Genomic DNA, 57,671 nt, shown 5'->3' on the forward strand with positions numbered 1-57,671 from the left:
CGTACGCTTAGCCCTTGTAGTCTCTAACTTGTCCATGAATAAGCTCCTTTTTCGTAAACTTATTTCAGGACGGGACATGAATAATAAAAAAGGCAGACTAATATATAGTCTGCCTTTTTTGTGTCTTGCTTGACAAGTAACTTACTTTGCTTAGCTATGAGGGTATGTAAGTGATTAAGATAACTTGATTTTGTCTTTTAGTAAAAACTCCATCAATGCTTTTTGGGCATGTAAGCGGTTTTCAGCTTCGTCCCAGACGACAGAGCGTGGGTCGTTTAGCATATCATGAGAGATCTCCTCACCGCGATGGGCTGGCAAGCAGTGCATAAACACCACTTCAGGATCGGCTTTGTCTAATAGAGACGGCGTCACTTGATAAGGGGCAAAACGACGTGCGCGCGTATTTTGCTCTGATTCTTGCCCCATACTTGCCCACACATCGGTGACAATTAAGTTAGAATCTTTGGCTGCGTCTTGTACGTTTTCTACCAAACTCACGCAATGTGAGAAACGCTCCATAAGTTTCGGATCAGGCTCAAACCCATAGGGCGCTGCCACACGTAATTCAAAACCAAACTGATTGGCAGCTTGCATAAATGACGAGCACATATTGTTGCCATCACCGACCCACGTGACGATCTTATTTTCGATACTACCACGATGCTCATAATAGGTCTGCATGTCAGCAAGGAGTTGGCATGGATGATAGTCATCGGTCAACGCATTGATAATAGGGACGCTTGAGTATTCAGCAAAAGTTTCTACCTTTTCGTGCCCAAAGGTACGAATCATGATGATATCTACCATGCTAGAAATCACACGTGCTGAGTCTTCTAATGGCTCGCCGCGACCGAGCTGCGTATCGTTAGGTGATAAGAATATGGCATTACCACCAAATTGACCCATACCCGTTTCAAAAGAGATACGGGTACGCGTTGAAGATTTTTCAAATATCATGCCAAGCGTCCGACCAACAAAAGGCTGATATATCTCGCCTGCATGTTGCATCTTACGCAATTCGCTTGCGCGTTTGATTAAATTTTCTAGTTCTTGTTTGGTTAAATCAGATAAGGTTAAAAAATGGCGCAAACTCATAGTAATCCTAGCAGTCGATCGCAGTCAGTGAAACGTCATCAGTCTTCAATAGCATCGCGTCAGTGCGTATACTGGGTTGACAACAAACTTTTAGTATAGCGTATTTACTTTCAATGTAAACGCTCAATTTTATCAAGATCAAATGGCTTGCTAAATAGACCAAAATCGCATTAGCAAGCCACAATACTCATATGCTAATGACTGTGCCGCTAATGATTATGCCTGTGTACGGTTTGGACGTATGCTGAGACGACACAATAGCTCATAGCTGATCGTGCCAGCATGACCTGCAACTTCATCGACATGCGGCGCATCACCCCAGAGCATGACTTTGCTATCTAAAGCAAGACTTTCAGGCGTTTTGCTGACATCAATGACGATCATATCCATTGCCACACGCCCAATCACCGGACAACGGTAGCTTTGACTACTATTAGCATCGATGACGGTGACATAAGCGTCATCACTTATTACACGCGGATAGCCGTCTCCATACCCAACGCTGACCAATGCCGTTCTGGTATCTTGCTTGGCACGCCAGCGGCTACCATAGCCGATCGCATCATTGGCACTGACCGTTTGTAATGCCATAATTTGCGCACTAAACTCCATCGCGGACTGCAAGTCTAAATCCTGCGCGCTTTTATCAACGACAGGTGAGCTACCATACAGGATAATACCCGGACGAACCCAATCATAATGATGTTCTGGAAAGTTGACGATACCAGCAGAGTTGCATAATGAGCCTTGGGTATCTGGGCTAATGGTGTCTTTCAAAGTCGCTAGTACGCTTGAGAAACGCTCAATCTGCATGGCATTTAATGGGTGGTCATGGTCATCAGCATTGGCAAAATGGGTGGCTAGAATCAGCTGATAACCCGCTTCATGTAGGCGTTTTGCTGCTGAAAGCACACATTCAGCGTTAAAACCCAAACGGTTCATGCCCGTGTTGTATTTGAGCCAAGCTACTCTAGTTGCACTACCAGCTGGCGGGACATTTTGTAGTGCCCACTCTAGCTGTGGTCCGTGGTGAATCACGCAGCTAATCTCATGATCAATCGCTTGCTGCCACTCATCAGCGGTAAACGCACCTTCTACTAGGCCGATGGTTTTCTCCCAACCTAGCTGTCTGGCTTCTAATGCTTCGGTTAAAGTCGCGACCCCAATACCATCTGCTTGCTGCAGGGCTGGCAAGACTGCCGCCACGCCATGTCCGTAAGCATTGGATTTGACCATAGCCAACACTTTAGACTGGGGTGCGCGTTGTTTTACTTGATTGAGATTATGAGTAATGGCTTTTGGTTTTATAGTAATAGTGCGCATAATCGCCTTATATATGAGTAGAATTATGAAGTGATAAAGCCAGTACGGCATCAATGGAGTTGATATCATACTGGCTATGTGATTAAAGCTATTTACTAACTTATGAGTAAGCCAAAATTGGTATGGACTTACATTTCACTAAGACTTAAATGTTATAACGCTGATTACTCGTCATTCTCAAAACTGACGCCTTGATAGTACTCTGGCGTTAGATTAATGAAGCGGGTAAATTGACCTTCAAAACCCAAACGTACGGTGCCAATAGGACCGTTACGTTGTTTGCCAATGATGATTTCCGCCACACCTTTGTGGTCTGAGTTTTCATTATAAACCTCATCACGATAGATGAACATAATCAAATCGGCATCCTGCTCAATCGCACCAGACTCACGTAGATCCGACATGATAGGGCGTTTATTAGGACGGTTCTCTAGACTACGGTTAAGCTGTGATAAGGCAATCACTGGGCACTCAAGCTCACGAGCTAATGCCTTTAGACTACGGGAAATCTCAGAAATCTCGCCAACACGGTTACCATCTAAACTTGGCACTTTCATCAGCTGAAGATAATCGACCACGATGGCACCCAAGCGCCCATCATGGTTTTTAGCGATACGGCGACAGCGAGAGCGCATCTCAGAGGGCGGTAGGGCAGTACTGTCATCGATATATAAGTGCTTTGATTGCAAATGCTGAATGGCATTCATCATTTTTGCCCATTCATCTTCATTCATTTGCCCAGAGCGCAAGTGTGTCTGGTTAATCGCACCCCATGAAGACAGCAAACGCATCACGATAGATTCAGCAGGCATCTCCATCGAGAACACCACAACGGGCAAATCTTCATTGAACAAAATCCCTTCTGCCAAGTTCATCGCAAAAGTGGTTTTACCCATAGACGGACGCGCAGCGACAATAATCAGATCACCCGCTTGTAGACCTTGCGTTTTGTTATTCAGCTCGACAAATGGCGTTTGTAAACCAATCATGCCGTCAGGGTTGGATTTTAACTCTTGAATCTTATCGATAACATTGGTCAAGACCGAAGTAATACCGACAGGGCCACGCTGTTCAGCGCGCTTATTATGCTGCTCATTGATACTAAATATCTTGCCTTCGACATTGTCCAAGATATCACTGACGCTTTGATCCTTTGGATTATAGGCCAGTGTCAGCATGTCATTACCCGTGGTAATCAGTTGACGCAGAGTCGATAGCTCACGCACACGCTGAGCATAAGCGGTCAGGTTAAACAACGTTGCCGGACTTTGACTCAAGATATCGGCTAAGTAGCTGTCACCACCTGCGCCTTTGAGCAGCTTTTGCGCCTCTAACCAGTCGTGTACCATGACCGTATCATAAGGCTCATTCACTGCTGCCAGATGGGCAACGGCATCAAAAATATATTGATGTCGCCCCGCATAAAAGTCATCTTTGGTGACGATATCGGCAATCTTGTCGTACGCCTCTTCAATACTCATCAAAGACGCGAGCAATGCCTTTTCAATATCGATATTGTGCGGCGGTGTCTGATTCAGTAAGTCGTCGGTTTTATCGTTTTCTGCCATGAGTACCTAATGAGTCAAAATGGGTATAAAAAAGGATGTCGATGATAGCGCAAAACAGATAGGGCACACCTCTACGATAGACGTACCAAAACGTAGTTTCACATTTGCCTATAGCAGGCTACAATCAGAAGCGAAAGTTTAACACATAATGTGATTTTTTAGGCTGGATAAGCAACTAAATCTACCGTGGTTGTTATGCATAAAATAAGAGATCGCATCCAGTGTCTAAACGTAAAAACTGAAAATATTGACGATAAATATAATAAAGTCAAAAATTTAGATAAAATAAGGCGATTGCTATGACAGAAGAAAAAAGACCATTATTAATCACGACAGGTGAGCCTGCGGGTATTGGAATGGATGTTATATTGAGTTTGGCAGCAGAGGGCAAGCTGCAAGATTTTGATCGCCCTATTTGGGTGACCGCTGACGCAAAGGCGATGCAAGTGCGGGCAAATGAGTTGGTCGCCGCTGGCGTGCTGACAGAAGCACCTACTTGGCAAACCATTGATAGCGATGCGAATGACTTTGATATGGACGTGCTCAAACAAATATCACAGCAGGATATAGATACTCATAGTGCTTTTATACTGCTTGACGTTCCTTGTGCAGCACCAGTTACTAGCGGACAAATCAATATTGCCAATTCAGCAATGGTAGCTACGCAGTTAGACATCGCTCATCAGCTAGCAGTAAACGGAACAGTCGCCGCTATCGTCACAGGTCCCCTGCAAAAATCAGCGCTCATAGATGCAGATATTAAGTTATTGGATGGCACTATGTTTAGTGGTCATACTGAGTTTTTTATGCAGCAAAGTGGCTGTGACAAAGTGGTGATGATGCTTGCCAATCAAGCGATGAAAGTGGCGCTAGTCACTACCCATTTGCCATTAAAAGACATACCTGCTGCGATTACTGCCGACAATGTACGCCAAACGGTACAAATCGTCATTGATGATATGAGAGAGAAGTTTGGTCTCATGCAGCCTCGTATCTTGGTTTGCGGCCTCAATCCACATGCAGGCGAGGGCGGACATTTGGGTATGGAAGAGATTGAAATCATCAACCCAGTCTTACGAGAATTCATCGATGCAGGCATCAATATTTCAGAGGCGATGCCAGCAGATACGTTATTTACCACCAGACATTTAGCGAACTGTGATGCGGTTATCGCCATGTATCATGACCAAGGATTGCCTGTACTCAAATCGCACGGCTTTGGCGATACCGTTAATTTAACCTTGGGTTTGCCTTATATTCGTACCTCTGTCGACCATGGTACGGCGCTAGACTTGGCGGGACGCGGCGGGGCGAGTGCGACCAGTCTATATCAAGCACTAAATATGGCAAACGAGATGGCTGATAAGTCACTCACTAATTGATATATCTGTTATGACTCATCGCCGTATAGGTATTGTTCACGTCGTACTTGATTATTTTAGTGTGAGTAATACCTATTTATGGATAATTAAACGTAATGTAAATGGTTTCATGATAGTTGTCTGTTTTAAGTGGTCTGTTAATGCATTTAAAGGGGTAGATAATTGGTTCGTTTAGGGTATGCCAACTTAGTTTGCTTTTTCTCACACTGATTGAATAGTTTTACTTATTCAGGACAGCCCCAAGTATTTTATTGGTAGTATACTTAACAGATAATTGTTAATCACTGAGCCAAACCTATGATTTCTCCTAGAACCAAGTTAACCACCAGTTTTTTAGTTTTCTTCTTATCTCCTATGCTTCTTACAGGCTGCCATAAAATAAATAGCACAACGAATTCACGAATTTCTCAAGTACAAGTACAACCATTAGCTGCAGAAAGTGACGAGCTTACAAAGCTGAAAAGATCAGCTGAACAAGGCAATGCTGAGGCACAGTATAAACTTGGTTTAATGTACGATATGGGCAAAGACGTAGATCAGGATTATTACAAAGCGTTCGAATGGTATGAAAAGTCTGCTAAGCAAGGACTCGCAAGTTCACAAAGCAAACTGGGTTCAATGTATCGTTATGGAAAAGGAGTAGAGGTAAATCAGGCCAAAGCGAATGAATGGTACTGGAAAGCCTACGAACAAGGAAATGAAGAAGCTCACTATCAGCTTGGTACGATATATATATCAAGCAAAGATAAACTTAGCCATTAAAAAACTATTCTTATGTCATATGATCGGATATTGAGCATTGAGTAGAATAAAACGTTAATTTTGTGTATTTAGCACTACATAGAGTGTCATTGTTCGCATAAAGATACATTATGGTCAATGGTTCGAGAGCAAAAAGCTGCTATGTTGGTTGCGCTATATTTGAGATAGTTTATAGATAAAATATCTCAAAAATACAGCCTGAGACGCTTTCCTACCGTGTCCTTGATCCGTTGGACGCAGACATTGATCTAAAGAGTAAAGAGAGCGAAACCGATTGAGAAAGACCGCTGCCATTTCCTTTATATTATGGCGGCGGTCATTGTCTTAAACGCAGGCCCGCAATTCTAGGATCAGGACCCTAAGATTGTCTAGTCACGGATACTGATTGATTGACCAATTCCATGGATCCAAACGAGGTTAAGAACGCGACGCTGGACGCATCGGACCCAACACCAATACGAGCCATCGTGTCTGCACCTGCCATGCCAGTCGGATCAATGAGGTGCCAGCTCCCTCCGAGATAGACCTCGGCCACGGCATGAAAGTCTTGTGGCGTCACATCGGGCGCATAAACACTAGCGAACCTAGCTGGTATCGACGACGCGCGCGCTAGTGTCACGAGAACATGCGCGAAGTCGCGGCATACGCCCTGACGTTGAACAAAGCTGTCGAGCGCGGTGGTTTGGGCGTGGCTTGATCCGGGTACATAGCTAAACGCCGACTCAATCCAATCGCGCATCGCAGCAATCCGTGCGCCGCCAGCGAGATCACCAAACTCGGCTTCCACGAAGGCTTGAAACTGGTCTGACGGGCAATAATGAGACGGCATCAAATGCCTGATTGTCTCTCCGGGTAAAAGATGCAGGGGCGTTTGGGACAATGTCGATATGTCCAAGGCAGGACGGTCAACGGCGATTTCTGCGAGGTAAGTGCAGCTAAAATCCCCTTCGGCGTGAATCCAAATCCGTTCTCCTATGCCATCATCAGCGGCGACCCGTGAAAAATGCGCAACGTCTGATGTCCAAATCTCGGTCGATCGCACCCGCTGATCCGCAAGATCGGCGGCTTCAATCTGAAGCAAAAGATCCATCGGCTCTGAGAGTCGATAATGGAGGGTGACGTTAAGTTTCAGGATCATATTTGAGCTCCCTAAGGGCATGGGTCTGGTGGGCTGACGATCGCGCGGGGCTGAACCGCTTCGACTATATCAGAGACTGGTTTGCTGGAGTCAGGTAGCAATGCCTGACAGGATTAAATTATCATAATACCGCTTTTTAAACTCAAAAGGTGAGACATAATCACTTACATTATGCAGTCGGGCTTTATCAAACGTGATAAGCGTTAAAAATTAATTCATTATCGATTTAGCTTTACGCCGCAACCATTACGGTAACTCACATCTTTGGGCTTGTTTCTGTCTGCTAGCGCTCGTTTTAGTACTGCCATTGTTGTCATAGCAGCGTTTATACTAAATGGATTCAGAGGTAAAAATTCACTGGGTCAGTTACCCAAAAGCATGACTCGTCTGTCGATAATAATTGTTCAAAAACACAGCCTAATTAGGAGCTGTGGTATAATTTACCATTATAAAGCTGAAACATTGCTACTATTACATTATCATTGCCCATTTATCTTTTATACATTAAGACTCTTTTATGTCCAAAACTTCATTTGATGCCCAAACCATTTCTAACAGTTTACGTACTGCCAAGCACCAGCCGCGTAAGCGCTTTGGTCAAAACTTCTTACATGATACCAGCGTCATTCGCGAAATCGTTGAAAGTATTCGTCTAGAGCGCGATGACAATTTGATTGAGATTGGGCCTGGTATGGGCGCATTAACTGAGCCGTTGTTAGCAGAAGTGGATGCGATGACAGTCGTAGAGTTGGATCGCGATTTGGCTGATAGCTTACGTATTCGTATTGGTGCCAATAGCCATCCAAACTTTGAGATTATCAAAGACAACGCCATGCACGTTGACTATCGTGATCTGTATAGCGAAACGCGCGGTAAACTGCGCGTGGTGGGTAACTTACCATATAATATTTCAACGCCTATTTTGTTTCACTTGCTTAGCTATGCGGATGTGATCCAGGATATGCATTTTATGCTACAAAAAGAAGTGGTTGAGCGTATCACGGCTGATGTTGGTAGCAAAACTTATGGCCGTCTGTCTGTCATTATGCAGTACTACTGTGATACAGATTATTTGCTGACTGTGCCTCGCGGGGCTTTTAATCCTCCGCCGAAAGTCACCAGTGCTGTTTTTCGACTGACACCGCATATCGATAAACCGATAGTAGCAGAGGATGAAGAGTATTTTGCCATTGTCGTACGTGAGACCTTTAACCATCGTCGCAAGACGCTACGTGCTATCTTCAAAAAATCAACCTTGCTGCCGACGCTGAGTGAGGATGATTTTGCCGTTTGCGGTATTGATCCGCAGGCACGTCCTGAAACCTTAAGCGTTACAGATTTTGTCAACCTAAGCAATCAGGCTCGTCATATAGACGTTTAATGTAAATAATTACTAATTATTATATAAAAATCATAGAGGTATTATGAGTTTTCGCCATCAGTATGTCATTGGTGACCTACAAGGTTGCCACGCGGCTTATCTACAGTTACTAGAGACATTGGATTTTGATCCTACTCAAGATAAGTTATGGTTTGCTGGTGATTTGGTAGCGCGTGGTGAGGACTCATTAAATACCTTGCGCGATGTCAAAGCATTGTGTGAGCAGGGCGCTGCAGCAACCGTATTAGGCAATCATGACATCAATTTAATTGCAGTCTGGCGCGGGGCTGCAAAACTCAAAAGCAAAGACAAAACAGCGCCAATTTTTGCAGCGGATGACTGTGATGAGTTGCTTGAATGGTTGCGTCACCAGCCGATATTAGCGTATCCAGATGAGCATACGGTGCTGGTACATGCAGGGATTCCCCCACATTGGAGTATTGAGGCAGCAGCAGCATATGCCAAAGAGCTAGAATCACAGCTGCAAGGTAATTTAGAGCAGCTTGATGAACTACTGCCAAATCTCTATAGCAAAAAAGCCGATAAATGGCATTCAGGTATTGAAGGCTTTACCAAAATGCGAGCGATTGCCAATTACTTTACTCGTATGCGCCTATGTCAGCAGGATGGCTTGCTTGAGTTTGACTTTACAGCAGGGCTAGATGAGCCTATGCCAACCGATTTTTTACCATGGTTTGAGTGGCAAGTACCGCGCACGCGTAAGATACTATTTGGTCACTGGGCCGCGCTGCAAGGCGAAATCGATTTACCATATGCGCGTGCACTCGATGGTGGGTGTGTATGGGGCAACTGTCTGTTGGCGTATCGTCTCAGTGACAGCAAGGTAATAGCTTCAAGTGCAGAGTGCCCGGGTTCATAACGTGGGCTATAAATACCTTTTATTAGTAAGGTATCTAACTGAGTCATTAAGGAATAACGTCGTACCTGAATAATAAGACAGCTGCGGTTGATGCGACCAGTAGCCCAAGAAATATAAATAATAAGATATTATCTTGAGTTAACTTTTCTTCAAGCTCAGAGTAACCTAAATCATCAAAGGTGATGTAGTTTGTATCATGACTGATGTTAGAGTAGTCGAACTTCCTCACGCATTCGATAAAGTATTCAACAAACCAGTATGGCCAGTGTTCTGGTTTGAATGGTGAGATCTCTCCTAACTGAGCATGATCAGACAGTCTATGCCAGTTACTGGCGCTTAAGTTAAGACTATGCATACGCCAATCTTCAAAGCGGCACTGACTGACCTGCTCAACAGCAACGACATCTACTTTTTTATGGTTCCTGTCTTTAAATATTCTTTGCATAAGAGAAAATACAACGTCTTTTGCGCCTTCTAAGCATTGAAGGAAGCTTTTTTCATCATTGCATAGAAAACCTGCAATTTTATTATTTTTATTATAGACATGCGAGTGTCTTTGGATATGCTCAAATACAGATCTATCGGTGGTATTAACTCTACTAACATAGATGAGTCTTACGAGGGAGGTTGATGCAACGTCCTTCATAGATTCTTCCAGTTTGCTATGACTGGCTATATTCATTCTTGTCCTCGTGTAGTGATCTATCTCAATATCTTATTGAGCCCGCTCCTCATTATTTTAGATGATTTTTGAATCCTAAGTTTGTTGAGCTGTGCGAGAGTTTTGCTTCTACGTCCATATTTTCAAGATTAAGGTGTAAAAGCTTTAGCTAAGTTGTGTGAGTGCTTTAGGCCTTGTACTAATAGTTTTAATCTCAATAATTCACCAAGCATAAAGCCGCTCAAGGGAGCCTTTTAGTCAGGCAGCTTTGGCGGTTTTTTAGGTTTTGGCAAAGGAGTTTTGGCATCGCCAGTAGACTTGTCATCAGCATCCGCATGATTTGACTCGTGACCAACAGTATCATCATTATCGATGGTATTGAGCGTCTTGGTGACTTTGTCATATTGGATATCGTCGGTATAAGGCGTGCTATTTAGCTCTTCATCTGCCAGACCATCATCAAGATTGACAACCTTCTTAGGAGAGTTGTGAGGTTGGGTGTGATCGCCCTGTGGTTGACTGTCATAGTATATGTCTGTACTCGCTTCCGCGTTTTGCGCCACTGCTTGCTTAGACTCGGGTAATATTCTGACATCAGACAATCGGCGTACCACATAATTGCTTGGTATGGCTTTTCCATTTTTTTGTGCTGAAGTGTCATCAAATATCATATGACCTTGGCTATCGATGCGCGCATATTTCATTGGCTTGTCGCGTGGCCAGAAAAAGTCAGAAGGATGGCTAATGATATGTCCAAACACTAGCTTTGTGAGACGACTCCATTCAAAGAAACGCACTTCTTTTGAGCGTAAAGCAACAAATAATGCCAGCGAAAAACTGACTATTAAGTTGACCATACCAATAAGTGCCACACCCAATATAGAAATCAGAATGAGGCTCCAGCTGATGTCATCAGCAGATATATTGAACAATCCGTGTGCCAAGTTCGCTGAAGCGAAAGCAATGTGGCGAATATCAATCGGTAAGCCGAATATGTAGCCGATGGTTGCTGTACTACCTAAGAAAACCCCGAATAAAAAGTTACCCATGATGGCGCCCAAGTTCGCTTCTATGAAGCCACCTAAACGCTTAAGCCATGATGCAGGGAGTATGTATTGTAGTAGTTTATGGCGTTGAATACGCGCACCTACTTTGTTATAAACCGCTAAATTGTCGTAATAACCCGCGATCAAACCCGCTAAGAACAAATACACGCCAGCGATAGCAGCATGAGGAAGCGCTAATGAGTGAAATGGATCCAAGTCATGTAGTAGATGACCTGCTTTTTCGGTACCAATCATCGGTGCGCCTGTGTACTGTAACCAAGCAAAAGAGATGATAAGTGCAACGGGTATCGCTAACATAACGTTACCCATGATAGCGATGAACTGAGTACGTAAAATATCAACAACCAACTCTGATAGCTTATTTAACTGATGAGACTTCTTGCCAGAGCCTTCAGATATAGTAGACGCAATAGCAGCAGCGGTCATCGCTGGCTGCTTGGTAGCGACAGTTCCGCGAATAACATGGATGAACACAAAGCCCAAGCCATAAATCATACTGTTAATAAATGCACGTCCCATCGGTGCGAGTGCCAATTGGTAAGCCAGTATTTTTATGGTGGCCATAAAGGCAATGACAAAACCGCCAATAGAGGCTTTTTTGAGCATTTTTTGATAGCCAGACTTATCGGTGCTGATATAGTGCTCACCCACGCGACTGGCATTTTCAGTGACTTTACGTGACAGCAATTTTGTGTTGTTATCAATCAAGTGGCCAATGCTATAGCGACGATTGGCAGTCGTAATCAGTGTTTGTATCAGCTCAATGACGGCGCGATCTCTTTTTTGATGGTCATCTGTGACTAGCTCTGTCAAGATACGCACCCGCTGTAAGCTCTGATCTAAGCGCAGCATCATATTGGTCAAGCGAATAGAGATACCTGTTTTGTAGATACGTTTGCGGATAGTAGCAACGATATCTTCACACTGCTCAATCATGACCAGCAGTGGTGCAGGATCAACGGCTTGCTCAGGGGTAATGTCGGTTAAGGTATCAAGCTCATGCGCTTGTCTGTATTGATTGACAAAGAGTACCGCTTCTTGGTTTTGAGCAACAAAAGAAGCAGAGTAGTTGAGCATCTGCGGATAAGCGTCCATCAAATCAGGATGCAAGCCAAGACCACTAATACGATAAGATAAAATAATAATTGCGTTCAAAATGCTGTTTTTTGCCGTGGCAACCAAATCTAGGTGTTTTTCTTCCACCCTCAAAAGCTGCACGAGTTCGTCCCATTTTTTTGTCTCAATATTGGCAAGCCAGCGCTCATCAGTGCGCTTATCAAACAAGTAACCAACCAGCTCAACAACTGAGTCATCTTGAGGGAGTATCGGCAAAAACCGATGCCCGACCAATCGTCTTAAGCTATTAAAGAATCCTTGATCTGACATAATACCTGTATCGGTATATAGCGCGATTTGACGATATTGGATAATTAATTTTAGGACGAAGCTAGAGAGTCCGTCGCCATATTCTGGGTGTTGATGCAAGATATCAATAAGGGATTGGATATTTTCGTTAGCTAAAGCGGGTTCCTTGTCACTGACGCGTAACTCATCGATCAAGCGTTTGAGCATCGCCGGATCTGGTACATCACTTAGGGCTGTAATTTGTTGTAAAATGCGTTTTAATTCTGACACGTCGCACCCTTTATTGTGGTTGTTTCAATCGTTTTTATTATTTGCTACTGTGCATTGCATAGTAAGTCGTAATGATTTTTTAAAAACTTGGTAAATTTATCATTTCATTTGAGCGACACTTTGTCTTGCATCATTTTAATCGTAACCACGCATGGATAGTGAATTATTTTGTTAGCAGTTATTTTGACAAAAAAAAGGACAGCAACCAGACTGTCCTTTTTATTAGCGTTTTATAAAGTGATTACAATGAGCATTTAGCTAGCAGGCACATCAAAGTAGTCAAGATCAAAGTTCATCATCGGGTCACTACCAGCTTTGACCATCTGTGCATGAGCGTCAATACGTGGCAAGATACGGCCGACAAAGTAATCTGCAAGCTTGGCTTTATTGGTATAAAAATCGCCTTCTTTACCATCAGCTGCTTCTACCATCAATGCAAACATATATGAATAAGCGAGGTAGCCAAAGGCATGCATATAATCAACTGCACAGCCATTAACTTCGTTCTTGCGTTCACCAATATTGTTCAGCACCGTTGTGGTGAGTTCTTCAATCGTATCCGCCGCATCTAAAGTGGCTTGTTTGATACCATGATCCGCTTGCATGTTATTGACGAAATCACGAATCTCACCCAAGAAATGCGTGACATATTTGCCGTTATTTTTTGCCACTTTACGACCTAGTAAGTCAAGTGCCTGAATACCATTGGTACCTTCATAAATCTGAGCAATACGTGTATCACGAACAATTTGCTCCATACCCCATTCGCGGATATAGCCATGACCACCGAAGACTTGCTGGCAATCAACTGTTGCTTCTAGCGCTTTGTCAGTCAAGAATGCTTTAGCCACTGGTGTCAGTAGGGCAACACGAGCAGCGGCGGCTTTTGCTGATTCAGGATCGGTACTAAATTTTTCTTCGTCCAAGTTTTTGGCGACATACATCGCAAAGCAACGCGATGCTTCGGTATTGGCTTTGGCGTTCAATAGCATGCGACGGACATCTGCATGGTGGATGATGGCATCCGCAGGTTTTTCTGGGCTTTGTAATTGCGTATCGCTGCGGCCTTGACCACGGTCGTTGGCGTATAGAGCCGCGTTCTGATAAGCAAGCTCAGAACCACCAAGGCCTTGTAAGCCCATGGTGACACGCTCATAGTTCATCATGATGAACATTGATGATAGACCAGTGTTTTCCTCGCCAACCATCCAACCTTTGGCATTGTCAAAGTTCATGACACAAGTGGCAGACGCTTTGATACCCATTTTGTGCTCGATAGAGCCAACGGCTAATGTATTGCGCTCGCCCAAGCTACCATCTGCATTGACCAAGAATTTTGGTACAACAAACAGTGAGATGCCTTTTGAGCCTTCTGGAGCATTGGGTGTTTTTGCCAATACTAAATGAATAATATTGTCTGTAAGATCGTGCTCACCACCAGTGATAAAGATTTTGGTACCAGAGATATCATAGCTGCCATCATCGTTAGGCACGGCTTTGGTTTTGATGATACCCAAATCAGTGCCCGCATGTGGCTCTGTCAAGCACATGGTGCCAGACCATTCACCGCTGTACATTTTTTCTAAATAAGTTTGCTTTTGTTCTTCAGAGGCAGCGGCATTCAGACACAGCGTCGCACCGACGGTTAGGTTAGGGTATAGGGCAAACGATTGGTTGGCCGTAAAAACCATCTCTTCGGTGAGCATGGTAACCATTTTTGGGAAGCCTTGACCGCCGTATTCAGCGTTACCGCTTAAGCCAACCCAGCCTGATTCAGCATACTGTTTGTACGCGTCTTTAAAGCCTGTTGGTGTGGTGACAACGCCGTCACCCTGAAAGGTTGCGCCTTCTTCGTCGCCACTACGGTTGATAGGTAGTAGGATGTTTTTTGAAAGTTTTGCCATTTCTTCCAAAATCATATCAACCGTTTCCATGTCGACATGAGCTAAGTTTTCGTTATTTTGCCAAAATTGTGGCGCTTTAAATACATCATTTAACATAAAACGCATGTCATTAAGAGGGGCGTTATAAACAGCCATAAACATTCCTTTGGTTTAAATAGATAAAATTGGAGTTGTTAAGATTATCAACTGTTCTCTTGATGTAACCTTAGCGATTCATATTCAAAGTTTAACAAATAAGCTTGTGCGCGGGTGTATTTCTTCGTGAATTGTGCGTGCACCAAAAGTTAGCAGCTGCTATTGCAGTGATTAAAGGGATTTAAAAACTTGTAGCTATCTATAAAGGGATACTAATTAATATATAAATATACCCATAAAGCAAATCGGCAACACACCGAAGTATGTTGCCGATAAAAATACAGTATAAAGAGGTGTTTAAGGTTTAATTAAAAAGCAAACTGATCAACATCCATCGTCATGTATGGCTCAACACCTGTGTTGATACGCTGTGCATAAGTAGTCGTACGTGGTAGCAACTTAGCAAAGTAGAATTGAGCAGTTTTCACCTTGGCATCATAGAATGCTTTTTCACCGCTACCGTCTGCAATAGCTGTTTGAGAAACCAGTGCCATACGTGCCCATAAGTAAGCCAAGGTCACATAGCCACTAAAATACATGTAATCAACCGCCGCGCCGCCTACTGCTTGAGGATCCTGAGCGGCTTGCTCACCGATTTCTTTCGTCAGCTCACCCCATTGCTTAACGTGCTGCATCAGCGGTTCGATAAACTGAGTCATTTCTGCATTGTCTTTATTAGCCTGACAAAAATCTGCAATGACTGTAGTGAAGTTCGCGAGTAGTTTACCTTTTGATGCCAAGACTTTACGACCAATCAAATCGAGTGACTGGATTTGAGTCGTACCTTCATAAATACAAGAAATCGTCGTATCACGTACGTTTTGCTCTAAACCATATTCTGTACAGAAGCCGCTACCACCCATGACCTGAACGCCATGACCTGCTGCTTCTAGACCTGTTTCAGTTAAAAATGCTTTACCAATTGGCGTTAAGAAAGACAGCATCTGATTGGCGTATTCTTGCGCCTCGCCATCACCTTTAGCGACAATATCAGCAAACTGAGACATATATCCAATCAGCGCGCGTCCACCTTCAGCAAATGCTTTCATGGTCAATAACATATCACGGACCGCAGGGTGAACGATAATAGGATCTGCTGGTTTTTCAGGGGCTTTAGCGCCGTCCAAAGAGCGGAATGCCAAACGGTCATTTGCAAAGGCAAGGCCGCCTTGGAAAGCAAACTGAGCCGCGGTAACGCCTTGAATCGCAGTACCGATACGCGCCACATTCATGAAGGTAAACATCGCATTCAAGCCACGGTTTTCTTCACCAATCAAGTAACCCGTCGCGCCGTCATAGTTCATCACACAAGTAGCAGACGCTTTAATGCCCATTTTGTGCTCAATAGAACCACAAGATACCGCGTTACGCTCACCTAAGCTTTCATCATCGTTGACGTGAAATTTTGAGACCACAAATAAAGACAAGCCTTTAGTACCTTCTGGCGCATTTGGCAGACGAGCTAGAACGATATGAATAATGTTCTCAGACATGTCGTGCTCACCAGCTGAGATCCAAATCTTGCTACCTTTGATGTTGTAAGTACCATCATCGTTAGGTTCAGCTTTCGTACGTACTTGGTTTAAGTCTGAACCACACTGAGGCTCAGTCAAGCACATGACGCCAGTCCATTCGCCAGAGATTAACTTTGGCAAATATTTTTGCTTTTGCTCAGCAGTACCATGATGCTCCAGCGTCGCCATACAGCCTTCAGACAGACCAGGATACATGCCAAATGACCAGTTAGCCGTACCCATGAACTCAGAAATTGCTGAGTTCAACGACATTGGCATATTTTGCCCACCAAACTCTTCTTCCGCTGTTAATGAAGTAAAGCCAAGCTCACAATACTGCTTATAAGCTTCTTTAAAGCCCTTAGGTGTGGTTACTACGCCATTTTCGAAATGACAGCCTTCAGCATCGCCACTTTGATTCAATGGTGATAGCTCATTTTCAGCAAAGCTTGCGGCTGTTTCGAGGTAGCTATCTACAATGTCTGCTTCAATATGAGCATAATCACCAATATTTTGATAATGAGTAGTACTGTCTAGAAGCTCATGCATGACAAATTTCATATCACGAATAGGGGCTTTATATTGCATGGTATCCTGTCCTTTTTAGAATATAGTTAATTATAATCAATAGCGAGCATATGGTTGCACTATCCGGTAGTACCCAAATTTTGCTCACGTCAATCTGGTGAACCTATATGAATAAAAATAGGTAGTAACACAAATTAACCAAGTCATCGATTACACAAAATAGCAGTGAAAATAATGGTGATTGCCAGAGTTAGCCTGAGAAGCTATAAGCTCTAACAAATTCACTATAAAAGATAGGCTTTCATAGGCGATTATACAAGTTTGGTGACAGCACTGATAAGTCATGAACCTATCTTGCATCGGTTATACAATCGACGTTAGGCGTAGTTTGCATCGTTAATAACTCTATGAAAAAGCTAGCGATACAAGGCAGAGTCTATCCCTCGAATTATTGGATATAAAATAAAAGGCAATATCAATCAAACAAAGAAAAACCGCTTTTAGAGCAAATGCAATAACAAGCGGTCTTATGATATTTAGCAAACGTGAGTATTTGATAGCCACCCAATACATGAGTGTATCAAACCCAGCCATGATGGAAAGGCAAATATTAATACATCTATGATTGGGCAGTATACTGTTTGACCAGCATTTCAGTGGCAACATCAGCGGGCACAGGTTTGCCAAACCAATAGCCTTGTCCATTTTTGCAACCCATGTCCAGCAACACATCGCGCTGCTGTTCAGTCTCTATACCTTCTGCCACTACATGCATGTCTAGAGCATCTGCCAAGTCTAGAATGGCTTTTACAATGGCGTGCTGAGTACGGTCGGTATCAATTTTTGAGATAAAGCTCTTATCAATTTTAATAAAATCAAAGGGGTATTCTTGCAGGTAACTCAAGGATGCATAGCCCGTACCAAAATCATCTAAGGCAAGACAGACGCCCAATTCTTTGAGAGAGTTGAGTTGTTTTCTGACATCATCATGGCGCTGAATCAAAGAGGATTCGGTCACTTCGATATGCAACTGACACGCCGCAATATTGTGCTGTACCAATAGGCCGCTCACCATGTCAAAAAATTCAGGATGGCTAAATTCAGCAGCATCAGCATTGATACAGATATGCTGACAAAAACCTTGCTGTTGCCATTCGGATAACTGATTGGCAATCTTGTTAGCCATCTGTGAAAACAGCTCAAACGATAGCTTATGGGTCAAAATAGCATCGATAAAATGTTTTGGTTTTAGTAGACCGCGAGTGGGGTGTTGCCAGCGAACTAGCGCTTCAAATCCTGTGATAATCCCAGTATCCAATAAGAATTTTGGTTGATAATACGGTATGAACTGTCCTTCAGCCGATGCTGCTCGAAGATCAGCTTCTAACTGTAGACTACCTGAAGTGGTTTCCTCAATCGTTTTGTCATACCAACGGATATCATCGCCGCCGTGTTGTTTGACATACTGTAAGGCTTTTTCTGCTTTGGTCAGTAAGCCTGTTACCTGAGCATCGTTTTTAGGAAAGTAACTGACGCCAACAGAGACATGGCAATAGATATGAGCATCCGTTGCCGCGTTCTCATTCATAGTGAAGGGTATCTCGCACATTTGCATGAGCGTATCTAGCTGATGACGCACCATATTGCCATCTTTACATTCAAACAGTAACGCAAAATCATCACCACCAAAGTGAGAAAAGCAGCGTAAATTTTCTAGCTCTAGGGTTTTGACTCGCTCTACAAAGCTCTGTATCAATGAGTTAACGCCATCAGAACCCAACAAGCTTGCAAGGTTACGATAGCGGTCAATATTTAAACGTACAAGGACAACTTCTTGATAGGTATCTAATAAAATATCACTGGCCTGACTCAAAAATACTTTGCGATTAGGCAATCCAGTGAGCTGATCGTAGTTGAGTAAATGTGCGACCTGCTTTTGATCTTCAACAACCGACGACATGTCACGTACCATGCCAACATGATAAACAGCTTGCTCGACACAAATCTTACGATAAGTCATATGGCAATCGATAGTCTCTCCATAGCGATTGACCATTGAAATATCAAATTCGTAAAAACCATGCTCGATCAAGTTTTTCTTAATGGCCTTTAAGATAAGCTGCTCTTCTTCTGACAAAAATTCAGCCGCGTAAATACCGAGTGGACGACCGACCAAAAATGACTCTTTATAGCCAATCATAAGCTCATAGCTGGCATTGACAGATAGATAGCGTAAATTACTGTCTAATACAAAAACAGCATCTTCGATCTGCTCACACAGTTGGGCCATGAGTTGCTGTTTAATCGATACTGGAATGGGGTCAAAGTTGCTCATAATAATGTCTCACAAAAAATAAAGGCTTATAAAAAATAAGTACTGTGATTCAATTTACTAAATTAGAACTAAGATCACTTTTGATTCTACACAATATAAAACAAAAGTTCTATTTTAAAGTGTCTATAAATGATAGTAAATCTCATTACTGACACTCATTTTAACCATACAAAGCGAGTAAAGTAGTCAATGCAACCACGGGTGCTGTCTCTGTACGTAATACCCTACTGCCAATTTGCCAAGGCATAAAACCTACAGATTCTGCTTTTTGACACTCATCGTCACTGAGACCGCCTTCAGGACCAATTAATAGTTCAATATAGGGAGATTCTTGCTTGAGAACCGAGGCCAGTTTCTCTGGTTTAGCAGGTTGTCCTGCTGCAGGCACACTCATCTGCATACGTAGATCTGCAGCGCTGTGTAGCACCTTATAATAGGTGTCTTGGCTGAGTATAGAAACGATAGGGCTGACTATTGTTTTTGTACTCAAAGCATCAGACGCAGGCTGGTTCAGCCATTCATTGATAGATAGTGGGGCAAGTATCAGAGGTGGGCGATTAAGGCCGCATTGCTCGCAGGCTGCTATAGCGACTTGTTGCCAGTGAGCCAGTTTTTTGTCAACTTGGGCAGGTTTTAGATTGACCTCACCATGATGACTACTGAGTAACTGTATGGCAGTCACACCAAGCTCTGTTGCTTTTTGAATCGCGTAATCCATACGCTCGCCGCGGCTCATTACTAAGCCAATTTTGCTAATAACAGGCGCCGTGCGATCATCGTTTAGATGAGTGAGTAAGGTAGCGGTGGCTTTTTTCTTACTGATCGTTTGCAGCGCTACTTTATATTCACCACCAAATCCATCGAACAAGATACCTTGATCGCCGATATTGGCACGCAGCACTCGGCACCAATGATGGACGATGCTGTCTGGCAACTCAACGTGGCTCCCTAGAGGTAGGTCACCCAGCTTAGGTAAAGGCATAGCATCAGCATTGTCGTTATTAATGGCATAAAAAAAACGTCGCACGTGGTCTTATTCCTATTATTTGATTGGGAGCGTTTATTATCGGGTCCATAGAATATCACTTGAGCTATCTAAAGGCATGGCTTTTATGATAATTATTGTTCAGCGGAGTCACTTTATCTATAGATAATACTATCGCACAGTGAAGCAAAAATAAAAAAGTAATTAAGATGAAATGTATCTTATAAAATATAAAAGGTAATAGCCCAAAATTTTTCCAATAAAAAACTGGCACTCCTAAGAGAGCCAGTTGAAAATCAATCAATTAGATTTGTACTTAAATATCAATAACTAGGCAGTTAAGCCCAGTGCTTCAACCAAGCGTCTGTTTGGCTCGACTTTGTTCATGCTATAAAAATGCATGGCTGGCACACCCTCGCTAATCAAACGCTCACATAAGCGATAAACCACATCAAACCCAAACTCACGGATGGCTTTGTTATCGTCGCCGAAGTCAGCCAAGCGTTTACGTACATAGCGTGGAATATCAGCACCGCAGCTATCAGCAAAGCGTATCAGATTGCTAGAGTTGGTGATTGGCATAATACCAGCCACCAACGGCTGTGCGTTGGTATCGATACCGCGTTTCTCTAGTGTGTCACGCAAATACAGATAACTGTCTGCATTATAGAAAAACTGCGTAATCGATGCATTGGCACCAGCGCGGTACTTGTTCACCAAGTTGTCGACATCAAACTCAAAGCTACGCGCTTGTGGATGCATCTCAGGGTAGGCCGCCACTTCGATATGGAAGTGATCGCCTGAGTGCTCACGAATGAACTTGACCAAATCTACTGCAAATGGCAGCTCACCCATGCCAACCTGACCTGACGGTAAGTCGCCACGCAATGCGACAAGACGTTGGATGCCTAAGCTCTTATAAAACTCAAGCAACTCAGCGATTTCTGCTTTGTCATCACCGATACAAGACATATGCGGCGCAATTTCAGTATCTCCGCGCGCGCTTAGTGCTTGCACGATGTCTAAGGTACGGCTACGAGTTGAGCCACCCGCACCGTAGGTCACCGAAAAATACGCCGGTGACAACTTATTTAGCTCATCATAAGTACTGAGAAGCTTTTCGTGACCTTGCTCGGTTTTTGCAGGAAAGAACTCAAAGGAGAAAGCGGGCTTACTCACAGTCAGGCTCCTTTTAGTATTTATAAGCGTCAGGTTTGAATGGGCCTTCGACAGGCACACCCAAATATTCAGCTTGCTTTTCAGTTAGCTTAGTTAGCGTACCGTTAAAGCCTGCAACCATCGCAGCGGCCACTTCTTCGTCTAACTTCTTAGGCAATACTTTTACGTATAAGTTATCAAAGCGCTCATCAGTTGGCAAATCCGCAAACTTCTCTTCGAACAGGTACATTTGAGCCAATACTTGGTTGGCAAATGAGCCGTCCATAACACGTGATGGGTGACCAGTCGCGTTGCCTAAGTTCACCAAACGACCTTCAGCAAGCAAAATCAAATAATCGTTTTCATCGTCTGAGCGGAAGATTTGATGAACTTGTGGCTTGATCTCAACCCAGCGCCAGTTATCACGCATAAACTGTGTGTCGATTTCAGTATCAAAGTGACCGATGTTACATACAACAGCACCAGGCTTAAGGGCTGCTAGCATATGACGGTCACAGACGTGATAGTTACCAGTCGTGGTGACGATCATGTCAGTGTCTTCAAGTAAGCGTTTGTTGATGCTGTCTGCGCCGCCAGTGTTGTCACCGTCGATGTATGGTGATAAGACTTCAAAACCGTCCATACATGCCTGCATGGCACAGATAGGGTCAACTTCTGAAACACGTACGATCATGCCTTCTTGGCGTAGGCTTTGCGTGGAGCCTTTACCTACATCACCGTAACCGATAACTAAGGCACGACGACCAGCAAGGAACATGTCGGTAGCACGTTTGATAGCGTCATTTAAGCTATGACGGCAACCGTATTTGTTGTCGTTTTTAGATTTGGTCACGGCATCGTTGACGTTGATGGCGGGTACTTTTAGCGTGCCTTTATTCAACATCTCAACCAAACGGTGTACACCAGTGGTGGTCTCTTCTGAGATACCATGGATATTGTCAAGAAGCTCAGCATATTCATCATGAATCAGAGCGGTCAAATCACCACCATCATCCAAGATTAAGTTGGCATCCCACAGCTGGCCTGACGCTTCGCCGCCAACATGTACTTGCTGACGTAGACACCATTCGTACTCTTCTTCTGTTTCGCCTTTCCAAGCATATACAGAGATACCAGCAGCAGCAATCGCCGCAGCAGCATGATCTTGAGTTGAGAAGATGTTACATGAGGTCCAGCGTACTTCAGCACCAAGCGCGACTAGTGTCTCGATAAGTACGGCAGTCTGAATAGTCATGTGGATACAGCCGGCGATTTTCGCGCCTTTAAGCGGCTGGTCTGCTTCGTAGCGACGACGCAAGCCCATTAGAGCAGGCATTTCAGCTTCGGCAAGAGTGATTTCACGGCGGCCGTAATCAGCAAGGCTGATATCAGCGACTTTATAGTCAGTGAAAGAGGGATCGATCGTATGGGCAGATGGTGTAGTAGACACTGCGTCCATAATATGCTCCTATCAGTGGTTAACGAATGATAAAAAGAATAAAAACGCAGGTGCCGTTGTTTGCGCTGCGAGCGACCAAAATGATGGACACTGAGCAGTTAACCGAGCCTAACATAACTAACGAGTAGTAAGCGTTTGAATACAAACACGACTACCAATACTTATGGCGCAACACCTCTCGGAGGTCGTTATTGTAATAGATGAGTGATTAATTGTCACCTATTGACTGAGATAAATAGCTGACGGCTTAGACAAATAAAACTTTAAACAGGAATCTATAGCCATAAAAAAGGTCATCGATTGATGACCTTTTTTGTTTTAATGTTTTTTGATATTACTCAGCCAAAATTAGTACCAGTTATAGGTTAGAGAGGTGAAATAACTTGTACCTTCTGTGGCGTACTCATTACCGAATTGGCTGGCAAGGGTATAATCTTCATCAGTAATATTATCTACACGCAAGTTAGCACGTAGATTAGGTGTGATATAGGCGCTTCCGCTTAAGTTAAGCAGCGTATAGCTATCAAGTTCATTGTTTTCAGTTGTAAGTCTATCATCGCTATATTTTGCCTCGAGGCGCATATCGAACGTAGGCTGCTGATATCCGATATAAACTAAACCACTATTTTTAGGGCGGTAAGGAAGTTGTTGATCAAAGTTGGCATTAGTTCTAGTTTTGTTCTTCGCGTCTAAGTAGTCATATCCTAGACCAAATATAAAGTCATTCATATTCCAATCTGAGGTTAAACTCAAGCCTTTTATTTTTGCTTCACTAATGTTCGTACCGCTTGCAATAAGGTCTTCTGCATCCGTGTGATAGCCTGTCAATCGTGAAGTTTGCATATCATTAGCGTATTCAACGAATACTTCAGTATTTTCACTTCTTTCAGGTTTTAGGTTTGGATTGTTATCACCTGGGTAGTATAGGTCGTTAAAGGTTGGTGCGCGAAAGCCCGTGGCATAATTTGCACCGATGCGCATACCAGCTAGCGGGCGTATGGCTGCTCCTAAGTTGTACGTGCTCTCATTACCATATTGCGAGTTGTCATCTACACGATAGTTGGCTTGTAAATCATAATAAGTATCTGCTAATTGATAACCTACAAAAGCGCTCTTAACATCTCTGTCGTCAGGGTCATAAGCGGTTGCAGTAAAATCAGAAAAATCAGCATTAAATACTTTGACGTTTGAGGCATCTAGTTTTTGTGATAACCATTCTGCACCCACAATGACGGTACCAGGTTGCGCGTTGATACTAGTCTCTAAGCGTGCCTGCTCTTGAGTGGTATCAAACTGGCTACCATTGTCATAACTGATAGAGTTGTTATCGTGAGAGGTTGATTTATCAATACTTTGACCGTAGCTCAGTCTAGTAAGAGTTAATGGGGTTTTATATTGCAAATAGGCGTTAGCGCTACCATTTTTTTGATCAGAGTAAGCGTAAGGAATGACTTTTCCGGCTGAATCAAACTCAGTCGTAGAGTCTGAATATAAGCCGCTAATCCCTGCACTTAATGCATTTGTGAACTTATGCTGCAGTGCCAAACTGACATTGGTAGATTCAAAACCATCATCATCAGCGTTGTAATCAAAAGAATTACGATTAGTAATAGCGTTAAAACCATCAGTTTCGTTGCGACTGACACCTAAGCTCAATGATGAAGTGTCATTTTTAAGTTGACCTGTCACGCCGACTTGGTAGTGATTATTACTACCGTAACCAACGGTAGTGGAAACATTAGATTGTTCTACGCTATTGCCCTTAGTGAAAATTTGAATGACACCGCCCATCGCATCTGAGCCATAAAGACTAGATCCTGAAGCGCCGTATAAAATTTCAATGCGATCAATTTGATCTGCTGACAATAAATTCAGCGATGGGCTACCTAAAGATACCGAGCTGTAGCGAATACCATCGATAAGCACCAATACCTGCTTACTGTCGTAACCACGCATATAAAAGTTGCTATTAGTTCCCATGCCACCACTTTGCGTAATGTTGATACCAGGTTGATTTTTTAATACATCAGTGACTGTTTGACCTTGATAACGTTGCAGCTCTTCGCTATCAATGACGCGAGTTTGTGCAATCACATTACTGGTTTTGGTAGGCGTACGCGTCGCTGTCACGACAATTTTGTCAAGCTCAACTTGTGGCATCTCGCTATCGTTAGTATTGGTTGCCTCAAGGGGCGCCGCCATTGCTGTGTTGACTGCAAATAAACCAAGTGCGCTTAAGATACTTAGGCGAAGATAGGTACGTGAAGATGAACGTGATAAAGACATGGTCGGTTCCAAAGTAATCAAATTAAAAAATGCAGACATAAGAAATAACTATTAAGACGTAAAAGGTGTCAAAAGTTACAAAAAACAGTATATAAGCAAAACTGCGCTCATTATCTACAAAAGTTCCGCCTTTATAAACCACTTTAACCTAATGTTTCTTCACGGTAGGATGAATATAATTCATGATGAGATGCTAATTATTCATTAGAGAGCTACTTTTTTATTAATGCCTATCATTTTCAGTACACGGAAGAGATTGCACAGAGCGATAAAAATAGCTGATTCACACAGTTGGCGACAAAAACCTATAATCAAAAGCACTGCTGTTATAAATAATTGTTATCATAGTGCGGATATTATGTGTTCTTCATTGTGCCACTCATAAAGTTAAGAGGTTTGTTTTGTCTACTCAGCATAATCTGACTCCCAGTACCGCGCTCCCTTCATCGAACTCTACTCTTAAGATACCATTTGCGGTCGTAATGCTTTTGCTGGCGATGATATTAAGTATTGTGTTGCCAAAAACTGCTTTTGCTGTTGACGCTGGTGCGCTTGGCGTTGGTGGTGATAGTAATGAGGAGACGGTAGCTACACCTTTACCTGATTCGTTTGGGCGAGATACGCCGCGTCATACCGTACAGGGTTTTATCAGTGCGCTGGGCGAAAACGACTACTTGCTGGCAAGTAACTATCTCAATTTATCCAAGTCTGATAACCCAACGACAGTCGTACGTCAGTTTAAACAAGCGCTCGATGCAGGTGGGCGATTCCAACCTGATTTGCAAATCAGTAATACCCCTGAGGGCAATCTCACCGATCAACTACCACCAAGTCAAGAAAATGTCGGTGTGATTAACATCGGTGAAAAAAGTGTGTCGTTGTTACTAGAAAGAGTGGTCTCCAAGGAGAACGAGCAGTATTGGCAGTTCTCAAGTGAAACGCTGAGTTCTATACCGGAAGTAATAGAAAATTCAGAGCCGACCTTGGTATCGCGCTACACGGTGGATTCATTAGATGGCAAAAAGCTCTTTGGTTATCAGCTGGCTGATTTGGTCGCTGCGCTATCCATGATTGTGAGCAGCTTTGTCCTCACTTATATCGCAGTATGGCTGTTATATCATCTATTGAGGATTGTTTATCCTCGTGTGCGCGGTGTGCCTTTGCCATTACCTGACAAAGTGATACTGCCGCTTTCTGTGGTCATTATGGCACTGATCTTATCTGAAGTGATGGTCTATGCAGGCGTGTCCGTCACGCTGCGCGAACCAGTCAATCGCTTCACTGATATTGCTTCTTGGCTCGCGCTAACTTGGCTGCTATTACGAGTTATTGATGCGATATTTACTCGAGCGGTCAATCTAAGCTATAAGAAAAACTATACTGAGCGTGTCTCAATCTTGGGACTGATGCGAAAAGTCGTCAAAGCACTACTCTTAATATTTGCGGTCATTGTCATTTTTGGTAATTTGGGTTTTGACTTAACCACAGGTATTGCTGCACTGGGTGTGGGTGGTTTGGCATTGGCACTTGGTGCGCAAAAGACCATTGAAAACCTTGTTGGTAGTGTCGTAGTCGTCGCGGATTCACCAGTACGTATCGGTGATTATTGCAAATTTGGCACTTATGAAGGCACTGTTATTGACATCGGTATTCGCTCATCACGTGTGCGTACATTGACACGGACCGTTGTCACGGTGCCAAACGGTGATTTTTCCTCGATGCAAATTGAAAACTTTACCTCGCGTGATATGTTCCGCTTCTTTCATCAGTTATATCTTAAACGTACCGCGAATATCGATGTGGTCTTCAAGATGGTCAAAGACTTAGATGAGTTTTTAAATGAGCATTACTTGACCAACCAAGAATGGAATCAGGTTAATATTTTAGAGCTACGCCAAGACTGCTATGTCATTCAGCTACAGGCATATATCAATGCCAATGATGTGATGGAATTTTATGATAAGCAAAACGTGGTATTCGTCGATGTATTAAACCAAGTCGCAAAATATGATGTCGAACATGCATTACCAACCCAGCAGCTGATTGTCAATCAAGCTGAGCTTGAACATCATATGGAAAACAATACTACTGAAACAGAGGATGACGCCTCAGAAGACCATAGCGATACGAATAGCAATGAAACAAATGTCAGTTTAGAAAACGATGATAATAATTCTGACGGTGTGAATATCAACAAAGACACCGACAATGCTAACGATGATATGGCAAATAACCAAAAGTCATCTATGGCAACTGTCAGTAGAAAGGGTGCGCTAAAAGCGCTCAAACACAAAAGTCGTATGCTAAGAAAAAGCAAATTCAAGCATACTAAAAATAAATTTAGCTTGTCTATATGGAATCAGCCTTAGAAACGGTTTTTTCCATACAGACAATTATTCTGCACGGTCAGCTATAAAGGTACTGCGGTTTTATTGCGTAATAAGCCGTAGTACGACCAGAGCAGTAAGCTGGCAGCGCTGCGATACGGTGACCAGTGCTGAGTGAGGTTTTTGAGCTGTTTGGGCGTTGGTCGCTCTGCTAAGCCTAGCAACTCCATTGCCGCAACCTTAATGGCCAAATCATCGACAGCAAGCACGTCTGCGCGTTTCAAAGAAAAGAGCAAGTACATCTCAGCGGTCCAGCGTCCGATGCCCGTAACGGCGGTAAGTGTGTTTATTACCTCTTCATCAGGCATGTTTTCTAAAGCCATAAAATCTATATCATGATTGACTAAGGAGCGGATATAGCGAGTTTTTTGTTTAGACAATCCCTGAGCTTTTAAAGCCTCGTCAGTTGCCTCATCGATTTTATGCGGCGTTGTCAACGCTGCATCAACCAACCGCTTCCAGATACTTGCTGCAGCGGCGACAGACAGCTGCTGACCAACCATCGCTCTCATTAATTGCTCAAACCCACCTGCATTGTGCCTAAGATCAGGTAGACCAACCTGCTCGTAGATAGCAGCAAATTTTGGTTCGATAGCAATTAATGCGGTGATGTTCTCATGTAGTTCTTTTTTATTTTCAATGGTTTTTATACTCATAAGGACTTCGCTTGGCTCATTAAATAGTGCTCGGATAAACCTAATAGTAAAGGGTGGGAGGCACATATTAAAGGGAAAATCGTTAAAGATTGATACACGAGTTATAGATAAAAAAAGGACTGCAAGTAAGCAGTCCTTTTTTATTTAATAGAGTTATCATAAGCGATGACTTCTACTCGCCATCTGCTTTAGGTTTTTTGAGCAGTACCAATACCGCACCATTGCCACCATCCTTTGGCGGCGCAGAGCAAAATGCCAATACTTCTGGCAATTGGCGTAACCAACCATTGATACAGGTTTTTAGAATCGCTTCGCTACCTTTACCGTGGACGATTTTTACCATGGTTTCATTTTTTTGCTTCGCTTGGCTTAGCAGTTGGGTCATGGCGTCACGTGCTTCTTCTATCGTACAGCCATGGATGTCTACCGCATCATACCAACGCAACTTACCTTTTTTGAGCTGATCAAAGATTTTATTTTGCAAGGTTGGCTGCTTATATGACAAATAGGCTTCAGCCGCGACTGGGTTTAGCAGGGCTTGCATATCTGACAAGCCTGCGCCTAAATCACTGGCTTCACTGCCTTGAGCGGCCGCACGTTTTGATAGTGTTGCTGCATCAGGTTTGCCTGCTCTTGCCGTACTAGTAGGTGAGCGTACGTTTTTGTCTTCTAGTTGACTGACACCATGCATAGCTTGCATGAACAGTACTTTATCATCGTCAACATGTTCACTGTCTAGCTGCTTGACGGTCTTTTTCACTTGTTTTTGAGTCAGTAATGATACTGGCTCAGTGGGCTTTTGGTTTTCACCTTCAGGTGAGTTGGTATCACGGCCTTTACTTAATTGGCCTTTTAGTTCTTTGAGCTGGTCTTGCATTTCTTTTGAAAACAGAGAGTTTGACATAAAAGTTAACGTATCGTTGATTGATGAATGAAAGGTTGAGTAATTTATAGGGTAAATATTTTATTCAAGCTATCTGATTCTATTGAAGCCTGAATTATTGAGTTACTTTACTCGTCTACTACGACGCCCGCAAGTAAGGATTGTAACGCTTGTCCTGGATGATCGGTTTTCATAAACTGCTCGCCGATTAAAAAATGCTGAATATCATGACTTAGCATAAGACGAATATCATCACTGCTATGAATGCCACTCTCGGTCACGATAAGTGGTTTTTGATCGGCATTATCAGCATCAGCAGAAAGTGCTTCGATTAAGATGTTTTTTAAATCGAGTGTGGTTTGTAGGTCCACATCAAACGTGTTTAAATCACGATTGTTAATACCGTAAATATTGTGCGCTGAGCGTGGTAGCTGTAGCGCCCGATCAAGCTCAGACTGTGTATGCACTTCTATCAACACATCCATACCAAGCTCAATACTTAGCGCGTGCAACTCTTGTAATTGTGTGTCATCTAGGCAGGCCATAATGAGTAGGATGCAGTCAGCGCCCATTAAGTAAGATTGATATATTTGATAGACATCAATCATAAAATCTTTGCGAAGTATCGGCAAGCTTGAGACATTTGCCGCTTGAATAAGATAGGTATCATCGCCCTGAAAATAATCGCGATCAGTCAATACTGACAGACAGCTGGCGCCCGCTTGCTCGTACTGCTGCGCAAATAGAGCAGGGGTAAAATCGTGATTGATGATACCTTTAGATGGCGAGGCTTTTTTGATTTCAGCAATGATGCCAACACCAGTATTTTCAGTGCTAGCAGCATGTAAGGCAGCAGCAAAACCTCGGCGCGGTTTGTTATCAGCTGCGACTTGCGCTTTTAAGTCTTCAAGAGATAGCGCCGCGCGAGCTGCTTTTACTTCTTCTACTTTGGTTGCGACAATGCGCTGTAGTACCGAAGGTATGTCTGAATGAGTTGTGGTCATGCTGTTATCCGAATATTGTTAAAGGTAAATAGGCAGTGATATATAGTTTTGCACTGTATTGGTGCGTATAAATCAACCCTCAGTCACTAGCTGCTGCGTGTATTTGGCCAAAGACTCAAGCTTAAGTAAAGCATCACCATTTTGGATAATTTTTTGAGCTCGGCTAACGCCATTAGGATAGTTGCTGGCAAGTCCGGCGGTGTATATTGCCGCACCTGCGTTCAAAGCAATCATGTCGCGGGCTTTAAGTACAGCACGGTCATGGGTATCATCACCAGATAGAGCAGCGCGGATCAGTGCAAGGCTTTGCTCTGGAGAGTCGACATCTAGACCAATCAGGGTTTGCGATTCGATACCTGCATCTTCTGGCATTATCTCATAAACGGATATTTCACCGTCTTTTAGTTCAGCAACTGTGGTCGAGGTTGCTAGACTGATTTCATCCAGCCCATCTTTTGCGCCCACGACCATTACATGCCGTGCGCCTAGGTTTTTCATTACCTTTGCCATAGGCTCACAGAGCTGTGCGGTAAAGACACCAATAACTAAATTGGGCGTACCAGCAGGGTTGGTTAGTGGGCCTAAAATATTAAAGATGGTACGCGCTTTTAGCTCACGGCGTACAGGATTGGCATAACGCATGGCACTGTGATGGTTGGGCGCAAACAAAAACCCAACCCCTTCGTTCTCGATACAATCTTTTGCTTGTTCTGGAGTCAGCGCAAGACTGATGCCTGCTTGCTCAAGCAAATCTGAGCTACCAGATCTGGTTGAGACACCGCGATTACCATGTTTGGCAACTTGTGCGCCAGCCGCCGCGACAACGAATGCCGATGCAGTCGATACGTTAAATAAATTGGCACCATCACCGCCAGTACCAACGATGTCGACCAAATAGTCACAGTTTTTTGGCTCAATATTGACAGCTAGCGCACGCATCGCACTGGCTGATGCGGTGATCTCATCGATCGATTCACCTTTCATACGTAGACCTGTCAAGATAGCGCCCATCATCGCGTCGCTACATCTGCCTTGCATGATGATCAGCATCACTTGATACATCTCGTCAAAGGTCAAATCGATGTGCTGAAAGATTCTACTCAAAGCTGTCGTCAATAATTGGTGTATTTGAGCGTCAGACAGTTTTGCAATACCCTCTGGCGTGTGATCTTCTTCTATTTTTGTCGTACTCATGATGATCTCGCTTATGATTATTTTTTGTGTGAATCTGTTTTTTATGTAAATCTGTCTATGATTTGAGATAGAGTAATGAAAGCAGGCTTTTAAGCCAAAACTAGCCTACCTGTGGTAGCGCATCTGATGCTAGTTTTGCCAAGCCATAAGTGTGTAAAAAGTTATTAAGTAATTGATAACCTGCTTCGCTCAAAATGGACTCAGGATGAAACTGGACGCCCTCTATGGCAAGTGTCTTGTGGCGTATACCCATGATCTCTTCGATACTACCATCAACATTCTGCGTCCATGCGGTCAGCTCAAGGCAATCTGGCAGGGTACGCTTATCGATGACAAGTGAATGATAGCGTGTGACTTGCGATGGGTTTGGTAATCCGGCAAATACGCCTTGGTCATTATGATAGACGGCTGATAACCGTCCGTGCATAACTTCACCTGCTTTGACGATTTGTCCACCAAATGCCTGCCCAATCGCTTGATGACCCAAACAAATACCAAGTATCGGAATAATGCCTTTGAATGTCTCGATAACTTCGAGCGAAACACCGGCACGATCAGGGTCGCATGGACCTGGGCCAATAACAATCACGTCTGGTGCTAACGTTCGAATCTGCTCGATAGTGACCTGATCATTACGCCAAACAGTGATGTCCTGCTGCAATTCACCGAAATACTGTACGATATTGTACGTAAAGCTGTCGTAATTATCGATCATCAAAATCATGAAGGTTTCAACTTATCAGTTTTATTCTGTTTGTAATATAGGATATATGCCTACTGTTGATCAGGGCTTTGGTTACTAGGCAAAAGCAGCTCTGATTACGACAGAGGGCATTATGGCGCGCGGTTATCTTACCATTATTTTGTTCTCTATCAAATGCAGAGCATAGGCTAGCTAAATAAGCACTACATAAAAATATTTTTCTCTGATCATAACGATTTTACAATCAGTGCCAAATCAGCAAATCGATATTTTATTATTGCACCGCAAAAGAACAGTCTAATAATTATAAGGTTTTTTAAGCACCAATGTAGTGCAAAAATATCGTAATTAGTGCATCGGATAACCTCTTAATATGAAGGTTATTAGCAAAAATACATTTTTATATAAAAAAAAATTATTTTAAGGCGCTGTAATTATTGGAAATGTGTTATTTTAAGTGGGGTAGATAGTAGTTTTTTGAGATATTGGCATAGTCTTTGCATTGATGCTGGTATGATTATTAGTGACCACAAAAACGGGTCTAAAAATAATTATTCATAAGTGCCAGAAGAGTTCAGCATGACGAGTTATATATTGCTAGAATGATATGAGAATTGACTTAGGATGTTTGTAGACCATTGAGATGACTATTGGTCTAATTAAGAAAGCGTCTTAGATGAGTGTCTTGACTAATACGACAAATAGTGCTGATAATAAGCATAATATCGAATGCGCTGTTTGGTATTGGAAGGACATCTGGAATTCTTGCACAAGAAATGGTACCAACAATTTTAAATTGCAATAACGTGACCAACACAACGGAGATTATGTATGTCGAACAAATTATTAGATCTTATTCAATCCTCTAATGCTAAATGGGTTGACTTTCGCTTCACTGATACGCGCGGTAAAGAGCAGCACATCAGCTTCCCAGCATCTACTGTCGATGAAGATGTCATGGAAGATGGCAAAATGTTTGACGGCTCATCTATTGCTGGTTGGAAGGGTATCGAAGCGTCTGATATGATCTTACGTCCTGATCCAGAAACGGCATTTATCGATCCGTTCTTTGATGCAGTTACTGTCGTCGTGACTTGCGATATCATCGAGCCATCAACACTACAAGGCTATGATCGTGATCCACGTTCTATTGCTCGCCGCGCAGAAGAGTATTTGAAGTCTACTGGTATCGGTGATACGGCTTATTTCGGTCCTGAGCCTGAATTCTTTGTATTTGATGATGTTAAGTGGTCAGTTGATATGTCTGGCGTTAGTCATAAGATCACTGCTGAAGAAGCAGCATGGTCGACTAATGAGTCGTATGAGTGGGGTAACATGGCGCATCGTCCACGCGTTAAGGGCGGTTACTTCCCAGTACCACCAATCGACAGCTCGCATGACATGCGTTCTGTTATGTGTGAACGTATCGAAGAGATCGTTGGCGAAGGCCGCGTTGAAGTTCATCACCATGAAGTTGCTTCTTGCCAGTCTGAGATTGGTGTTGCATTCAACACGATGGTACGTAAAGCGGATGAAGTTCAGCAGTTGAAATATGTTGTTCATAACGTGGCGCACCAGTTTGGTAAAACAGCGACCTTTATGCCGAAGCCAATCGTTGGTGACAATGGTTCAGGTATGCACGTGCATATGTCAATCTCAAAAGATGGCGTAAACACATTCTCTGGTGATGAGTATGCGGGTTTGTCTGAGACTGCATTGTACTTCATTGGTGGTATCATCAAGCACGCTCGTGCATTGAACGCGATTACCAACCCATCAACGAACAGCTACAAGCGTCTTGTACCACATTACGAAGCACCTATTAAGCTTGCGTATTCAGCGTCTAACCGCTCAGCATCTATTCGTGTGCCACATGTGAGCAGCCCGAAAGCGGTGCGTATTGAAGCTCGTTTCCCTGATCCAACAGCGAACCCATACTTGGCATTTGCTGCGCTATTGATGGCAGGCCTTGACGGTATCCAGAACAAGATGCATCCAGGCGAAGCAGCTGACAAAAACTTGTATGACTTGCCACCAGAAGAAGAAGCGCAAATCCCAACGGTTGCAGAGAGTCTAGATGTCGCACTACAAGCGCTGCGTGATGACCACGAGTTCTTATTAAAAGGCGATGTGTTCACCAAAGATATGCTAGAAGCATTCATCGCACTTAAAGAAGATGAAGTACAACGTCTAAACGTGACTGTACACCCTGTCGAGTTTGATATGTACTACAGCTGCTAATAATGAATTAGTCGGTTAAGTTAATTCAATAAAAAAGAACCAGTCAAGTGAATCTTGGCTGGTTTTTTTGTGCTTGTTCAAAAAGATAGTGGTATAAATGGATGATATTTTTTTAAATACCATTGATTTCACATCAAATCCTACTGATTTTGCATCAAAAGTATCGCATAATAGTTCTTATAAAAGTATATTTATAGTAGACACTAATTAGGTTGACTGACTATGAGTTTGTTATCAAAGCGGAATTTGTTACGAGGCAATATACAGTTAGGAGCATTGGCTATCATGGCTAGCCTTTGTGCGCCTCTTAGTAACGCAGCACCCATCTATAAAGTGATTGATGAGCAGACAGGTCAAGTAACTTTTACCGATCGTCCGCAGTCTTATGAGGATCAAGCAGGAAAACAAGTTAGCCAGACCAGCGTCAATACCGGCGAAAGTAGCGCCCCCAAAGGCATGCCAAGTGAGGTCAGAGGCAATACTGACCTTCCAGCCGCCGCTGCCACGAATATCAACTATCAGTTGAGCATGATTGAGCCGAGTACTGAGCGTGCCTATCAGCGCCCTGCACAGAGTATCGTCATCGCGCTTGATGTAAAGCCTGCACTACAGAATGGCGATCAAGTGAGTATCTATTTGGATGATAAAGAAATCGCCCAAGGATTAAGTGCTTCTATCGCGACAGTCGATCTGCAGCCAGGTCCGCATAGCATCCGCGCTGTAGTCAAGAAGGTATCAGGACAAACAGGACAGCAAGTCAATCGCACGGTACATGTCATTCAAAACACCCTGATTCTACAGAATAAGAAGAAGCTTGCCGAGCAGCTTTTGGCTTATGAGCGCTTACCATGGCACCAAAAGGTCTTGTTAAAAATGCGCGGTAATGACGCTGTATCTCAATAGCAAAGTCATTAGTAATATATAAATAAAAAGGGCAGACGTGATCATCGCGTCTGCCCTTTTTATTTATATATTGATTCTATTTAACGTCATATGAGCTTATTACTATTTATTTGGTCAGCTCGATTGTACCATTGGCAGTGACTGAGATAGTGCTGTTACCAGACTCAAAGCTTTGGCTTGGTACTGACTCGTCTGCCATTCCGGATTTCATGCTCATAGCGCTATACATTGGACGTGGATAGTTGCTACCGGTATTCAAATTAACATTCACGACGCGATAGCCACGCGCATCCCAAGCACGAGTCAGGCTCTTCGCTTGCTGCTGAAAAGCGCGAGATGCTTCGGTCATTAGTTTTTGCTCTAGCGCATCTTTTTTGGTATCTGAGACACCGAAGTTAAGGTTATCCATGACTAAAGTTTCTTGTAGATCCGCAATCAACTGACTGGTTGCTGAAAAGTCTGTACTTTTCAAGTCTATGTTTGCTTGACCAGTCCAACCAATGATTTTATCGTTTTTGTCATAGCGTGGATAGGTACGCTGCTGCCCTGTGCTGACGGTCACGCTTGGGTAGCGTTTGGCAATTTTCATGGCATTATTGATTGACGTGTTGAGCATTGTCGCTAATGTTTTAGCGTCAGTTGCTTGTGCTTTTTTATATAAGCTGGCACGTACTTCGTCGTTTTGGATTTCTTCTTTTATTTCTGTCTGAAATGTCAGTTGGTCGTAACCTGTTGGCTCTGCGTGGGCGCTGCCCATCATTGCAGTCATTAAACAAACCGTACCAGAGGCGAGTGCGGCTTTATTCAGTAGAGCATTTTTCATTATTATCTCCTAAATTAGTTTTAATAGTCTTCATATGAATGTTTTTAAAATCCATTTTCATATGAGAAGTTGTGCGTCTCATTTTCTAAATGCGGACATGTGTGCAACTTCATCCACTAAAATAGCAAAATCTGTATGAGTTGCTGTGAGAATTTTGTGAGCTAGGTTACTGGGTTATTTTTAGATTAAGACAAACAGTTTTGAGATAGGGGTTGTAAAATTAAAAAATCCTTGTATAATCTCATCCGGTGGCTCCATTGGTAGCCTCGCAACATTGTTCTATGAATCCCGCCAGGACCGGAAGGTAGCAACGGTAATAGATTTAATGTGTGCCGAGGATGTGCTGGTGGAGTCGCTTTTTTTTGCCTAAAATTTGATAGATATTCTAATAAAGTACCTAATACATTGGTATTCCGTATTAAGCCCTTCATTGTAAAGGGCTTTTTTTGTCTCAATTTTTATTCGGTTTCTTATTTAAATTAAAAGCTTCATTGGTTAATATGCGTTAAAATACAATGTATTAACGTTTATTAACATTCTGGACACTTTGAGGTTTGGTTATGAAGATGTTTGTTTGGTTGTTCATTGTATTTGTGGTGCTAATCGTTGTGTTTGGGGTATCCATATTTAATAAATTGGTACGTGCACGTAACCAAGCAAAGAACGGCTTTGCGCAGATAGATGTGCAGCTCAAACGTCGTCATGATTTGATTCCAAATCTCGTCGAAACAGCCAAGCGTTATCTGACTCATGAGGAAGAGACACTGACACGAGTTATTAGCGCACGCAATCATGCTCAAAACCTACAAGACTCACATAAGCATCAGCCAGATTCACAAGAGCACATGGCACTATTTGCCAAAGCAGAAGGCATGTTGTCCAAAGCGTTGAGTCAGTTTTCGGCAGTGGTAGAAGCCTATCCTGAGCTCAAAGCCGATAGTATGCTCAAAGAGTTGATGGATGAGCTGACCAACACAGAAAACCGCATTGGTTTTGCCCGTCAGCATTATAATGACAGCGTGATGTTCTACAACAATGATTGTGAAGTGTTTCCTAACAATCTTGTCAGTACGACTTTTGGCTTTCGTCCGCTTAGTCCCTTGGTATTCGCAGACAGAGATACCATTGCCAAAGCACCGAATGTTAACCTGAGCTAGGATTTAGATAAATTTGGCTAATGTTAGGCAGCCCAGTTGATGGATTTTTTTGGTGAACAGCGGATACGTACACGGCGCAGTCTATTGCTCTATGGACTATTTTTTCTGATTGTGCTTGCCCATGTGGCGGTGGCACTGGCTATCATGGGACTGCTGTTAACAATATTCACGGGTGGTATATATCATTGGGTATTGATACTAGTCATTCTGTTTATATTAGGCAGTTTCGTTGGTGGGAGTTTTTTAGAATATCGGCGCTTGAGAGCGGGTGGTCGCGCTATTGCTCAGCGAGTAGGGGCGGTCAGACTATTTATTGATAACAGTCAGGCACCATGGGAGCACAGTCATGGGGTGGCGCATCAACATGAAACCAAAGAGAAAGTTCATTATAGCTCACGTCATATAGCCGTACGCGATGAGCGCGACTTTCCACCCGTCTATCGTCGTTATTATGAAATTGCCCATCAGTTAGCGATTGCGTCAGGTTTGAGTACACCGATTTTATACATATTGCCTAATGAGCAAGGTATTAATGGCTTTGTCGCGGGTCGTCATAGCCAAGATATGGTACTTGTCATCACCCAAGGCGCGCTAGATAAGTTGTCTGATGAGGCGCTATATGGGCTCATTGGTCATGAATATGGTCATATATTGCATGGTGATGCCACGTTCAATCTACAGCTGATGGTGGTGTTAGCTGGTTTACAGATATTATATGATTGGAGCGATCCAATTCCCAATAGTCGCTATTTTGACAATACAGTTACCACCGATATCCCTCTATCACAGAGACAAGTTGACAGTTGTGCACGCCATATAGAGGCGCAGACTGCCCGTTTTACCACCCACAGTGAGTGGGTAGCGTATTGGCAGACACAATCACAGCAACAGCAGGCATCAGCCAAACGTGAGTCTCGGTGGGTACAAAGTAGACCTGTGATCGATCGTCAAGCACCCCGTAGTGTCTGGACATTACTGCTCCATGGTCTAAGCTTCTCGAGTATGGCAAGTGCTCAGTTGATTAAGCACAGTTTTAATCGTGAGCGTGAGTTACTTGCTGATGCAACCAGCGTGCAGTTAACGCGCTCGCCTGCGATCATAGAAACCTTAAAAGCCATTCACCAAGATTCACTTGGCTCACGATTATCGAGTGTTGCTGATATCAACGGACTCAGTCATTTTTTCTTTGCCAGTAGTGGCGCGGACTTGGGTGATGTGTCTTGGTTTGCCACTCATCCAAGCTTGACAGAGCGTATGAGTGCCATTAATGCTGATGCCTATCGTAAGTTTGCCGTACAAGTCGCTAAAGAGAAGCGGATCAATCAGCAAAAAATAAAAGAAATATATCGGCAGCGTCGCTCAGGAAACTGGGGAGATATTACAGAAAATAGCCTAAGCAAAAATTCACAGAAAAAGTCTCAATTGCCGCATCAATCATTATTCAGTATTGATATAGAAAAAAACCATAAGCAGAACGCTATTTTTGATAACGCTGCAAGTAACAGTAAGAACCAGACAAATGAAGGTCTGGAGTTCACTAAAGAAGTAGATACAATTATCGATGGTCGCTTGCAGGTAGAAATAGCACCTATAGATACCGATAATTTGCTGAAGCCTTGGCAGGCCAAACCTGACGCTGACCTACCAGAAGGTACATTAATTGAAGCGAGCGATATTCAAAAGGTGTCGCTCCCGCAATATATACTCGATCATATTTATCATCCACTTGGTGCGCAAGCGCTAATAGAAGCGGTCATGCTTTGCCATCAAAGCCGACAGCTGTCAACAAATGCACTATATGGTTTGGCAGATATTTGGGGTGAGGGCTTTTCTATTGAAAGTGACTCTACTAGTCATAAGCAAGTATTACCGCATAGGATAGATGCTAAGCTACTGACCATAGTGGCCAATTTGGATAGACGTTTGGACAGTGCTTTGATTGTATTTGCATTAGCCCAGTTACGTCGACATGACTTATCTGAAATACATATCAAAAAATTAAAGCTTAAAAGTGACAGCGAACACAGTCACGAAAGCGATCAGTACTATAAAAAACAAGCAAAATGCCGTACGATGTTGTTGCGTTATCAACAAGGCATAGTTGAGTTATTTAACCAACAGCTGACATCTGATTTAACTAAAAGCTTAGCTTGTGATTCTGCAAATCAAAAAATATCGAGTGATCACTCTCACTCGGCAGCGAATTTATTCAATCATTCATTAGCTGTAGAGAGGAAAAAATCACCCATACTGTCACTATGGCAAGCGCTACAATTACAGCAGTTACTACCGACATTGTCTGAGGTTTTACACGATACGGATGGGCAAACTCTAGCGTCACAGACACTCAAAACTGGTATAGAAGGCGTAAGGGTACAGCTAGATCCTTCAGGGCAGGTATTTGAAGCACTGAGCAATGCTCAGATGTCGATGGTGGTTTTACTGGCTTATCGCCTGTCAAAAGACGCTAAAGGTCAGATGATCTCAATGTATGAGCGCTCATTATTAAGTGAAGGTGATGAGAGTGTGGCGCATTACATTGTAGATTTGAGACGTCATGCGCGTTTGGTTGATATTGATTTGACGACAGCAAGTGATGTTAATTTGCAATGGTTGTTATTAACGGCACAACACTTAAATAGTATTCAATTATTAGCGATTATTGCTGCGGTTCCTACGTCTACTAATTATTCTATCAAGCGCCCTATAAATACTTTGGGTAGTAGTAATTATCCAGAGAGACAACAGGATGGTAGTCAAATAGATTATAATGACGATAGCACGGTAAGACCTGCTCATCATGAGTATCGACAATGGCTAAGTACATTGCATACTGTGATGTTACACGATACGATAATCAGCCAAGATGAATATGATTGCCTGCTCGCAATGTCAGAGCGCTGGCTAGGCGTTCGGCAGCTTTTTTAATAAGAACTACCAAAACCCTCTAAAAAACAATAGAGACAACATAATTAGGATAGTAGAGTCGTATGAGTGATATCCAAGACCCGCTAAGTGTATTGCAGCGCCGTGTGCAGCAACGCCAAATCCTAGCGATGATGGGTATCAATCAATGGGTGCGGCCTGAGTCAAATACCGTAAATATAGCGGATATCACGACAGATTCGGTTAAGCATTCAAATGTTGACTCTATTGATACTGAATCCGCAAATAATAAACCCGCGAGTGCTGGAGCTGCTATAAAGACAGTCGTTCAACCGACCAGTGGTTATGATACGAATGACGCTTATAGCAGTGACCATGATAATGTGAATAACGATGTTCATGGTTTAGGTATTGATGAACAGGCAGCCACTGAGCAAAGCCCAGTCACCTATAGTTTTGATAGTGTGAGCAATGAGGCATCTGCTACTTCAAATGCACCTAGTCTTCATAATGTTCCAGATATCGAATCAAACCAAACCGCCGCATTTTTTATAGATGACGTAGTGCAGTCAACAGCTGCGCCTACTGCGTCAAATCACTTGTCTCAAAGCAGTCATAATAGTGATAGTGTAAATGACGACAGCTTGAAAAAGGTAGCACCATTTAGCTTACAAGGTGGACGCTATGGCGACTGGGTGATATTGGTTGATATTCAAGCACTTAATAGTGATAGCCAAAAGCTATGGAACAATATCACTCAAGCACTCTCAATGACTCATGAGACGATCTCATTCCCAATTTGTGCCGGTATGGACACAGTAGAGCTTGCCAATGCCAGCCTTGCTGGATATGTCTTTAGAATTGGTCTGCGCGAAGAGATAAAAGTTGCTGCTTTAACAGTACTACCTGAAGGTCTTCAGCACCCCAACCTTATGACTATGCCTACATTAGATGACATGATTGCGGATAGTGATGCTAAACTTCAGCTGTGGGAGCGCATATCTCATTGAGCTATATTAAAACTGATATTGATGTAAATTTTTTTATCAACAAACTGAAATAAAGGTCGCTTCTTTATTTCATCATACCTAGGACTGTGATCATGTCTACAACCCAAACGTCTACACCCACTGCTAATAATAGTACCCCGCATCGTCTGCCAAACTTCTGTGCTGGCCCTGCCACGATGCCAACATCCGTATTGGAGCGTGCTCAGAGCGAATTGCTCGACTGGCAAGGTCGCGGCCTATCGGTCATGGAAGTCAGTCACCGTAGCAAAGAGTACATGGCGATCACTGACAAAGCAGAAGCTAAGCTACGCACGCTCATGGAGATACCAGATAACTATAAAGTACTATTTTTACAAGGCGGCGCTAGCTTACAGTTTTCTGCCATTCCATTGAACTTGCTCAATGGTGGACGCGGCGATTATTTGACGACTGGTGCATGGTCAGGTAAGGCGATTAAAGAAGCCCAGCGCTATGAAGCACTTGGTCTGGGTAAGATAAACTTGGTCGCGACTGGTAAAGAGAACAACTTTACGACTGTACCCGCTCAAAGTGATTGGAATGTGAGTGACGATGCCGACTATTTTCACTACTGTGCCAATGAGACTATCCATGGTCTACAGATATTCGAGCCACCACAAGTAGATGCACCAATCATCGCTGATATGTCATCTTCTATCTTGTCACAGCCGATAGATGTATCTAAATTTGGTATGATCTACGCGGGCGCTCAAAAAAACATTGGTCCTGCAGGTTTGGTCATCGTTATTATTCGTGATGATCTATTGGGGCAGGCAAGTGAGTGGTGCCCCATGCTACTGAATTATGAGCATCAAGCAGACAAAGAATCCATGTCTAACACGCCAGCGACGTACTCTTGGTACTTAGCAGGACTGGTGTTTGATTGGTTGGAAGAGCAGGGCGGTGTGGCTGCTATCGGTGAAATCAACCAGCAAAAAGCAGATCTGCTCTACAATACAATTGATGACAGCCGTTTTTATAACAACCCAGTCGATCCTCAGTATCGCTCTATCATGAACGTGCCATTTACTTTAGCAGACAGTAGCCTTGATAAAGTGTTCTTAGAAGAGTCAGAAAAAGCTGGTTTGCTCAATCTAAAAGGCCATCGCGATGTGGGCGGTATGCGAGCCAGTATTTATAACGCCGTGCCACTTGAGTGGGTACAGCAATTGGTTGATTTTATGATAGCGTTTGAAAAAAAGCATGCATAAGTCATAATAGCCCTCAAAATAAGAGACGCCACTTTTACAAGTTGCGTCTTTTTTTATGAGTATATTTATCGATGCACAGTTTTCGGTAAAAAGCGTTCAATATCTGCCGCCATTACATCTAATACCAATGATGTCGCACTGATGGATTTCGCACTGATGCCGCGTAACATAGCAAACCATTAGGTTAAAAAACCTAAGTTTGTTATGATAAAATTTTGCTATATCGCTATTTTGCCGTCAGCGCTTAATTTTTGATACTCGCATTGGTTAGCATAGAGGTTTGTTATAACGTTATGATGAAAAAAAATGCCCTGCTAAAAGCTTTTTTGCTAGCCATCACCGTCAGCTGGATACCGAGCAGTATTGCTGCACCTATCACAACGACAGCGCTTGGGCACAATAGCCCGACTGAGTACATTAATGCACCTTATATGCCCTATGCCAATCCAAAAGCGCCGTCAGGTGGTACGCTGTCGCTAGATACCCGCGGTACGTTCAACAGTGCTAATAAATGGATGACTACGGGTGTGGCGATGATCGGTACGGATTATCTGTATGATACTTTGATGACGGGCTCATTAAATGAAGCGTTTACCATGTATCCACAGCTGGCCAGCAAGGTAACCTATGATCCAGACGATACGAGCTGGATTATCTATCACATCAACCCTGCCGCCCGTTTTTGGGATGGGACGCCTGTGACCAGTCATGATGTCAAAGCGACTTTTGATGCAATATTAAATAAAGGTCCGATGTATATTCGCAGCTATTTGGGTGATATTAAGGACATTCAAGTCATTAACGAGCAGCAAGTCAAATTTGTCTTTGCCTCTGCTGAGAACAAAGAAATCCTACTGACGGTTGGTCAGTTTCCTGTTTTCTCAAAATCCTCAATCGATGCAGATTTTGAAAAGATCAGTCTGACACCCTTGATGGGTAGTGGGCCCTATAAGCTGGGACGCGTCGATGCGGGGCGTTCGGTGAGCTACATACGTGATCCCAATTACTGGGGTCGTGATTTGATGGTCAATCGTGGTCGCTACAATTTTGACATGATTAAGTTTGTTTATTATCAAAGCGATGAGATTGCCTTTGAAGGATTTAAATCTGGTCAATATCGTTTTCGCCCTGAAAACAAAGCATCAAATTGGGTGAGTGGTTATAATTTCCCTGCAGTGAAAGCAGGTCTTATCAAAAAAGAAACCATAACCAGTCAAAACCCAGTGCCGATGCAGGCGTTGGTGATGAATTTGCGCCGCCCAATCTTTCAAGACATACGGGTGCGTCAAGCACTGACGGCCGCTTATGATTTTGAGTGGATGAATAAAACTTTGTTTCATGGTCAATATGAGCGATTGCAAAGTTTCTTTCACGGGTCGCAGCTTGCGGCAACTGGTACACCGTCTATTGAAGAGATGCAGGTGTTAACGCCTTTATTGTCTGAGCTTGAACCGATTCAGCGTAAAGCCGTCTTAGCAGAATGGCAGCTACCCACCAGTGATGGCAATGGCTTTAATCGACAAGGATTACTAAAAGCGCGGCAATTATTGCTAGATGCTGGGTTTTATTATGATGATATGAAGCTATATCAGCCAAATGGTCAGCCCGCCCAAATTGAGATTTTGATGACAGGCGAGACCATGGGCCGTGTGTTGTTGCCTTATATTCGCAATTTAAAACGCTTAGGATTTGAGGCAACCTTGCGCCAAGTGGATGGGCCGCAATATTACGAGCGAACGCGCCGTTTTGATTATGATATGGTCGTCGATGTGTTTGCCCAAAGTCTGTCTCCTGGTGCTGAGCAGGCTGCATTTTGGGGTAGCGCGGCGGCTGATGAGCCTGGCAACCATAATAGTGCTGGTATCAAAAACGCAGCCATCGATCAGGTGGCCGCGGCTCTTGGTAATGCCAAAAATCGTGACGAAATTGTGTTATATACGCAGGTGCTTGATCGGTTGTTGAGAGCGGGTCATTATGTCGTGCCATTATATGGCAAGTCTGGCACCAATGTTGCTTATTGGGATCAATACCGTCATACAGACACGTTACCGACCAACGCCGTCGGCATCGATTACTGGTGGGTGGATAAAGAAGCAGAAGGACGCATCAACAAATATTTGAAGCAGTAAGCAGCACCTTTTGACAGGATCTGGTTTAGCAATAGCTGACCGCCAAAGACATAGGCTGTCACCACGCAGTAAAAGCGCTGCGAAATAATTCAAAATAACGAGCAAAAAAATAACTACTGGTAAGGATTTGACATGAGTATCCGTATTCACCCCATTAAAGCGTTTAATGATAATTATATTTGGACCTTAATTAACGAAAATAATAAGCAGGCGATCGTCATTGATCCAGGTCAAGCCCAGCCAGTTATCGATTATCTAGAGACACATGAGCTAGAGCTAACCTCGATTTGGACCACGCATCATCATCATGATCATATTGGTGGTGTCGCAGAATTGCAGGAGTCGTATCCGATGACTCATCTGGTTGCGCATAGTGAGCATGGGGTTGATGAGGATCAAACCATCAAAGATGGTAGCACGGTGAGCGCATGGGGCTGCTCTGCACAAGTCTGGGATGTATCAGGACACACCGCCAGTCATATGGCTTATATCTTAGATATCGATGGGCAAAAACATTGCTTCTGCGGTGATACTCTATTTAGTGCAGGTTGTGGACGTGTCTTTACTGGTACGATCGAGCAGTTACATGATAGTTTTAAACGTCTAAATGAATTGCCTGATGAGACATTGCTATATCCTGCGCACGAGTATACGGCCAGTAACCTACGCTTTGGATTGTCTATCGAGCCTGACAACGAGGCAATGCAGCAAGCACTATCGCAAGCTGAGGCACAAACTGCACAAGGTGCACCGACACTACCAGTGACGCTAGAGCATGAGCGTGCGATAAACGTGTTTTTGCGAACCCAAGAGCCAAGTGTGATTGCAGGGGTTAAATCAAAAGTAACTATTGATGATGATAAATCTTTGACGGTATTTGCAGCGTTACGCGAGCTGAAAAATAATTTTTAATGCAAGTTTTTAATACATAGATGTGTTTATGTATACCTTTAGTACTAAAGAATATACTGCTGTAGTCATCGCCCTCTCTCTTTATTTAGGAAGTCGCCATTATGGGTCGTTATATCTTAAAAAGACTACTACTGATATTACCGACACTATTTTTGATATTGCTTGCCAACTTTGTAATCGTACAAGCGGCACCAGGCGGACCTGTTGAGCAGCAGCTTGCCCTTATTGAGCAGGGGTCAAAAGACAACGCACTTGGCGGTAATATTGGCGCTGGCAGTGCAGGTGGCAACGACAGCACTTATCAAGGAACGCGCGGTCTCTCTGAGGAAATGGTCGCTGCTATCAATGCCCAGTACGGCTTTGATAAATCGGCACCAGAACGATTTTGGCTCATGCTAAAAAATTACGCTCAGCTAGATTTTGGTGAGTCGTTTTTTAAAGGGCAGTCAGTGACGGATCTGATTGTGGAGAAGTTACCAGTCTCGATATCGCTTGGTCTTTGGAGTACGCTGCTCATTTATCTGATCGCTATTCCGTTAGGGGTGTATAAAGCGATGCATCATGGCTCAGGCATTGATAAATTCACTGCTATGCTGCTGGCTATTGGGCATGCGATACCTGTGTTTGTGTTTGCAGTGATTTTATTGGTATTTTTCGCAGGTGGCACCTATTGGAATATTTTTCCGCTACAGGGACTAACGTCCGAAAATTTTGACCAGCTCAGCGCGCTTGGTAAAGTGAAAGATTATTTTTGGCACTTAGCACTACCGCTGCTAGCCAGTACCGTAGGTGGTTTTGCGGGCTTGACGTACTTGACCAAATTTAGCTTTTTAGAAGAGCTGGGTAAGCAGTACGTATTGACCGCTCGTGCCAAAGGACTGGGTGAGCGTCAGGTGCTATACGGACATGTATTTCGCAATGCTATGTTAATTATCATCGCAGGTATCCCCGCCGCTATCGTTGGTATTTTCTTTGCCGGTAACTTTTTGATTGAGATTATCTTTAAACTAGATGGTTTGGGGTTGTTAGGTTTTGAGGCCATTCAACAACGCGACTATCCAGTGATATTTGGTACGTTATTTATCTTCACCTTAGTGGGATTGCTACTGCAATTAATCAGCGACTTAAGCTATCACTTAATTGATCCCCGTATTGATTTTGAGGGGCGCTAATGTCAGATCATTCACCGTCTTCAACGGCATCAGTGGTACCGACACAAAAAAAGCAGCGCTTAAATCCTATTTGGCAAGCGCGTTTAAATCGCTTTCGCCAAAATCGTCTTGGGGTGATATCGCTGTTTGTTTTCGCAGTGATATTTGTCATCTGCATGGCGGCTAATTTCATCGCCAATGACAAACCCTTATTAGTACAGTATCAAGGCGATTATTACTTTCCGGTGTTAAAAGCATATCCTGAAACGACGTTTGGCGGTGTTTTTGAGACCGAAACCAATTATAAAGACCCTGCAGTGCAGTCGCTGATTGATGAGCAAGGTTATTATGTGATGCCGCCTATTCCGTTTGCTGATCAGACACCAAACGTCGAGCTTGGTCTACCTTATCCAGCGGCTCCAAACGCTCAGAACTGGCTTGGTACTGATGATATGGGTCGCGATGTACTCGCAAGGATACTTTATGGTATGCGCGTGTCATTGTTGTTTGGTCTGGCGCTGACGCTCGCTGGTGCTCTCATCGGGATTATTGTCGGTGCAATACAAGGTTATTACGGCGGCTGGGTAGATCTGGCAGGGCAGCGCTTTATGGAAGTATGGGGCGGTATGCCTCAGCTATTTATGATTATTATTTTGGTCAGCCTGTTTAGTCCCAGTATTACTATGCTATTTGCCATGATGCTGTTATTTGGCTGGATGGGGCTGGTCGGTTTGGTAAGAGCAGAGTTCTTACGTGCCCGTAATTTTGACTATGTGCGGGCCGCGCGCAATCTCGGTGTTTCGGACAGCCAGATTATGCTCAGGCATATTTTACCCAACGCGTTAGCCTCAAGCTTGTCGCAGCTACCGTTTATCTTAACGGCCAATATCATTGCGTTGACCGCGCTGGACTTTTTGGGATATGGATTGCCGCCTGGCTCGCCGTCTTTGGGTGAGCTGATGGTACAGGGGAAAAATAACCTTGATGCCCCTTGGCTGGCCTTGTCAGGATTCTTTAGTTTGACCTTTATTTTGTCATTGCTCATCTTCGTCGGCGAAGCACTGCGTGATGCGTTTGATCCGAGGCGCTCTTGATATGACCGAAAATATTATGGCTACCGAGCAATACAACGCGCCAAATGAAAGTCTTAATCGCGCGCAAAATAAACTCATGCTGGCAGTAGATAGCCTAAGCATCACAACTGCTACAGGAATCCAGCTGGTTGATGCGCTGTCTTATGGGCTAAGACAAGGGCAAACTTTGGCTATCGTTGGTGAGTCAGGATCTGGCAAGTCGATTGCCAGTCTGGCGTTACTAGGTCTGCTACCAGAGAATTTGACGATTAGGGGTGAGGTTCAGCTGGCAAGCACAGCAGGCATGTCTCAACTACCGATAGCGAATGACAAATCGCGCAATGCGGCATTACGTGCTATTCGTGGGCAGCGGATCGGTATGGTGTTTCAAGAGCCGATGACAGCGCTGAATCCGTTACATACGGTCGCTAAACAAATTGCTGAGTCGCTGCGTTTAAGCGGCGTACCCAAAAAGCAATGGCGAGACACCAGCATTGCCTTGCTAAATGATGTCAATATCACCGATCCTGCTGACAAGTTGAGTCGCTATCCACATGAGTTATCAGGTGGTCAGCGTCAGCGAGTAATGATTGCGATGGCATTGGCTCAGCAGCCTGATATCTTGATCGCTGATGAACCGACGACTGCGCTTGATGTTACTTTGCAGCATGAAATTTTGGCGCTACTGAATGATCTCAAACACCAGCATAATATGGCGATGATATTAATCAGCCACGATCTCAATCTGGTTAGGCGTTATAGTGATGAGGTCATCGTGATGCGCCAAGGCCAGACGATTGAGCAGGGTCAAACGTCGGCGGTATTTGACCAGCCTAAAGCCAACTATACGCGTACCCTTATCAAGCAAGACTTTGGCCAAGCGTTAGTTATAGCAGACGATAACGTAGATAAACAATCAAGCGTACTAGAAGTGAGTAATCTTAAAGTAAAATTCCCAGTTGAAAAAAGCCTATTTGGGGGCACCAAGCGCTGGTTCGATGCGGTCAAAGATGTCGATATGACACTGCAAAAAGGACAGGCATTGGGTATCGTCGGTGAGTCTGGCTCTGGAAAAACCACCATTGCATTGGCACTTAGTCAATTGCTAAGCAATCAAGCACGTGTGAGTGGACAGATAGTGGTTAACGGACAAGACATCTCGGCATTGTCCAAAAAAGCGCTACGTAACTTCCGCTCACAGATCCAAATGGTGTTTCAAGACCCTTTTGCCAGTATCAACCCGCGTATGACGGTCATGCAAATCGTGGAAGAAGGACTGTTGGTACAAGGCGTGGATAAAAACGCGCGTCAGCAGGCAGTGATGGAGAGTTTGGCTACCGTCCATTTGCCTTTAGCATTCGCGCAGCGTTATCCGCATGAGCTGTCCGGTGGGCAGCGTCAACGCGTGGCACTGGCGCGTGCACTCATTATGAAGCCGAGCTTACTCATATTGGATGAGCCTACCTCTGCGCTCGATAGCACCACGCAGGTGACGGTTGTTAGTTTATTACGTGAAATTCAACAAAAGCTGCAAATAAGTTATGTCTTTATCAGTCATGATCTCAAAGTAGTACGCGCACTATGTCAGCATATTATGGTACTAGAACAAGGGGTATGCGTGGAGTCTGGGCTCACAGAAGATGTCTTTAGCCAGCCACAGCATCCGTATGCCAAGCAGTTATTAAAGGCGAGCAGTACACAATAATAGCGACATACCAAAAAAGGCAGTGGTACAATCATGCTAGACAGTGGTTTGCTTTATTCAAACATCTTTGCTGTACATGTACTTATCTACTCTGCTATTGGCAAACGTCGTTTAGCCTTTATCAACTAGCTAAAACTATTGTTATCGCGGTTAAAATCATCATTGAAAAGGATTTTTGTACCCATGAAAAAACAAAACAGTATTACTAAATTAGTAAAGAACAACAGCTTGCAGCATGCTGGTTATTTGGCAGTGGCTAAGACACGCGCTAAAGTGCTCAAAGCAGTCTCTTACGTGATACCTATCAGAAGACCGATGTTGTTTGTCGGTGAGACTGCCTGTGATGAGCTATGCGACATGCTCATCAACGAAGGCAATACCAATGTCTTTATCGTCACTGATGCAGTACTAAACAAACTCGGTATCCCTGCAAAAGTCACTGATTATCTAGATGCAAAAAACATCAGCTATCATGTCTATGATGGCATTACACCAGACCCTACTTTTAACGTAGTCGAAGAAGGACTGCGCCAATCTATAGCAGCAAATTGCGACTCTATTATCGCCATCGGCGGCGGTTCAGTGATCGATGCTGCCAAAATGATCGCCATGTCCCAAGGCAACAAATGCAAGCCTCAGCAGCTGATTGGTATTCTTAAAGCAAGAAAGCCGTCGGCGCCATTATATTGTGTGCCTACAACAGCCGGTACTGGCTCAGAGGCAACCCTTGGTGCAGTGATATCTGATGATAAAACACACCAAAAAGCATTGTCTATTGATCCAAGAATGGTGCCGCTCGCCGCAGCGATTGACCCTATTATTATGAAAGGCATGCCAGCGCACATAACCGCTGATACGGGTATTGACGTGTTGACCCATGCGTTAGAAGCATGGATGAGTGCCAATGCCAGCGTGGAGACGGACTACTATGCGGCCTCTGCCGTTAAATCGGTCATGTATTACCTACCGCTAGCTTACAAAGACGGTGGCAATCTAAAAGCAAGAGAAGAGATGGGGATTGCCGCTCATTATGGTGGTATCGCCTTTAACAAAGCGGGCTTGGGTTATGTGCATGCCATTGCGCATCAATTAGGTGCCTACTATAGCATTCCTCATGGTCGTGCTAATGCGATCGTGTTGCCTTATGTGCTTGATGTTAATCGTAAAGCAAGCAAGCAGAGACTGGCCGCACTGGCAAAAAGAACAGGTATGGTAGCAGACGGCCAAGCTGGCCATGGCGATAAAGAAATAGCAAATCATCTCATTGAGCAAGTCAGAGCGCTTATTACAAATTTAAATATTGATCCGACTGTTAGCGGTATGCAGACCAGTGACTTTGACGATATTGCAAAAGCAGCAGCAAAAGAAGTCAGCGATACTTATGCTGTACCAACTTACCTCTCAGCAGCTGAAATTAAGGAAATCTTAACAAAAATTAAGCAAGTAAGTGATGAGAGTGCTGATAAAGACACTCAGAAAGCATCATAAATTTTTGCTTGTGCTGACAGACTTATGATAGACAAAAAAAGCCTATGACTCTTTTGAGGATAGGCTTTTTTAACGCGTTTAAAACAATATAAGATCTTGAAATAAAATGGTTTATCTCTATATATTAACCATGCTAAAGCCTGTGTCATAATCAAACCATCGTTTAATTTATCTTGTGCTACGACTTAATTAATAAAAAATAACTTAATAAATTGTAAATATATAACAATACAGGAATGTTTTAGTGATACATAAGCGTTACGATGATTAAATGATATTACGTTTGGGAGATTGTTATGAATTGCACATTATCGTCTAAAGTTATGGGATTGGTTATCGTAGCGAGTAGCGTTCTTTATGCAGGCTGCGCGTCTACTGAAAACAGCACTACTGTAAAAAATGCAGATGCTGCCAATCCTTATGCACCGACAACCCCAGGACTCGCAGTTGCTACAGTAGCTGGCGGGTGTTTTTGGTGTGTCGAAGCGGGTTATGAGAAAATCCCAGGCGTTGTAGAAGTGGTGTCTGGTTATACGGGCGGCAATACCGAAAACCCAACCTATAAAGAAGTGTCGGCAGGTGGCACGGGTCATACGGAAGCGGCGCAAGTGTATTATGATCCTACGAAAATTACTTACAATGGTATCGTACAAGCATTATGGAGAATCGCTGACCCCACTGACGATCAAGGGCAATATGTTGATCGTGGCACACAGTATCGTCCTGCTATTTTTTATAACAATGCGCAAGAAAAGAAAATAGCAGAAGCTGCTAAACAATCATTACAAGAGTCTGGTGTATACGAGAAACCAGTCGTAATTGAGATTGTTCCTGCCGGCAAGTTCTATCCTGCCGAAGAGTATCATCAGGATTATTACAAAAAAAATCCGATACGTTATAAGGCTTACACGTTTAATTCTGGCCGCTATCAATTTATAGAAAGTGTATACGGCAAAGACTATGAGCTTGATTTTAGTCAGTTCAAGCCGACTGTAGATAGTGCACAGCCAGTTACATCCAGTCAAACGTCAAACAGTAAAGTAAGTACAGGGTTCAATCCAGATACCTTTGTGAAGCCGTCACAGGATGAGCTAAAAAAATCGCTCACTGATATCCAGTATAAAGTCACTCAAAAGGATGGTACCGAGCGCGCCTTTAATAATGAGTATTGGGATAATAAAGCGCCTGGATTGTATGTAGACGTCGTATCTGGTGAGCCACTATTTTCTTCTCGTGACAAGTACAAGTCTGGCACGGGTTGGCCGAGCTTCACTCGTCCATTGAACACGAATATGGTGGTAGAAAAAGCAGATCGCGGTATCTTTGGGACACGTACTGAGATTCGTAGTCGTTACGCTGACTCGCACGTGGGTCATGTATTCGATGATGGTCCAGCATCAACAGGTAAGCGCTATTGCATGAACTCAGCAGCACTACGCTTTATTCCACTCGCACAGATGGAAGCTGCTGGTTACGGTCAATGGATAGATGAAGTAAAACCAGTGAGCTAGCCTTGATTTGCTAAAATCTGAAATCTTACTTCGTATAGTTGAACCAAAAAAAAGGACGCATTAGCGTCCTTTTTTGTCTTAATTTCAAGCATTTAGCGTAGATTTATAAGTGTTTAAAACGCTGGTTGGCGCTTAGGGACGGCACCCAAAAATTCATTCCGAGCTTGATTATTATGCTGATACTCACCAAGCATCGCGGTACTACGTGTGGTTGAGTGCTGTTTGCTGACACCGCGCATCATCATACACATGTGTGAGGCATCCATAACGACTGCCACGCCGCGACAGCCAGTAACATCCATGATGGTTTGTGCAATCTGTTCACTCAGGTTTTCTTGTATTTGCAGACGACGGGCAAACATATCGACAATTCGGGCAAACTTTGACAGCCCCAGTACTTGGCCATCAGGCAGATAGCCAATATGAGCGACACCATGGAACGGTAGCATATGATGCTCGCACAGTGAATAAAACTCAATGTTCTGTACCAGTACTAGCTCACGATTGGCTGATGGAAAGACAGCATCATTGACCACTTCTTCAATGCTTTGATGATAGCCTTTGGTTAAGTGAGCAAAAGCCTTTGCCGCACGTACAGGCGTGTCTAATAAACCAGGACGATCTAAGTCTTCGCCAGTCGAACCAATCAGTTGGCGATAGGATTCGGTACTTTCTTTATAATCTGGGGTTATTATTGGGGTGTTACTCATAAGTTTGGCAGCCATCCAAAATGTGGGTGTAGCTTAACGTTGAATCCTATCATGTCAGGATTCTTATAAAATTGTGCAAGCTGGGAAGGGCTGTGATTATACTCGAAATCTGCTGAACTTCATACTGCTGTGGTGAGTAGTTCAGAGTTTAGTCATTATAGGACTGTTAGAGATACAATTAGAACGGTGACAATGATGATATTTCATTAGTATTATTGCGATACTAATGATAGTAACCAAGTACAGTTTACGACTGTTTACTTAAACTAATTCGTGTATAATAAGTCATCTTTTGATTTGCATCATTTCATGACGCGTCACTTTCTAATTACTCTAAATAAACCTATATTCTAAATCATCTCGATTGATTCAAAAGGAAATCTTATGCTATTGCAAGGACAACGATTTGTCGTAACTGGCATCGCAAGTAAACTCTCTATCGCTTGGGCTATCGCAGAAGCGCTACACCGCGAAGGGGCTTCACTGATCCTGACTTATCCGAACGATAAAATCAAAAAGCGTGTCGATATGGCTGCCGAACAGTTCGAAGCAGATCTGGTACTAGAATGTGATGTCGCCTCTGATGAGTCTATTGCTGCTTGTTTTGAGCAAGTGACCGCCCATTGGGGTGATGGTATTGATGGTGTGGTACACGCCATTGGTTTTGCACCGATGGATCAGCTAGATGGTGACTTTGTCAACGCCACCACGCGTGAAGGCAGCCACATCGCGCATGATATCTCTAGCTACAGCTTCGTTGCATTGGCAAAAGCGGCTCGTGAGTTGCTGGCAATGCGTCATGGTTCTATGCTGACGTTGACTTATGAAGGCAGTATCTCAGTATTACCAAACTACAATGTCATGGGTATGGCAAAAGCCAGTCTTGAAGCCAGCGTGCGCTACTTAGCGACTTCTATGGGCGGCGAAGGTATTCGTGTCAATGCGATCTCAGCAGGTCCAATTCGCACGCTAGCGGCTAGTGGCATTAAATCATTCCGCAAAATGCTCGATATCAGCGAAAAAATCGCGCCACTACAACGTAATGTCAATCAGATGGAAGTAGGCAACGCAGCACTATTCCTATTATCGCCGTGGGCATCTGGTATCACGGGTGAGATTATGTTTGTTGATGCAGGTTTTAATACCGTCGCTATCAGTGAGCAGTTGATGATGCTTGATGAGCCAGCGCAATAATCATTTAAGTGTTTTTTGTGTTGATGGTCATTACGAATGATTCACTCAACTATTGAAAAGGCAGCCAATTGGCTGCCTTTTCTCGTTATACTATGAGTCTTTTTGGCAGTAGGCCTTTAGGTGACGAATATGATAACCAAGTTACCGAAGTGGATATTGTGGGGTGGGGCAGTATTGGCATTTAGCGCCGGCTGCGTAAACACAACCGCATTGATGGGATTTGCTAACTTATCGGTCTCGCATGTCACTGGTAATGTTAGCTTATTTGCAGCAGCTATTGCTTACTCAGATTCTCGCAGTATTTTGTATATCGGTGCGCTACTATTGTCTTTTTTGTCAGGGGCAATATTGAGCGGTTTTGTCATTGGACAGACATCCTTAACACTAGGCCGTCGTTACGGGCGTGCGCTATATTTTGAAGCAGCATTGCTAATAGCTGCCTACTGGTTATATCAGCAGCATGACTATCTCGGACAATTGGCAGCAGCGATGGCCTGCGGATTACAAAACGCGATGGTAGCCACTTATAGCGGAGCAGTTATTCGCACGACTCACCTGACAGGGCTGACATCCGATATGGGTGCAGCAATCGGTAACTGGCTTGCGGGTCGCTCCATTAGTAAGCCGACATTGGGCTTTCAGGCCGTTATTTGGTATTGCTTCTGCGGTGGTAGTACAGTGGGGGCTTTTTTGTTTGCCAAAGTTGGCTATGATGCGTTGTTTGTACCCATCGCAATCGTTCTAACAGCAGCATTTATATATAACTACGTCTCCAATCACTTGCCAGAACAAAGAGAACCAAAAAAGCGCTCATCATCATGATAAGCGCTTCTTATTTTTGCTATTAATGCTAGATAACAGGCTTTCTCTGCCGTTCTAACATCTTTTATTTTGCACCTTCTTCTTGATGATCTTCATGCTCATGCATACCTTGCATCATATCTAGCGCAGAGTCGTCAGTACGCTGTTGATCTTCTTTGGCCAGACCATCTTGATTGATGTCTTTTGGCGCCATTTTTGTGGTTGCATCGGTTTTATTTGCATCTGTCATAGTATCATTCCTCTTGTTTTTATTGATGATTATCTATCTAACCTTACGATTATGTGGTATCAGCTTTTACTTGTATAGCGCTAATTAATGAATTTTTGCAAGCTTTGTGTAATTTACCAAGCGGAGTCTTCATAAGAAGCAGAAAGTCACTTCTAAATTATAAAATAAAGTTGGGAATTTATTATTGTTAATAAATCAAGCAGATACCTTAAAAAAAATTAATCAAACCATATTCATATATAAGTTATTCTGATATGATATTTTCGCGCGTAATGTTCACTATATGAATATTATGATGTCTTACAACAAGTATGTGTTGCAGTAACTCTCGACTTCATACTCACTCTGGATGCGATAAGGATAATTTATGTCAGAGAAAAAGCTGGATAGCCATATTCCTGATGATGGTAACGAGTATTTATTTACGGATACATTCCCAAAGGGGACTGGAAAAGGATTGATCGTGGTCGCCATCGCGGCAGTCATTAGTTTTATTATTTACAGTGTATTGCCATTTGAGGTCAGTGTGAATAAAGGGCTAGCAATGCTGTTTTTTATCGGCGTGCTATGGCTCACTGAGGCGATACACGTCACTATCACTGCGATCTTGGTGGTTGTGGTTGGGACATTAATTGGCATTCCTGATTTTAATGCTGAAGTAGGTCTGCAAAGCTTTGCTAGTCCCATTATTTATCTCTTCTTTGGTGGTTTTGCTTTGGCGGCCGCGTTACATGTACAAAAGCTTGATAGAAAGATTGCGCTAAAAATTCTCTCGTTATCAGGTGGTAAGCTAAGTACCGCTGTACTGTTGATTTTTGGTGTGACTGCGTTTTTGTCCATGTGGATCTCAAATACGGCGACAACGGCAATGATGCTACCGTTGGCACTCGGTATTTTGACGCAAGTAGATAGTAAAGAAGATCGCGGTACATTTGTGTTTGTACTACTCGGTATTGCGTATTCAGCAAGTCTCGGTGGTTTGGGTACGATTGTCGGCTCGCCACCAAATGCGATCGCCGCAAAAGCGTTGGATATTGCATTTGTTGATTGGATGAAATTTGGTATTCCAATGATGCTGATACTATTACCAGTACTGCTGGGTGCGATGTATTTGTATCTAAAGCCGAACCTAAACCGCACGATGACCTTGCAACAGGATGAGAACATTCCTTGGACCAAGACACGTGTATTGACAATTGCTGTTTTTATTATAACGGCAGTCAGCTGGATATTGTCTAAGCAAATTGGTGCTGCAGTTGGTATCGAAGATACGGATGCCGTGGTTGCATTGCTTGCAGCAGTGGCGGTCGTGAGTTTGGGTCTGGTGTCTTGGAAACAAGTATCAGACAACACGGATTGGGGTGTATTGATGTTATTTGGTGGCGGTATTGCGCTATCAAATATTCTAAAAGTATCAGGTGCGTCATTAGTACTGGGTGAGACGGTTGCTAATGGCTTACAAACTGCACCACTATTGGTTGTAATGATTGCAATCTCAGCCTTTATTATTTTCTTGACAGAGTTTGCATCAAACACCGCATCAGCTGCGCTCTTAGTACCTGTGTTTGTGGCAATTGCAGAGCATATGGGTATACCGAGTGAAGTCTTGGTACTTATTATTGGTATCGGTGCGTCTTGTGCCTTCATGCTACCCGTTGCCACGCCGCCAAACGCTATTGTGTTTGGTACAGGTTTGATCAAGCAAACAGAGATGGTGCGTACAGGTGTTATCCTCAATATTATCTCTACTGTTATCGTTGGGTGTTGGGCGTATTTCTTCCTACTATAGTCTAACGAACCATTAGCATTACCATAACAAATAGAACCTGATGTCCCAATATTAATGAGGCATCAGGTTTTTATTTTTTATACTCTATTAATTTATAACATCATAACTTATGGGGATAATAGACCGTATGATACCCTCTGCTCGTAAGACTCTCATTACAATCGCTGCTATTTCAGACATTCATAGCAATGTCTTTGCGCTTGACGCTGTGCTTGCCGATATCAAAAAGCGCGGCGTCGACCAAATCGTCAATTTGGGTGATATTTTATATGGGCCGATAGCGCCGAGGGCGACCTATGAATTACTAATGACACATCGAGATGATATTCTCACCATTCGGGGCAATCAAGATAGGCAGATTTATGAAGCGACTGAAGCAGAAATCGGTGATAATCTAACGATGGATTTTATTGTGAAAGATTTACCCAAAGACGCAATTGAATGGATGCGCGCTTTACCGTTCGATTGTCATTTAAGTGAGGACGTTTATCTTTGTCATGGGACGCCAACTGATGACATGGTATATTTGCTTGAAGATATCGCAACAGGCGCACCGACAGTACGTAGCGACTCGAACATCTTGTCATTATTGAATGGTATCGATAGCTCTGTCATTGTCTGTGGACATACGCATATTCCACGTACAGTCACACTATCGTCAGGGCAAATGGTTATTAATAGTGGTA

General features: G+C 43.4%; 43 protein-coding genes and 1 other RNA gene (1 of these 44 running past the window's edge). 23 read left to right on the top strand and 21 right to left on the bottom strand.

All coding sequences use genetic code 11. The features are described from left to right. Nucleotides 1–174: 174 nt before the first annotated feature. From argF to dnaB, 3 genes are all read right to left on the bottom strand, one after another. The gene (gene argF, locus QO189_RS06550; RefSeq protein ID WP_165597694.1) at nt 175–1,095 is read right to left on the bottom strand and encodes an ornithine carbamoyltransferase; all 921 of its coding nucleotides are present in this window, start codon (nt 1,093–1,095) and stop codon (nt 175–177) included. A gap of 216 nt (nt 1,096–1,311) precedes the next feature. Then, on the bottom strand, nt 1,312–2,418 hold the full coding sequence (gene alr / locus QO189_RS06555; protein ID WP_371532055.1) for an alanine racemase: 1,107 nt from the start codon (nt 2,416–2,418) through the stop codon (nt 1,312–1,314). Between the two features lie 164 nt (nt 2,419–2,582). Then, a complete protein-coding gene (dnaB, locus tag QO189_RS06560; RefSeq protein WP_371532056.1) occupies nt 2,583–3,986 on the bottom strand; it encodes a replicative DNA helicase in 1,404 nt (467 codons plus the stop codon). A gap of 299 nt (nt 3,987–4,285) precedes the next feature. On the opposite strand from dnaB, the gene pdxA reads away from it, so the two are divergent. Further along, entirely contained in the window at nt 4,286–5,368 is a 1,083-nt protein-coding gene (pdxA, locus tag QO189_RS06565) for a 4-hydroxythreonine-4-phosphate dehydrogenase PdxA (protein WP_371532057.1), read from the top strand. A gap of 297 nt (nt 5,369–5,665) precedes the next feature. Further along, a complete protein-coding gene (locus QO189_RS06570; RefSeq protein WP_371532058.1) occupies nt 5,666–6,130 on the top strand; it encodes a tetratricopeptide repeat protein in 465 nt (154 codons plus the stop codon). 358 nt (nt 6,131–6,488) lie between these two features. Here the strand turns inward: QO189_RS06570 and QO189_RS06575 are convergent, their stop codons facing one another. Further along, entirely contained in the window at nt 6,489–7,268 is a 780-nt protein-coding gene (locus QO189_RS06575; protein WP_371532059.1) for a transglutaminase family protein, read from the bottom strand. A gap of 517 nt (nt 7,269–7,785) precedes the next feature. On the opposite strand from QO189_RS06575, the gene rsmA reads away from it, so the two are divergent. Then, nucleotides 7,786–8,649 carry a 16S rRNA (adenine(1518)-N(6)/adenine(1519)-N(6))-dimethyltransferase RsmA gene (gene rsmA / locus QO189_RS06580; RefSeq protein WP_371532060.1) on the top strand — a complete coding sequence of 288 codons (864 nt, stop codon included), beginning with the start codon at nt 7,786–7,788 and terminating at the stop codon, nt 8,647–8,649. 43 nt (nt 8,650–8,692) lie between these two features. After that, nucleotides 8,693–9,529, top strand: a complete 837-nt coding sequence (locus QO189_RS06585) for a symmetrical bis(5'-nucleosyl)-tetraphosphatase (protein ID WP_371532061.1) — start codon at nt 8,693–8,695, stop codon at nt 9,527–9,529. Between the two features lie 46 nt (nt 9,530–9,575). Here QO189_RS06585 and QO189_RS06590 read toward each other — a convergent pair whose 3' ends face one another. From QO189_RS06590 to QO189_RS06630, 9 genes are all read right to left on the bottom strand, one after another. After that, the gene (locus tag QO189_RS06590; RefSeq protein WP_371532062.1) at nt 9,576–10,211 is read right to left on the bottom strand and encodes a BLUF domain-containing protein; all 636 of its coding nucleotides are present in this window, start codon (nt 10,209–10,211) and stop codon (nt 9,576–9,578) included. A gap of 233 nt (nt 10,212–10,444) precedes the next feature. After that, entirely contained in the window at nt 10,445–12,892 is a 2,448-nt protein-coding gene (locus tag QO189_RS06595) for a site-specific recombinase (RefSeq protein ID WP_371532063.1), read from the bottom strand. Nucleotides 12,893–13,146: 254 nt separating this feature from the next. Further along, a complete protein-coding gene (locus QO189_RS06600; protein ID WP_201598710.1) occupies nt 13,147–14,931 on the bottom strand; it encodes an acyl-CoA dehydrogenase C-terminal domain-containing protein in 1,785 nt (594 codons plus the stop codon). 308 nt (nt 14,932–15,239) lie between these two features. Then, entirely contained in the window at nt 15,240–17,033 is a 1,794-nt protein-coding gene (locus QO189_RS06605; protein ID WP_371532064.1) for an acyl-CoA dehydrogenase C-terminal domain-containing protein, read from the bottom strand. A 559-nt stretch (nt 17,034–17,592) separates the two neighbouring features. Further along, entirely contained in the window at nt 17,593–19,308 is a 1,716-nt protein-coding gene (locus QO189_RS06610; protein WP_371532065.1) for an EAL domain-containing protein, read from the bottom strand. A 160-nt stretch (nt 19,309–19,468) separates the two neighbouring features. Continuing rightward, entirely contained in the window at nt 19,469–20,335 is an 867-nt protein-coding gene (locus tag QO189_RS06615; protein WP_371532066.1) for a 16S rRNA (uracil(1498)-N(3))-methyltransferase, read from the bottom strand. A 288-nt stretch (nt 20,336–20,623) separates the two neighbouring features. Further along, on the bottom strand, nt 20,624–21,472 hold the full coding sequence (gene metF / locus QO189_RS06620; RefSeq protein WP_371532067.1) for a methylenetetrahydrofolate reductase [NAD(P)H]: 849 nt from the start codon (nt 21,470–21,472) through the stop codon (nt 20,624–20,626). A 13-nt stretch (nt 21,473–21,485) separates the two neighbouring features. Beyond that, the gene (ahcY, locus tag QO189_RS06625) at nt 21,486–22,910 is read right to left on the bottom strand and encodes an adenosylhomocysteinase (protein ID WP_371532068.1); all 1,425 of its coding nucleotides are present in this window, start codon (nt 22,908–22,910) and stop codon (nt 21,486–21,488) included. A 348-nt stretch (nt 22,911–23,258) separates the two neighbouring features. Beyond that, nucleotides 23,259–25,196, bottom strand: a complete 1,938-nt coding sequence (locus QO189_RS06630) for a TonB-dependent receptor domain-containing protein (protein WP_371532069.1) — start codon at nt 25,194–25,196, stop codon at nt 23,259–23,261. A gap of 401 nt (nt 25,197–25,597) precedes the next feature. Between QO189_RS06630 and QO189_RS06635 the strand changes: the two genes are divergently transcribed. Then, nucleotides 25,598–27,565 carry a mechanosensitive ion channel family protein gene (locus QO189_RS06635; protein WP_371532070.1) on the top strand — a complete coding sequence of 656 codons (1,968 nt, stop codon included), beginning with the start codon at nt 25,598–25,600 and terminating at the stop codon, nt 27,563–27,565. Between the two features lie 41 nt (nt 27,566–27,606). Here the strand turns inward: QO189_RS06635 and QO189_RS06640 are convergent, their stop codons facing one another. From QO189_RS06640 to QO189_RS06660, 5 genes are all read right to left on the bottom strand, one after another. Then, complete coding sequence (locus tag QO189_RS06640) at nt 27,607–28,239, bottom strand: DNA-3-methyladenine glycosylase (RefSeq protein WP_371532071.1); 633 nt, start codon at nt 28,237–28,239, stop codon at nt 27,607–27,609. A 172-nt stretch (nt 28,240–28,411) separates the two neighbouring features. Next, nucleotides 28,412–29,143: a Smr/MutS family protein gene (locus tag QO189_RS06645; RefSeq protein ID WP_201598726.1), complete on the bottom strand. Its 732-nt coding sequence runs from the start codon at nt 29,141–29,143 to the stop codon at nt 28,412–28,414. Nucleotides 29,144–29,250: 107 nt separating this feature from the next. Continuing rightward, on the bottom strand, nt 29,251–30,126 hold the full coding sequence (gene trpC, locus QO189_RS06650; RefSeq protein WP_371532072.1) for an indole-3-glycerol phosphate synthase TrpC: 876 nt from the start codon (nt 30,124–30,126) through the stop codon (nt 29,251–29,253). 72 nt (nt 30,127–30,198) lie between these two features. Then, complete coding sequence (gene trpD, locus QO189_RS06655) at nt 30,199–31,320, bottom strand: anthranilate phosphoribosyltransferase (RefSeq protein WP_371532073.1); 1,122 nt, start codon at nt 31,318–31,320, stop codon at nt 30,199–30,201. A 100-nt stretch (nt 31,321–31,420) separates the two neighbouring features. Beyond that, nucleotides 31,421–32,044, bottom strand: coding sequence for an aminodeoxychorismate/anthranilate synthase component II (locus tag QO189_RS06660; protein WP_371532074.1), 624 nt, complete (start codon nt 32,042–32,044; stop codon nt 31,421–31,423). A gap of 810 nt (nt 32,045–32,854) precedes the next feature. Here QO189_RS06660 and glnA point away from each other — a divergent pair. Together glnA and QO189_RS06670 are read left to right on the top strand one after the other, a co-directional pair. After that, the gene (gene glnA / locus QO189_RS06665) at nt 32,855–34,264 is read left to right on the top strand and encodes a type I glutamate--ammonia ligase (protein ID WP_371532075.1); all 1,410 of its coding nucleotides are present in this window, start codon (nt 32,855–32,857) and stop codon (nt 34,262–34,264) included. A 222-nt stretch (nt 34,265–34,486) separates the two neighbouring features. Further along, nucleotides 34,487–35,167, top strand: a complete 681-nt coding sequence (locus tag QO189_RS06670) for a DUF4124 domain-containing protein (RefSeq protein WP_371532076.1) — start codon at nt 34,487–34,489, stop codon at nt 35,165–35,167. 106 nt (nt 35,168–35,273) lie between these two features. On the opposite strand, the gene QO189_RS06675 is transcribed toward QO189_RS06670, so the two are convergent. Continuing rightward, nucleotides 35,274–35,990 carry an SIMPL domain-containing protein gene (locus QO189_RS06675; RefSeq protein WP_371532077.1) on the bottom strand — a complete coding sequence of 239 codons (717 nt, stop codon included), beginning with the start codon at nt 35,988–35,990 and terminating at the stop codon, nt 35,274–35,276. A 255-nt stretch (nt 35,991–36,245) separates the two neighbouring features. Here QO189_RS06675 and ffs point away from each other — a divergent pair. The 12 genes from ffs to msrB all read left to right on the top strand — a co-directional run bounded on the left by ffs (nt 36,246) and on the right by msrB (nt 52,241). Then, nucleotides 36,246–36,342: signal recognition particle sRNA small type (ffs, locus tag QO189_RS06680), an RNA gene on the top strand. Nucleotides 36,343–36,550: 208 nt separating this feature from the next. Beyond that, a complete protein-coding gene (locus tag QO189_RS06685; RefSeq protein WP_371532078.1) occupies nt 36,551–37,147 on the top strand; it encodes a LemA family protein in 597 nt (198 codons plus the stop codon). A 39-nt stretch (nt 37,148–37,186) separates the two neighbouring features. Beyond that, nucleotides 37,187–40,075: a M48 family metalloprotease gene (locus QO189_RS06690; RefSeq protein ID WP_371532079.1), complete on the top strand. Its 2,889-nt coding sequence runs from the start codon at nt 37,187–37,189 to the stop codon at nt 40,073–40,075. Between the two features lie 62 nt (nt 40,076–40,137). After that, complete coding sequence (locus QO189_RS06695) at nt 40,138–41,043, top strand: hypothetical protein (protein WP_371532080.1); 906 nt, start codon at nt 40,138–40,140, stop codon at nt 41,041–41,043. A gap of 92 nt (nt 41,044–41,135) precedes the next feature. After that, on the top strand, nt 41,136–42,272 hold the full coding sequence (gene serC / locus QO189_RS06700) for a 3-phosphoserine/phosphohydroxythreonine transaminase (protein WP_371532081.1): 1,137 nt from the start codon (nt 41,136–41,138) through the stop codon (nt 42,270–42,272). Between the two features lie 296 nt (nt 42,273–42,568). Beyond that, entirely contained in the window at nt 42,569–44,401 is a 1,833-nt protein-coding gene (locus QO189_RS06705; RefSeq protein WP_371532320.1) for an extracellular solute-binding protein, read from the top strand. Nucleotides 44,402–44,533: 132 nt separating this feature from the next. Continuing rightward, nucleotides 44,534–45,313, top strand: coding sequence for a hydroxyacylglutathione hydrolase (gloB, locus tag QO189_RS06710; protein ID WP_371532082.1), 780 nt, complete (start codon nt 44,534–44,536; stop codon nt 45,311–45,313). Between the two features lie 101 nt (nt 45,314–45,414). Beyond that, on the top strand, nt 45,415–46,485 hold the full coding sequence (yejB, locus tag QO189_RS06715; RefSeq protein ID WP_371532083.1) for a microcin C ABC transporter permease YejB: 1,071 nt from the start codon (nt 45,415–45,417) through the stop codon (nt 46,483–46,485). Further along, nucleotides 46,485–47,558 (top strand): ABC transporter permease, encoded by a 1,074-nt coding sequence (locus QO189_RS06720; RefSeq protein WP_371532084.1) that lies wholly within the window; start codon nt 46,485–46,487, stop codon nt 47,556–47,558. The genes yejB and QO189_RS06720 overlap by 1 nt, the downstream gene beginning before the upstream one ends. A 16-nt stretch (nt 47,559–47,574) precedes the next feature. After that, nucleotides 47,575–49,242 carry an ABC transporter ATP-binding protein gene (locus tag QO189_RS06725; RefSeq protein WP_371532321.1) on the top strand — a complete coding sequence of 556 codons (1,668 nt, stop codon included), beginning with the start codon at nt 47,575–47,577 and terminating at the stop codon, nt 49,240–49,242. Between the two features lie 183 nt (nt 49,243–49,425). Then, a complete protein-coding gene (locus tag QO189_RS06730; RefSeq protein ID WP_371532085.1) occupies nt 49,426–50,730 on the top strand; it encodes an iron-containing alcohol dehydrogenase in 1,305 nt (434 codons plus the stop codon). Between the two features lie 296 nt (nt 50,731–51,026). Next, entirely contained in the window at nt 51,027–52,241 is a 1,215-nt protein-coding gene (msrB, locus tag QO189_RS06735) for a peptide-methionine (R)-S-oxide reductase MsrB (RefSeq protein WP_371532086.1), read from the top strand. Nucleotides 52,242–52,354: 113 nt separating this feature from the next. Here the strand turns inward: msrB and folE are convergent, their stop codons facing one another. Next, nucleotides 52,355–52,951: a GTP cyclohydrolase I FolE gene (gene folE, locus QO189_RS06740; protein WP_238038243.1), complete on the bottom strand. Its 597-nt coding sequence runs from the start codon at nt 52,949–52,951 to the stop codon at nt 52,355–52,357. Between the two features lie 384 nt (nt 52,952–53,335). On the opposite strand from folE, the gene QO189_RS06745 reads away from it, so the two are divergent. Both QO189_RS06745 and QO189_RS06750 read left to right on the top strand, forming a co-directional pair. Beyond that, complete coding sequence (locus tag QO189_RS06745; protein WP_165596971.1) at nt 53,336–54,145, top strand: enoyl-ACP reductase; 810 nt, start codon at nt 53,336–53,338, stop codon at nt 54,143–54,145. Nucleotides 54,146–54,274: 129 nt separating this feature from the next. Then, nucleotides 54,275–54,967, top strand: a complete 693-nt coding sequence (locus QO189_RS06750; RefSeq protein ID WP_371532087.1) for a YoaK family protein — start codon at nt 54,275–54,277, stop codon at nt 54,965–54,967. A 64-nt stretch (nt 54,968–55,031) separates the two neighbouring features. On the opposite strand, the gene QO189_RS06755 is transcribed toward QO189_RS06750, so the two are convergent. Next, nucleotides 55,032–55,196 (bottom strand): hypothetical protein, encoded by a 165-nt coding sequence (locus tag QO189_RS06755; RefSeq protein ID WP_167337594.1) that lies wholly within the window; start codon nt 55,194–55,196, stop codon nt 55,032–55,034. A gap of 367 nt (nt 55,197–55,563) precedes the next feature. On the opposite strand from QO189_RS06755, the gene QO189_RS06760 reads away from it, so the two are divergent. Together QO189_RS06760 and QO189_RS06765 are read left to right on the top strand one after the other, a co-directional pair. Next, entirely contained in the window at nt 55,564–56,985 is a 1,422-nt protein-coding gene (locus QO189_RS06760) for a DASS family sodium-coupled anion symporter (RefSeq protein ID WP_371532088.1), read from the top strand. A gap of 127 nt (nt 56,986–57,112) precedes the next feature. Then, nucleotides 57,113–57,671, top strand: partial view of a metallophosphoesterase gene (locus QO189_RS06765; RefSeq protein ID WP_371532089.1) — the 5' portion only. The gene runs 230 nt beyond the window's last position; the window shows 559 of its 789 coding nt (coding positions 1–559); its start codon is at nt 57,113–57,115; the stop codon falls past the right edge of the window.

This window comes from Psychrobacter sp. Arc29 (genome assembly GCF_041431175.1).
GTDB lineage: Bacteria > Pseudomonadota > Gammaproteobacteria > Pseudomonadales > Moraxellaceae > Psychrobacter.

Excerpts from the sequence above, each read along its gene's own strand:
- argF (WP_165597694.1), bottom strand. The coding sequence starts at position 1,095 with ATGAGTTTGCGCCATTTTTTAACCTTATCTGATTTAACCAAACAAGAA.
- alr (WP_371532055.1), bottom strand. The coding sequence starts at position 2,418 with ATGCGCACTATTACTATAAAACCAAAAGCCATTACTCATAATCTCAAT.
- dnaB (WP_371532056.1), bottom strand. The coding sequence starts at position 3,986 with ATGGCAGAAAACGATAAAACCGACGACTTACTGAATCAGACACCGCCG.
- pdxA (WP_371532057.1), top strand. The coding sequence starts at position 4,286 with ATGACAGAAGAAAAAAGACCATTATTAATCACGACAGGTGAGCCTGCG.
- QO189_RS06570 (WP_371532058.1), top strand. The coding sequence starts at position 5,666 with ATGATTTCTCCTAGAACCAAGTTAACCACCAGTTTTTTAGTTTTCTTC.
- QO189_RS06575 (WP_371532059.1), bottom strand. The coding sequence starts at position 7,268 with ATGATCCTGAAACTTAACGTCACCCTCCATTATCGACTCTCAGAGCCG.
- rsmA (WP_371532060.1), top strand. The coding sequence starts at position 7,786 with ATGTCCAAAACTTCATTTGATGCCCAAACCATTTCTAACAGTTTACGT.
- QO189_RS06585 (WP_371532061.1), top strand. The coding sequence starts at position 8,693 with ATGAGTTTTCGCCATCAGTATGTCATTGGTGACCTACAAGGTTGCCAC.
- QO189_RS06590 (WP_371532062.1), bottom strand. The coding sequence starts at position 10,211 with ATGAATATAGCCAGTCATAGCAAACTGGAAGAATCTATGAAGGACGTT.
- QO189_RS06600 (WP_201598710.1), bottom strand. The coding sequence starts at position 14,931 with ATGGCTGTTTATAACGCCCCTCTTAATGACATGCGTTTTATGTTAAAT.
- QO189_RS06605 (WP_371532064.1), bottom strand. The coding sequence starts at position 17,033 with ATGCAATATAAAGCCCCTATTCGTGATATGAAATTTGTCATGCATGAG.
- QO189_RS06610 (WP_371532065.1), bottom strand. The coding sequence starts at position 19,308 with ATGAGCAACTTTGACCCCATTCCAGTATCGATTAAACAGCAACTCATG.
- ahcY (WP_371532068.1), bottom strand. The coding sequence starts at position 22,910 with ATGGACGCAGTGTCTACTACACCATCTGCCCATACGATCGATCCCTCT.
- QO189_RS06630 (WP_371532069.1), bottom strand. The coding sequence starts at position 25,196 with ATGTCTTTATCACGTTCATCTTCACGTACCTATCTTCGCCTAAGTATC.
- QO189_RS06640 (WP_371532071.1), bottom strand. The coding sequence starts at position 28,239 with ATGAGTATAAAAACCATTGAAAATAAAAAAGAACTACATGAGAACATC.
- QO189_RS06645 (WP_201598726.1), bottom strand. The coding sequence starts at position 29,143 with ATGTCAAACTCTCTGTTTTCAAAAGAAATGCAAGACCAGCTCAAAGAA.
- trpC (WP_371532072.1), bottom strand. The coding sequence starts at position 30,126 with ATGACCACAACTCATTCAGACATACCTTCGGTACTACAGCGCATTGTC.
- trpD (WP_371532073.1), bottom strand. The coding sequence starts at position 31,320 with ATGAGTACGACAAAAATAGAAGAAGATCACACGCCAGAGGGTATTGCA.
- QO189_RS06660 (WP_371532074.1), bottom strand. The coding sequence starts at position 32,044 with ATGATTTTGATGATCGATAATTACGACAGCTTTACGTACAATATCGTA.
- glnA (WP_371532075.1), top strand. The coding sequence starts at position 32,855 with ATGTCGAACAAATTATTAGATCTTATTCAATCCTCTAATGCTAAATGG.
- QO189_RS06670 (WP_371532076.1), top strand. The coding sequence starts at position 34,487 with ATGAGTTTGTTATCAAAGCGGAATTTGTTACGAGGCAATATACAGTTA.
- QO189_RS06675 (WP_371532077.1), bottom strand. The coding sequence starts at position 35,990 with ATGAAAAATGCTCTACTGAATAAAGCCGCACTCGCCTCTGGTACGGTT.
- QO189_RS06685 (WP_371532078.1), top strand. The coding sequence starts at position 36,551 with ATGAAGATGTTTGTTTGGTTGTTCATTGTATTTGTGGTGCTAATCGTT.
- QO189_RS06690 (WP_371532079.1), top strand. The coding sequence starts at position 37,187 with ATGGATTTTTTTGGTGAACAGCGGATACGTACACGGCGCAGTCTATTG.
- QO189_RS06695 (WP_371532080.1), top strand. The coding sequence starts at position 40,138 with ATGAGTGATATCCAAGACCCGCTAAGTGTATTGCAGCGCCGTGTGCAG.
- serC (WP_371532081.1), top strand. The coding sequence starts at position 41,136 with ATGTCTACAACCCAAACGTCTACACCCACTGCTAATAATAGTACCCCG.
- QO189_RS06705 (WP_371532320.1), top strand. The coding sequence starts at position 42,569 with ATGAAAAAAAATGCCCTGCTAAAAGCTTTTTTGCTAGCCATCACCGTC.
- gloB (WP_371532082.1), top strand. The coding sequence starts at position 44,534 with ATGAGTATCCGTATTCACCCCATTAAAGCGTTTAATGATAATTATATT.
- yejB (WP_371532083.1), top strand. The coding sequence starts at position 45,415 with ATGGGTCGTTATATCTTAAAAAGACTACTACTGATATTACCGACACTA.
- QO189_RS06720 (WP_371532084.1), top strand. The coding sequence starts at position 46,485 with ATGTCAGATCATTCACCGTCTTCAACGGCATCAGTGGTACCGACACAA.
- QO189_RS06725 (WP_371532321.1), top strand. The coding sequence starts at position 47,575 with ATGGCTACCGAGCAATACAACGCGCCAAATGAAAGTCTTAATCGCGCG.
- QO189_RS06730 (WP_371532085.1), top strand. The coding sequence starts at position 49,426 with ATGAAAAAACAAAACAGTATTACTAAATTAGTAAAGAACAACAGCTTG.
- msrB (WP_371532086.1), top strand. The coding sequence starts at position 51,027 with ATGAATTGCACATTATCGTCTAAAGTTATGGGATTGGTTATCGTAGCG.
- folE (WP_238038243.1), bottom strand. The coding sequence starts at position 52,951 with ATGAGTAACACCCCAATAATAACCCCAGATTATAAAGAAAGTACCGAA.
- QO189_RS06745 (WP_165596971.1), top strand. The coding sequence starts at position 53,336 with ATGCTATTGCAAGGACAACGATTTGTCGTAACTGGCATCGCAAGTAAA.
- QO189_RS06750 (WP_371532087.1), top strand. The coding sequence starts at position 54,275 with ATGATAACCAAGTTACCGAAGTGGATATTGTGGGGTGGGGCAGTATTG.
- QO189_RS06755 (WP_167337594.1), bottom strand. The coding sequence starts at position 55,196 with ATGACAGATGCAAATAAAACCGATGCAACCACAAAAATGGCGCCAAAA.
- QO189_RS06760 (WP_371532088.1), top strand. The coding sequence starts at position 55,564 with ATGTCAGAGAAAAAGCTGGATAGCCATATTCCTGATGATGGTAACGAG.